Below are 57671 nucleotides of genomic sequence, written 5' to 3' on the forward strand. Positions count from 1 at the left end.
GGGCCTGGACGACCAGGGCGTTGAAGGCGTCGATGTCCAGGTCCAGCAGCTCGCGAATCGCCCCGGTGGCGTTGGTCAGGTTCATGGTGCAAATCAATGGCAGCCAGCCACCGCTGGAGGAGCAGAACGTCGCCACTGACGGTTGCGGGCTGACCGCGGGTTCGGCGGAAAAGGCATAGACCGTGCCGGAGGAACCGAGACTCATGGTGATCACGCCGGGCTGGATGTTGCCGGTACCGATGGCGCCCATCATGTTGTCGCCGCCACCACTGGCCACCACCGCGTCGGGGTTGATGCCCAGGTGCGCGGCAATGGCCGGCAGGATGCGTCCGACGGGCTGATGGGCCTCGATCAGCTCCGGTAGCGCCGCTTGCAAGCGTGCGCTGGGATCGATGTGTTGCAATAGTTGCACGTCCCATTGGCGGGTGCGCACGTTGAAATAGCCGGTCCCCGAGGCATCGCCATATTCGCTGCAATGGCGGCCGGTGAGCCAGTAATTGAGGAAGTCGTGTGGCAGCAGGACGCTGGCGATGCGTTCGAATACCTGGGGATGCTGCTCCCGCGTCCAGAGCAGTTTGGAAACCGTGTAGCCCGGCGCGATCACCACGCCGAGGCGTTCGAGGCTGCCGTCTTCACCGCCCAGGTACGCCAGGAGGCGATCGTTTTCCGGCGTCGTCTCGGTGTCGCACCACAGCTTGGCCGGGCGCAAGACCTGGCCCTGGTCGTCCAGCAGCACCAAGCCGTGCTGCTGGCCGGACACGCCGATGCCGAGGATCGCCTGGCCACCGACCCCGGCGGCGGCCAAGGCCTGATGAGTCGCCTGGGTGAATGCATCGAGCCATTGCTGGGTGTCTTGTTCACGACGACCGTTGGCCCCGCTGATCATGCTGTGGGCGGCGGCGCCCTGGCCGAGTACCTGGCCGCTGATCGCATCCAGGATCAGCGCCTTGGTGCCTTGGGTGCCACAGTCGATGCCCAGGAACAGTTGTTGGTTTGCCATAGAAATCCTTGGTCGTCAGATCAATATTCGCAGGAATAGCCGCTCGCTCAGCAAACATACACCCGTGGCGAGGGAGCAAGCTCCCTCGCCACAAAAGCGGACCGTTAGTCTGCGTCAGCCAATACCCGCTCAAGTGTTCGTGTTACCCCGTGCTCGCGCAAGCTGTTGCAGCACCATTCGAATGCTGCCACGAACTCCGGCGAGCGGGGGATCGCCGTGCCAAAGATTTCTTCGACTTCCAACATCCGCTGGGTCACCAGCGCATCGTCAGCCACCAATGCCTGGCAGAACGCTGCCCGTGGGTCCGGGATCGCATAGGTCACGCCGTTCTCGTCCACGCCCTTCAGATACACGGCCCAGGCTGCCACGACCAGTGCCGCACGGCGGGTTTCGCCGCCATCGGCAATCAAGCGGTTGAGGGTCGGGACGGTGAATTTTGGAAACTTCGACGAGCCGTCCGAACAGACCCGCTCCAACTGGTCGGCAATCGCCTGGTTGGAAAAGCGTTCCACCAGGGTGTTCTTGTAGTCGGTCAGGTCGATGCCCGGTACCGGTGCCAGTTGCGGTGTCACGTCCAGGTCCATGTAGGCGCGTATGTAACGCACGAACAGCGGGTCGTTCATGGTTTCGTGGACGAAGCGATAACCCTTGAGAAAGCCCAGGTAGGTCAACGCCAGGTGGCTGCCGTTGAGCAACTTGATTTTCATCTCTTCATAGGGAGAAACGTCATCGGTGAACTGCACGCCGACCTTTTCCCAGGCCGGGCGACCGTTGACGAACTTGTCTTCCAGCACCCATTGCACGAACGGTTCGCAGACCACCGGCCAAGCGTCGTCGATGCCGTGTTCGTCATGCAGTTGCAGGCGATGGGCCACGCTGGTCATGGGCGTGATGCGATCGACCATGGCGTTGGGGAAGCTGACGTTGCGGTCGATCCACTGCCCCAGTTCCGCGTCGCGCAACGCGGCGAAGGCCAGCAACGCCTTGCGGGTCACGGCGCCGTTGTGGGGCAGGTTATCGCAAGACATCAACGTGAACGCCGGGATACCGGCCGCGCGACGCTTGGCCAGGGCGGCGCAGAGGAAGCCGAAGACGGTTTTCGGTGCCTCGGGATGGGTCAGGTCGTGCTGGATCTGCGGCAGGTGAGCCATGAATTCGCCATTGCTGTCGTCGATGCAGTAGCCACCTTCGGTAATGGTCAGCGAAACGATGCGGATCTGCGGATCGGCCAGCTTGTCGATCAGCGCCTGGGCGCCGTCTTCGGCCAGCAACATGTCATTGATCGCGCCAATCACCCGCACTTCGGTGTCATCGGTGTCGCCCAGTTCGTACAGGGTGAACAGGTAATCCTGGCTGGCCAAGTCATCCCGGGCACGGCGATCCTCGGCCCGCAGGCCCACGCCGCAGATGGCCCAGTCCAGGTCGGCGCCGGTGTTCATCAGCGCATCGGTGTAGTAGGCCTGGTGAGCCCGGTGGAAACCGCCGACACCGATATGGGCGATGCCCTGGCGGATGTCGCCCAAGGGGTAGGCGGGCAGGGCTACGTCAGGGTTGAGGTTGTGCAGGTTTTGTCGGTTGAGTTTCATCGCAATTCTCGGCAATCAGGCGGCGGCGCGCAGCGCGCGGCTCACCGCCACGCCCTCGGCATCGAATAAGTGGCAGTGTTCGGCGTCCAGGTGCAGGTTCAGTTGTTCGCCGAAACGGCTCGCCAGGTCGCCGCGAACCCGCATGGTCAAGGCTTCGCCGGATGTCGTGACGACATGGCAGAAGGTGTCGCTGCCCAGCCGCTCGCTGACGTCGGCGGTGACTTGCAACGTGCAATCGCCCGGTTGCGCCAGGTTCAGGTGTTCCGGACGAATCCCCAGGGTCACCGCGCCGCCAACGCTCAGGCTGGCACCGCTCAAGGGCAGGCTGATACGGGTGCCGGCGTCCAGCAGCACCTCACAGCCCTGGCTGTCCAGGGCGGTGACCTTGCCTTTGAGGAAGCCCATTTTCGGTGTGCCGAGGAACCCGGCGACAAACAGGTTGGCCGGCTGGTGATACAGCTCCAGCGGCGAGCCGACCTGTTCGATGCGCCCGCCATTGAGCACCACCACCTTGTCGGCCAGGGTCATGGCTTCGACCTGGTCGTGAGTCACATAGATCATGGTCGCCTGCAGCTCCTTGTGCAGGCGTGCCAGTTCCAGGCGCATCTGCACCCGCAGGGCGGCGTCGAGGTTGGACAGCGGTTCGTCGAACAGGAAGATTTTCGGGTTGCGCACGATGGCCCGGCCGATCGCCACGCGCTGGCGCTGGCCGCCGGACAGTTGCTTGGGCTTGCGCTCGAGCATCGGCCCCAGCTCAAGGATGCGCGCCGCTTCATTGACCTTCTTCTCGACTTCGGCCTTGGGCACACCGGCCAGGTCGAGGGCGAAGGACATGTTCTTGCGCACGCTCATGTGCGGATACAAGGCGTAGGTCTGGAACACCATGGCCAGGTCGCGCTTGGCCGGGCTGACTTCGGTAATGTCCCGGCCATCGAGTTCGATGGTGCCGTCGCTGACCTCTTCCAGACCGGCGATCAGCCGCAGCAGCGTGGATTTGCCACAGCCCGACGGGCCGACGAAGACCACGAACTCGCGGTCGTTCACCTCGAGGTCGATGCCTTTGATGATGGAGAAGCCTTCGAAACCCTTTTGCAAATTCTTGATTTTCAGGTTGGCCATGATGATGGGCCTCCACTTCTGATAATGGTGTAGGGCGCGTTATTTCACCGCGCCGAAGGACAAACCGCGCACCAGCTGTTTCTGGCTGATCCAGCCAAAGATCAGGATCGGCGCGCAGGCCAGGGTCGAGACGGCCGACAATTTGGCCCAGAACAAACCTTCCGGGCTGGAGTAGGAAGCGATCAACGCCGTCAGGGGCGCGGCCTTGGAGGAGGTGAGGTTCAGCGACCAGAACGCCTCGTTCCAGCACAGGATCAGCGACAGCAGCACGGTGGACGCCAGGCCGCCCTTGGCAATCGGCAGCAGCACGCGGACCATTTCCTGCCAGAGCGTGGCGCCATCCAGGCGCGCGGCCTCGAGGATGTCGCGAGGAATGTCCTTGAAGTAGGTGTAAATCATCCAGACCACGATGGGCAGGTTGATCAGCGTGTAGATGATGATCAACGCGACACGCGTGTCCAGCAGGCCAAATTGCTTGGCCAGCAGGTAGATCGGCATCAGCACGCCCACCGGTGGCAGCATTTTGGTGGAGAGCATCCACAACAACGTGCCTTTGGTGCGCTGGGTTTCATAGAACGCCATGGAGTAGGCCGCCGGTACCGCAATCAGTAGGCACAGGGCGGTGGCGCTGAAGGAAATCACCACCGAGTTCCAGGCGAAGCTGAAGTAGTTGCTGCGCTCGTTGATGTGCAGGTAGTTCTCCAGGGTCGGCGTGAAGATGAACTGCGGCGGCGTGGCAAACGCGTCGATTTCGGTCTTGAAGCTGGTCAGCACCATCCAGAAGATCGGAAAGAAGATCAGGATCGCGATGGCCCAGGCCAGCGTGCCCAGCAGCAGGCTTTGCAGGCGACGGGATTGTTGAAGAGTCATGGCGACGGCCTCATTGCTTGTCGGTGAGGTTTTTGCCGATCATCCGGACGAGGATGATGGCGGCGATGTTGGCAATGACCACGGCAATCAGGCCACCGGCCGAAGCCATGCCGACGTCGAACTGCACCAGCGCCTGGTTGTAGATCAGGTAGGCAAGGTTGGTGGAGGCATAGCCGGGGCCACCGTTGGTGGTGGTGAAGATCTCGGCGAACACCGACAGCAGGAAGATGGTTTCGATCATCAGCACCACGGCAATCGGGCGGGCCAGGTGCGGCAGGGTCAGGTGCCAGAAGATCGCAATGGGGCCGGCACCGTCCAGACGAGCGGCTTCTTTCTGTTCCTGGTCCAGCGACTGCATGGCGGTCATCAGGATCAGAATCGCAAAGGGCAGCCATTGCCAGCTCACGATGATGATGATCGACAGCAACGGGTAATGGGCCAGCCAGTCCACCGGCTGGGCGCCGAACAGCTTCCACACCGAGGCGAGGATGCCCGAGACCGGGTGGAAGATCAGGTTCTTCCAGATCAGCGCACCGACGGTGGGCATGATGAAGAACGGCGAGATCAGCAGCACGCGGACGATGCCGCGACCGAAAAACTCACTGGCCTCCAGCAGTGCGCTGATCAATACCCCGAGGACGATACTGATAAACAGCACGCTGCCCACCAGCAACAAGGTATTGGTGGCGCCGGGCATGAAACCCGAGTCGGTCAGGAAATAGGTGAAGTTCTCCAGCCCGACGAATTCGTTTTCGCCGGGGTAGAGCAGGTTGTAGCGGATCATCGAGAAGTAGACGGTCATGCCCAGCGGCACGATCATCCACAGCAGCAACAAGGCCACCGAAGGGCTGACCAGGAACCAGCCGGGGTTGGCCAGGCGGATCTTGCGCGCCGGCGGCGGAGCAATCTCGATGGGGGCTTTGGCGGTTGTAGTTGAGCTATTCATGGCATTGAACCGATTTTGTGCAGGCCTACAAAAATTCCCTGTGGGAGCGGGCTTGCTCGCGAATAGGGCAGCACATCCAACATCAATGTGACTGACCGATCGCTTTCGCGAGCAAGCCCGCTCCCACAAAAGACAGAGCGGCGGCGCGGGTTACTTGGGATACCCAGCGCGCTTCATCTCGCGTTCGGTGGTGGACTGCGCGGCAGTCAACGCCTGGTCCACGGTCTGCTGGCCGGTCAGCGCGCCCGAAAAGAACTTGCCCACCTGGGTGCCGATGGCCTGGAATTCGGGAATGGTCACCAGCTGGATACCGATGTAGGGCACAGGTTTGAGGGTTGGCGCTTTCGGATCGGCGACTTTCAACGATTCCAGGGTCACCTTGGCAAACGGCGCGGCCTTCATGTACTCGTCGCTGTAGGTCGAGGTGCGGGTGCCTGGCGGTACGTTGGCAATGCCATCGGTCTTGGCGACCAATTGGCTGTACTCCTTGGACGTCGCCCACGTGGTAAAGACCGTGGCGGCTTCCTTGGCTTTGGAGCTGGTCGGGATGGCCAGCGACCAGGAGTACATCCACGAGGTGCCTTTGTCGGTTTTTTCGTGGGGGGCGAAGGTGAATCCAACGTGATCGGACACCTTGCTCTGGGTCTTGTCGGTGACGAACGAGCCGGCGACGCTGGCATCCACCCAGATCGCGCATTTGCCGCTGTTGAACAGCGCCAGGTTTTCATTGAAACCGTTGCTGGAGGCGCCCGGCGGGCCGGATTTCTTCATGTTGTCGACATAGAAGTTGAGTGCGTCTTTCCACTCGGGGCCATTGAATTGCGGCTGCCACTTCTCATCGAACCAGCGCGCGCCATAACCGTTGGCCAGGGTGGTGATGAGCGCCATGTTCTCGCCCCAACCGGCCTTGCCCCGCAGGCACAGGCCATATTGCTCCTTGGATTTGTCGGTGAGTTTTTCCGCGAACTCACCGATCTGGGTCCAGGTCGGGTGTTCGGGCATGGTCAGCCCGGCGTCCTTGAACAGGTCCGTGCGGTAATAGGTGATCGAGCTTTCGGCATAGAACGGCAGGGCGTACAGCGAGCCTTTGACCGACAAGCCATCGCGCACGGAAGGGAAGACGTCGTCCAGGTCGTAGGAGGCCGGCAAATCCTTCATCGGCTCCAGCCAGCCCTTGGCGCCCCAGAGTGCAGCTTCGTACATGCCAATGGTCAACACGTCGAACTGTCCGCCTTGGGTGGCGATGTCGGTGGTCAGGCGCTGACGCAGGACGTTTTCTTCGAGCACCACCCAGTTCAGCTTGATGTCCGGGTGCTCGGCCTCGAAGGTTTTCGAGAGCTTTTGCATGCGGATCATGTCGCTGTTGTTGACGGTGGCAATGGTGAGGGTCTGTGCGCCGAAGCTGACGCTACTGAGGGTCATGCAGGTGGAGACAAGCAGAGCTTTTACCGAAGGTTTCATCGCGCACTCCTTTTCCGCGCCCGAAAGCTGCGGAAGGACAGTTATTGTTTTTGTGTCTTCCGGATGAAGGGAAGAATGTGCACTGATTACAGCCTTCAATGGACGGTGTGACAAATCATTCGTCGCACTTGTACTGATACTTTTTTGCACTGGAGGGATTAATGCCTGCCACTTCAGGCCGAACACAGGACCCGTGGCGAGGGAGCTTGCTCCCGCTGGGGCGCGCAGCGGCCCTCAATAATTCCCCTGACAACTCGGTGCGAAAGGCTGATCTAGGGGGCTGCTTCGCAGCCCAGCGGGAGCAAGCTCCCTCGCCACAGGGGATCTCTGTCAGGGCGAAAAGTCTCAGCCCTGGTTCTGCTCGGTCAACCGCTGCACCGCCAGCCGCCGGTAGTGGGAAGGCGTCATGCCCTTGAGCTGCTGGAAACGCCGGTTGAAATTGGAGATGTTGTTGAAGCCGGACTCAAAACACACGTCCGTCACCGGTTTGTCGCCGTCGGCCAGCAATTCGCAGGATTTGCTGATGCGCAGGCGATTGACGAATTCGATGAAGCAGCGGCCAGTGGCCTGTTTGAACACCCGGCTGAAGTAGGTGGGTTTCATGCCCAGGTGTTCGGCGACTTCTTCCAGGGGCAGCTCCCGGGCGTAATGGGCAAAGATGTAGTCCACCGCGCGGTTGGTGCGGTCGATGCTGTGTTCGTCCGCCGTTTGCGGGGCGGTCGCGCCGGACAGCAGCTGGTAGTCATCCGTGGCGGCCAGCAGCTCCATCAGGATGAAAAAGTGTCCCAGGCGGCTCATGCCCTGGGAATCGGCGATGCGCTGCATCAGGCTCATGGCCTGGCGGATGGTGCGCTTGCAACGGAACTCGATGCCGTATTGGGCGCGTTCGAGCAGCGGTGCGACCGTCTTGAGTTCGGCGAATACCTGATGGCCGCTTTCGAACAACTCGTCGGTGAAGTTCACCAACATGTCGCGCTTGGGCACCACTTCGTCCTCGGCCACTTGGCTGATCCAGTTGTGGGGCAGGTTGGGCCCGGTGAGAAACAGCGACTGGGGGTAGAAGTTGCCGATGTAGTCGCCAATGAACACCTTGCCGGAACTGGCGACGATCAAGTGCAGCTCGTATTCCTTGTGGAAATGCCAGCGCACCAGCGGGCAGGGAAAGCCGTGTTGGCGGTAGATGATGGACAGCCCGTTATGGTCGTCCATCAACTCGTAGGAGGGGTCGGTGACTCTGGCTGTTCGGGTCATGGGCCTGGCGCTTTTATTGTTATCGCCACTGGATAATGCCCCCTTCGCCAGGCAGGTGCCACCCTGACGTCTAACCGTTGCGGTTTTTTTCTTCGATCCACTGGGACATGTATTGGGTGCTTTTGTGCTGGTGGTGACGCAGCATGCTGCCGGTGAAATTATCCCGGCGTCGTTGTGCCAGGTCCGCTCGGCAAGCGTTGATGCTGTCGATCAGCGCCGGCCCATGCACCTGTTGCCGGTAGCGGCTCGCCAGCAGCGCCAGGCCTGCGTGCTGGGCCTGGGTCCAGCGCGCCTGGTCGCTATACAATTGCACCGCCGCGCCGGCGATGCCTTCGGCGCTCTGGGCAATCGACCCGGGCCAGGGCATGTCGCCGTTCATGGCTTCGGCTCCCACGGGCGTGGTGACGTTGGGGGTACCGCAGAGCATGGCGTCGATCAGCTTGCCCTTGATCCCGGCGCCGAAACGCAACGGCGCCAGGCAGATGCGCGCCGCCGACATGACCTGCAAGGCGTCCTCGGCCCAGTTCATGATGTGAAAGCCCTGGGCCGGATTGTGCAGTGCGGCGGCCTTGGGCGGGGTATAGGCGCCGTACAGGTGCAGTTGTGCGCCGGGCAATTGCTGGCGGATCAGTGGCCAGATGGCGTTTTTCATCCAGAGCACGGCGTCCCAGTTCGGCGCGTGGCGAAAGTTGCCGATACTCAGGAAATGCGCCCGGTCCTCGAACGGAACCGACGGTTCACTGGGCAGGTCCAGCATCAACGGGCACCAGTGCAGCAGGTTGCGGGGCAGCTTGAAGTGCTCCGCCAACAGCTCGATTTCAACCTCGGACACCATCAGGTTGAGGTCGCAGCGGTACAGGGCGGCGATTTCCCGCTTGGCCAGGTCGGTGTCGGCCATCCTTTGGAATTCCTCGCCCAGGGCCGGGGCGAAGAGATCGCTGAAATCCTCGTTCGTCTCTTCGCGCTTCAGGCGCTCTTTCAAGCGTTGATGCCGGGCGTGACGCAGGCTTTGCAGATCGGAGGTTTCCAGCACTCGCAGGGCGCCGGGGCAGTGCTTTTCGACGCGCCAGCCGAACTGTTCCTCCATCATGAACTGGTCGAACAGCACGATGTCCGGGGCCAGTTCACGAATGAATGTGTCGAAACTGCTGCTGTTGAGTTCGATGGGCACTTCGCGGATACCCAGCGCGACCAGGTCGGCGCGTTGCTCGCCCGGGCCGGCCGGGCTGCTGAAGGTGATGTCCCAGCCTTGGCCCAGGAAGGTATCGAGGATCTGCATGACGTGCCCACTGGCAGCCGATGAGCGCGGCTCGGGCCAGACATAGCCGATAACCAGGACTTTGGTGGGGCTGGGGTGACGCATGGGCTGGCGTTTCCTTAGGGATGATCAGGCGCTTTCGGCGTGGGGCGCCGATCATACGTGTTAACTCAACCTGACGCCCTTTGGGTTTCTTGAATTTGTGCATGGCAACAAAGGCACTACTATTAACTGTGGAATAGCGGTCAACCCGCAAGACCCCGTCCGCTTTCCTCATCCGGTGTTACTCCCAGCATTTAGAGGCGTCACCATCCCGTTTGTAAAAACGCGAGAGGGTTACCTCATGTCCTCATTACGCTCAATCTCTATCGCATCGTGTTTGGCATTGCTGGTTTCCAGCAGTACCTTCGCCAACTCCACCCCACCCCCCACAAGATCAAGTCAATCTTGTTTCGATGCCAGCGGCAAGAACTTCAGTGAAGTGCTCAACTGCTACAAGGAGGAGCAGGCCAGTGTGCCGCTTAAATTTGTCGATAAAGGTACAAGGACTTTGCCAGGCATAACAATTCGGAGTTTCGAGTTGTTCTCGCAGAACTGGTCTCCCGGTGGGCAGGTGACTCCCACGCAGTGGTCGCACGATGTGGAAATATACATTCCGACCTTTCCCAAACCCCATCCCACCGCCCTTTTGATCGCCGACGATGGCATGAATCGTGAGCCAGACGGTAGCGATCCCATAAAACCTCTGGAAATACCGCCAGACGTGGCGATAGCTGTTGCCATAGCCAGTCGCACCACGGTTATTACCGTCAGTTATGTTCCCAACCAAGTGCTCTTCTATTACGGCAACAGCGACCCCAAATACGAAGGCACCCTGGTCGCGCAAAGCTGGGCGCAATTTCTGAAAAACCCTGAAGAACAACCCTTCGCCTCGGTCGATGTCGCGATGATGGAGAGCTTGGTCAAGGCAATGGATCTGGCAGAGCAGGAATTCGGGATCAAGCAGTTCATCGCCGCCGGTGGTTCAAAACGTGCTTGGGCTGCTTGGTTGGCAACCATTGCCGACGAGCGGGTTACAGGCTTGATACCAGTGGTGCTGGACATTACAGGCATGGGACAGGTAATCGAAAATACTTACCAAGCTTACGGTAAGAGTTGGCCTGTCGCATGGACTGACTACCTCGACGAGGGCGCGCTACAGCAGCGTTATACGGCTAACTTCAAGAAACTCGAAACTATTGAAGACCCGCTAAAGTATTTGAATAGCCGATATGCCAGCCGATTAGCAGTCCGAAAGTTCATCGTCAGCTCGAGCGGAGATGACTTCTTTCCGCCGGACAGCCAGAACTTCGCCAGAGCCTTACCGGGTCCCACCTCCATGCGAATGATTCCTAACGCTGGACATGGCGGTGTGGGGGACGCTGCGACCTCTTTGCTTCCGGTTCTCGCCTATTGGCAAAATGATCGCGAATTGCCGACGGTCACCGCTAGTGAGCAAACGGTGGAGGGCAAGCGTCAGTTTACTCTGCGTTTTTCAAGGGCACCGATCAGCCTTACTTATTGGAGGGCACGTAACCCAACTGACCGTGATTTTCGTTTTGAATGCGATATTCGCTACGAGAAGGTTGATATAAATCTCACTGGGGGGCTGGAAGAGGTCGTGCCTGTAGACATTCCCGAGGGAGGGTGGGAGTCAAGCTTTTTTGCGGCAACATTTGCAGATTTGCTGGTCGTGACCAGTGAAGTGACGATCACGCCCAACACCTACCCTGACCACCGGCCACCTGACAGTGGACGGCGCTGCAAAACCTTAACGGAAACGTCGAGCCGCTAGAGCCGGGAACCAGTAACAGGTGCTAGTGCCATGGTCGAGGTGATCGCCGCCGCAAGGTAGCGATCACCCCAGCCCAGGTGCACCGGTAGTGAGCAGGAATCCGCTTTGGCTCAAGCAAGAATGCTTTTGACCTTGTCCCGCAATTGATCGATGGAGAAGGGTTTGCCGATTACCGACATGCCTTCAGGCACATCGATACTTTCGGCATATCCGCTGGCAAACAGCACCGGCAGCTGTGGCCGCTCGAGTCGAGCCTGCTTGGCCAATTCACGTCCGTCCATTACCGGCAGGCCGACGTCGGTCATCATCAGGGCGATGTCCTGTTGGTGGTCACGCAAAAAACTCAGCGCCTGCTCACAACCGTCCGCCTCCAGCACCTGGTACTCCAGTTCCTCCAGCACGTCGACGATCAACATTCGCACGATGTCATCGTCTTCGACTACCAGGATGGTGGGCTGGGTGGCGGCAGGGGTGGTGGGCATAATCGACATTCTCGAAAGATGGGAGCGGGAGGGGCACGGAAAAAATGGCCTCATTCATGAGTAAGTGCCAAGGCGGCACAAGTTCCCTGGGATGTACAAGAAAGGATCTATAGTACAAGAGCTGACAAGGATAGTCGCTTCCCTGCTATAAGACGGATTGTCGTGGGATTTGCCTCGTTGACTTGTCAGAAAATGTGGATCCAGGCGCGGTTTTTCGGGCAAACTCCACCGATTTCAACTGTCCACCAAGGCCCCTTTCCATGACTCCTTCGTCTTCGGTCGACGAGCAAAGTTTTCGCAAGCTCCTGAGCCGTAATATCAGCCTGCCGTTGGGCATAGGCGTCCTCAGCGCGGTGTTTTTCGTCATCCTTATCACGTACCTGCTGTCGGTGATCCAATGGGTCGGCCATACCGACAGGGTGATCAATAACGCCAACGAAGCGCTCAAGCTGAGCGTGGACCTGGAAACCGGCATGCGCGGCTACTTGTTGAGTGGTGACGAGCACTTCCTCGACCCCTATGAAGTGGCCAAACCACGGATTGCCGTGGCGTTGGACACATTGCTGGAATTGACAGCCGATAACCCCGTCCAGACCGACCGCCTGCACAAGATCCAAGCACTCCAGACGGAGTGGGCCAATTACGCCCAAAGCATGATCGACCTGCAACGCAGCAGCGGCGATTACCGGGGCGCGGTGAAGGCCGGGCGCGGCAAGCGCTTGACCGACGAAATTCGTCAGTCCTTCGAAGAAGTCGTTGAAACCGAGCAACAATTGCGCGCGGCGCGCAACCAGGATGTGCGCACCACGACCGTCTGGAGCATTGCCCTTTACCTGTTGTTCGTCGCAGCGGTCAGTGGGCTCCTGGCCTACATCGGTCGCCGGGATCTGTTGAGCCTGTCCGAAAGCTACAGCGCCAGCCTGAAAGTCCAGCAACGCAGCGCTCTGCACTTGGAAAAGCAGGCCTGGCTGCGAAGCGGTCAGACGCAGCTGGCCGAGCAGGTCCTGGGGCAATTGTCGCTGAACCTGTTGGGCCGCAACATCCTGCAGTTCTGTGCGAAGTACCTGGGCGTCGCTGTCGCTGCGCTTTATGTGCGGGAAGAAAGTGGTGTCTTAAGGCGTGTCGCCACCTACGGGCTGTCCCGGGAAGATGAAGAACAACAGCAGGTGATCGTCGCCGGCGAAGGCATCGCTGGCCAGGCCGTGCAGCAGGGGCGTCTTATCCGTCTGGACGACGTACCGGACGATTACCTGAAAGTCAGCTCCGGGCTGGGGCAAGGCCTGCCCAACAGCGTGCTGGTGGTGCCGACCAGTGACGATGACCGGATCAACGGTGTCATTGAACTGGGATTCCTGCGGCCATTGACCGAGCGTGACATCGAGTTGCTGGAACTGATCGCCGGTAATATCGGCACTTCCATCGAAGCCGCCCGTTATCGCCAGCGTCTGCAGGAAGTACTGGCCGAAACCCAGCAGTTGAACGAAGAGCTGCAAGTCCAGCAGGAAGAACTCAAGACCGCCAACGAAGAGTTGGAAGAACAGTCGCGCATCCTCAAGGAGTCCCAGGTCCACCTGGAAGCCCAGCAACAGGAACTGGAGCAGACCAACGAGCAATTGGCCGAGCAGCGCGACGCCATGGATCAGAAGAACAGCGAATTGAACCTGGCCCAGATCCAGTTGCAGGAGCGCGCCGAAGAGCTGCAGCGTTCGAGCAAGTACAAGTCCGAGTTCCTGGCCAATATGTCCCATGAGTTGCGCACGCCGCTCAACAGCTCCCTGATCCTGTCCAAGCTGCTGGCGGAAAACCCGCAGCACAACCTCAGCGAGGAGCAGGTCAAGTTTGCCGAGTCGATCTACTCCGCCGGCAACGACCTGCTGAACCTGATCAACGACATTCTCGACATCTCCAAGGTCGAGGCCGGAAAGCTGGAAGTGCGTCCGGAAAACACCAGCGTGCAGCGGCTGGTGGAAGGGCTGCAGGATATGTTCAAGCCCTTGGCGGCGGACAAGGGCCTGAATTTCGAGGTCCAGGTGCTGCCCGATGCGCCGGCGATGCTCTACACCGACCGCCAGCGCCTGGAGCAGGTGATCAAGAACCTGCTGTCCAATGCCGTGAAATTCACCGAGCAGGGTTCCGTCAGCCTGTCCGTGGCTGGTCAGCCAGGCTCGGGCATCGCGTTCATCGTGCGGGATTCCGGGATCGGCATCGCCGTCGATCAACAGCAAAGCATTTTCGAAGCGTTCCGCCAGGCCGATGGCACCACCAACCGTCGCTACGGCGGCACCGGCCTGGGGTTGTCGATTTCCCGGGACCTGGCCATATTGCTGGGCGGCTCGATTTCGGTCTCCAGCGAGCCGGGGCAGGGCAGTGTGTTTACGCTGGTATTGCCTGAGCGTTATGTCGAGCCCGGTGACACGCCCATAACGCCGATGACCTTCACCCCGACAGCCACCGCGCCGGCGCCTGTCGCGCCCAAAGCCGCACCGGCACCGTTGATCGCCGAGGTGGACACGCCGATTGCCCGGTTCGCCGACGACCGCGACAAGGCGCCGTTCGACACCCGGTGCATCCTGGTGATCGAAGACGAGCCCAAGTTCGCCCGGATTCTGTTCGACCTGGCCCATGAGCTCGGTTATCAGTGCCTGGTGGCCCACGGTGCCGATGAAGGCTTCGACCTGGCTTTGCAACTGGCTCCCGACGCGATCCTGCTGGACATGCGCCTGCCGGACCATTCCGGGCTGACGGTGTTGCAGCGACTCAAGGAGCAGGCCGAAACCCGGCACATCCCGGTGCACGTGATTTCCGTCGAAGACCGTGTCGAAGCCGCCATGCACATGGGCGCCATCGGCTACGCCGTCAAGCCGACTACCCGTGAAGAACTCAAGGACGTGTTCGCCCGCCTGGAGGCCAAGCTGACCCAGAAGGTCAAGCGGGTGCTGCTGGTGGAGGACGATGATCTGCAGCGCGACAGTATTACCCGCCTGATCGGCGACGATGACATCGAGATCACCGCCGTTGGCTTGGCCCAGCAGGCCCTGGACCTGCTGCGGACCAATGTCTACGACTGCATGATCATCGACCTCAAGTTGCCGGACATGCTCGGCAATGACCTGCTCAAGCGCATGTCCAGCGAAGACATCTGTTCCTTCCCGCCGGTGATCGTCTACACCGGGCGCAACCTGACACGGGACGAAGAAGCCGAACTGCGCAAATATTCACGCTCGATCATCATCAAGGGTGCCCGTTCGCCAGAGCGTTTGCTGGACGAGGTGACACTCTTTCTGCACAAAGTCGAATCCCGGTTGTCCCATGAACGACAGCGGATGCTCAAGACCGCCCGCAGCCGCGACAAGGTGTTCGAAGGCCGCAAGGTGTTGTTGGTGGACGACGACGTGCGCAACATCTTTGCCCTGACCAGCGCCCTGGAGGCGAAGGGGGCGATCGTGGTCATTGGCCGTAATGGCTTGGAGGCGATCGATCGCCTGAATGAATTCGACGACATCGACCTGGTGCTGATGGATGTGATGATGCCGGAGATGGACGGTTTCGAAGCCACCACGCTGATCCGCAAGGATCCGCGCTGGCGCAAGCTGCCTATCATCGCCGTAACGGCCAAAGCCATGAAGGACGATCAGGAACGCTGCCTGGCGGCGGGTTCCAATGACTACCTGGCCAAGCCGATCGATCTGGATCGTCTGTTCTCGCTGATTCGCGTGTGGTTGCCGAATATGGAAAGAATTTAGTGGAACGTGACACTGACATTGAACTTCGTTTGTTGATCGAAGCGATTTACCTCAAGTACAGCTACGATTTTCGCGATTATTCCGGCGCTTCCATCAAGCGCCGGGTCCACCATGCGTTGAGCCAGTTCGAGTGCAAGACCATCTCGGCCTTGCAGGAGCGCGTGCTGCACGACCCGGGTGCATTCATGCAGTTGTTGCAACTGCTGACGATCCCCGTCAGCGAGATGTTCCGCGACCCCTCGCATTTCCTGGCGATCCGCGAGGAAGTCGTGCCGCTGCTCAGGACATACCCTTCGATCAAGATCTGGATCGCCGGTTGCAGCACGGGGGAGGAGGTCTACTCCATGGCGATCCTGCTGCGAGAAGAGGGCCTGCTGGACCGCACCTTGATCTACGCCACCGATATCAATCCGCGCTCATTGGAAAAAGCCAAGCAGGGCATTTTCTCCCTGGAAAACGTGCGCACCTACACGCAGAACTACCAGAGCGCTGGAGGACGGCGATCGTTTGCCGATTACTACACCGCCGCCTACGATTATGCGATGTTCGATAAAAGCCTGTGCGAGAACGTGACCTTTGCCGATCACAGCCTGGCAACCGACAGTGTTTTTTCAGAAACTCAATTAATTTCATGCCGCAATGTATTGATATACTTTAATAAAAAACTGCAAGATCGTGCGTTTGGACTGTTCCATGAATCCCTTTGCCATCGTGGTTTCCTGGTATTGGGCAGCAAGGAGACATTGGATTTTTCGGCTTACGGTCATCGATTCGAGCCGTTGGTCAAACAGGAACGGATCTATCGCAAGTTATGAACCAGACGAAGGACAGATCCAACCCGCCCATCGAGGCCATTGTCGTCGGTGCATCGGCCGGCGGCGTCGAAGCGTTGCTCAGGGTATTCGGACACCTGCGCAAGGGTTTCGGCCTGCCCATCGTGGCGGTACTGCATTTGCCGGATGAGCGCGACAGCCAACTGGCCTCCGTGCTCGGCCATCGCCTGGCGGTGCCGGTGGAGGAAGCCCGGGACAAGCAGGACATCGCACCAGGCACCTTGTACGTCGCCACGCCCGGCTATCACTTGTCGGTCGAGGCCGACCGTTGCCTGTCGTTGAGCCTGGAGGACCCCGTACATCATTCGCGACCGTCCATCGACGTGCTGTTCGAGTCGGCCGCCGATGTCTACGGCGAGAAGTTGTTGGCCGTGGTGTTGACCGGCGCCAATGGCGATGGCGCCCGGGGCCTGGCGAAGGTCAGGGCGCTGGGCGGGATCACCGTGGTTCAGGACCCCGCTGAAGCCCAGGTCGCGACCATGCCCGAAGCGGCGCTGGCCCTGCATGAGCCCGACCATATCCTTACTTTGCAAGGCATCGGCCAATTGCTGGCCGGGCTGGAATGAACCACATGCCAAGAGATGTTCAAGCCAAACTGCTGATCGTCGATGATCTGCCTGAGAATCTGTTGGCCCTGGAAGCGCTGATCAGGGGCCCCGACCGCGAGATCTTCAAGGCCCTGTCGGCGGACGAAGCACTGTCCCTGCTGCTGCAACACGACTTTGCCCTGGCCATCATCGATGTGCAGATGCCCGATATGAACGGTTTTGGCCTTGCCGAGCTGATGCGTGGCACGGAGAAGACCCGCAGCATCCCGATCATTTTCGTCAGCGCCGCCGGTCGTGAGCGCAACTACGCCTTCACCGGCTATGAAAACGGCGCGGTGGACTTCCTGCACAAGCCGCTGGACACCCAGGCCGTCAAGAGCAAGGTCAATGTGTTCGTCGAGCTGTATCGCCAGCGAAAGGCCATGAAGGAACAAGTCGTGGCCCTCGAGCAGAGCCGGCGGGAGCAGGAGGTCCTGTTGCAGCAACTGGAGGCCACCCGCGGCGAGCTGGAGCAAGCGGTGCGTATGCGTGACGACTTCATGTCCATTGTCGCCCACGAGGTGCGCACCCCCCTCAATGGTCTGATTCTCGAGACCCAACTGCGCAAGATGCACCTGGCCCGGGACAATGCCGCGGCCTTCAGCCTGGACAAGGTGCGGGCGATGGTCGAGCGCGATGAGCGGCAGATCAAGAGTCTGATCCGGCTGATCGAGGACATGCTGGATGTGTCGCGGATTCGTACTGGCAAGCTGTCGATCCGGCCGACCCGCTTCAATTTGACGGCACTGGTGGAAAACCTGCTGCGCAACTTCCAGCCGCAGATTGCCATCGCCGAGTGCTCATTGACCTGCCTGGCCGATCCGGTGGTGGAGGGGCTATGGGATGAGTTTCGCATCGAACAAGTGGTGTCGAACCTGTTGACCAATGCGCTGCGCTACGGTGGCAAGAACCCGATCGAAGTGCGCGTCTACCAGACGCCCGAGCATGCCTGCATCGAGGTCCGGGACCACGGCATCGGCATCAGCGAGGAGAACCAGAAGCGTATCTTCCAGCAGTTCGAGCGCGTATCGTCCAAGGCGGCCGCTTCAGGCCTGGGGCTGGGGCTGTTCATTTCCGAGCAGATTGTCACGGCCCATGGCGGGACGATCACGGTCGACAGTCGTCTCAATGAAGGCTCGTTGTTTCGCGTTTGCCTGCCCCTGCAGAAAACTGTCTTGGATAAAACCGCCGAACAGACGCAACCTCTGAGAGACCCTAAGGTCGTATCAGCAGCTATTGATCGAACAAAGGCTTCTCATGAGTGAAGACGCGCAAGATGTTGTATTGATCGTCGAGGATGACCCGTCGATCCTGATGGTGCTGTCGGCCTACCTGTCGGGCGAGGGATACCGGGTGCTACAGGCCGAAAACGGTGACCAGGCGTTCGAGATCCTGGCGAGCAAGCCGCATCTGGACATGATGATTACCGACTTCCGCCTGCCGGGCGGTATTTCCGGCGTACAGATCGCCGAGCCTGCGGTCAAGTTGCGCCCCGAACTGAAGGTCATCTTCATCAGTGGCTACGCGCAGGAAGTGCGCGACACCGATAGCCCCATCACCCGCAAGGCCCCGATCCTGGATAAACCGTTCGACCTGGATGAGTTACAGCGCATCATGCAGTCGATGTTGTCGTAGTAGGCCGGGTGAGGGGGCATGTCCCGGCAGATCAGGCAAAACCCTGCGGCGAGGGCGCTTGCTCCCGCTGGGCTATGTAGGAGCTGGCGAAGCCTGCGATCTTTCGCTGGAGATTCAAGTGTCTGGGGAAAGATCGCAGCCTCGCTCCGCTCGACAGCTCCTACCGCGCCCGCCTGCGGGAGCCAGCTTGCTCGCCACAATGCCTGCCCATCGCCTCAAACCTTGATCATCTCCCGTACCTTGGCCGTCAACAAATCAAACGTGAACGGTTTGGTGATCATCTGCATCCCCGGGTCAAGGAAGCCGCCGCGTACCGCCGCATGCTCGGCGTAGCCGGTGATGAACAGCACCCGCAGGTCCGGACGCACCTGCCGGCCGATTTCCGCCAGTTGCCGACCATTCATGCCGGGCAGGCCTACGTCGCTGATCAGCAGGTCGATGCGTTGGCCTGACTGGAGGATCGGGACCGCGCCATTGGCGTCGGCCGCTTCCACAAAGGCATAACCCAGCTCGCTCAACACCGCGCTCACCAGCACCCGCACCGCCGGATCGTCCTCGACGATCAGCACGGTTTCGCCGTCCTGCGCATGCGGCGCGTGCTGCGTGATGACCTGGGGCTCGTGGACTTCTTCACCGCGAAAGCGCGGCAGGTACAGGTTCACGGTGGTGCCTTTGTCGACCTCGCTGTCGATGGTCACGTGGCCACGCGACTGCTTGCTGAAGCCATAGATCATCGACAGGCCCAGCCCGGTGCCCTGGCCGATCGGCTTGGTGGTGAAAAACGGGTCGAACGCGCGGCCGATCACCGCTTCGGGCATGCCACAACCGGTGTCCTGCACGCTCAGCACCACATAGTCGCCGGGCTCCAGGTTGGTGTAGGCATCGGTGAAGTCGGCGTCCAGGTGTCGGTTGCAGGTCTGCACCACCAGATTTCCGCCGTTGGGCATGGCATCCCGGGCGTTGAGCACCAGGTTGAGCAGGGCGCTTTCCAGTTGGTTGGGGTCGGCCTCGGCGACCCAGAGCTGTTCGTCCAATCGCATGTCCAGGCGAATGCTCTCGTTGAGGCTGCGTTGCAGCAGCTCGCCCATGGACAGCACCAGCGTATTCATCTGGACGGCCTTGGAGTCCAGCGATTGCCGTCGGGAAAACGCCAGCAGGCGATGGGTCAGGCCGGCGGCGCGGTTGGCCGAGGTCACGCCCAGGTCGATCAGGCTGTCCAGGTCCTCGGTACGGCCGCGGGCCAGGCGCCGGCGCAGCAGTTCGAGGCTGCCGATGATCCCGGTGAGCATGTTGTTGAAGTCGTGGGCGATACCGCCGGTCAATTGGCCGACCGCTTCCATTTTTTGCGACTGGCGCAGGGCTTCTTCGTTGTGGCGTAGTTGGGCGGTACGTTCTTCTACCTGCTGCTCGAGGGTTTCAAGGGTGGTCTGCAGGCGCAGTTCGCTGTTGCTGAGGTCGATCAGGCGGTCGCGGGCTTCGTACTGCCTTCGACGACCTCGCAGGGCGGTGGTCACCAGGCTGATCAGGGTCACAGGATGGAAAGGGCGCTCGAGAAAGGTCACGTTACCCAATCGCGCACCGATACGGGCCGCCGGGTTCTGTTCCGGCCCGCCGTGATGGGTCAGCAAGACAATGGGCAGGTCTGACCAGGCCGGCTGCTGTTCGATTTGCTGGAACAGCGTTTCCAGGTCGGGCCCTACCAAGGCCTCCGAAGAGATCACCAGCAGGCCGGCACCGCTTTCCAACTCTTCGCACAAATGGCCCAGGTGGTGGCAGATGAGGCCGGCAAAACCGGCTTCATTGAGGATCATCAAGGCGATCTGGCTGTCCCGTCCCAGCGGTGCGAGGATCAGCGCCCGCTCGGACAGGGGCTCGGCCGGCGTCACCGGTGTTCATCCTTGAGCAGCGGGTTGCTCTCGCCCATGTAGGTGGGGACCCCGCGCAGGACACCTTGGAACGCCTCCAATGGCTCGCCGATGGTCATGCCCTGGCGGCTGATGCGGTATTCGCGGATGGTCGACTCGTGGCTGCCGGTGCGTTTCTTGATGATGGAGATCGCCCGGCGAACCTTGCCCAGTGCTTCGAAATAACGCAACAGAATCACCGTATCGGCCAGGTAAGTAATGTCCACGGGCGCTTGCATGTCGCCGACCAGACCGTGCTGTGCAACGGTCATGAAGGTCGCCGCACCTTTGCGGTTGAGATAGAGCAACAATTCATGCATGTGCAGCACCAGGGCGTTCTCTTCCGGCATCGCCGCCTGATAGCCGTTGATACTGTCGATGACCACGGTCTTGATGTTGCCCTCATCGACGCAACGGCGTACGCGGTGGGAGAACTCGCCGGGGGACAACTCGGCGGCGTCGACCTGTTCGATCAGCAGGTTGCCGGTCTCCAGCAGGGCCTGCAGGTCGATGCCGATGTTTTTCATGCGCTCGAACAGCAAGCCCAGCTCTTCGTCGAAGATGAACAGCGCGGCTTTCTCGCCGCGCTGTACGGCGGCTGCGGCAAAAATCAGCGCGATCAGCGACTTGCCGGTACCCGCCGGGCCCAGGATCAAGGTACTGGACCCTGTCTCGATACCGCCGCCCAGCAGCGCATCCATTTCGCCGATGCCGCTGGAGAGTTGCTGGCGCAGGTACTGCCCACGATGCTCGGCGGCCACCAGGCGCGGGAAGACGTGCACGCCGTCGCTCATGATGGTGAAGTCATGGTAACCGCCGCGGTATTTCTGCCCGCGATACTTGACTACCCGGATCCGCCGCCGTTCGGCGCCGTAGTTGGGGGTCAGTTCCTCCAGGCGCACCACCCCGTGGGCCACGCTGTGCACGGTCTTGTCCAGGGATTCGGTAGTCAGGTCGTCAAGCAGCAGGACCGTGGCGTCGTAGCGCACGAAATAATGCTTGATCGCCAGGATCTGGCGCCGATAGCGCAGGGAGCTTTGCGCCAGCAGCCGGATTTCCGACAGGCTGTCGAGCACGACCCGGGTCGGCTTGACCCGTTCGACCACTTCGAAAATCTGCCGCGTCGCTTCGCCCAGCTCCAGGTCCGAGGAGTACAGCAGGCTCTGCTGATGCTCGGCATTGAGCAGGCTTTCGGGCGGGGTCAGCTCGAAAATATGAATATTGTCATCCAGCGTCCACCCGTGGGAGGCCGCGCCCTGACGCAGTTCACGCTCGGTTTCCGATAGCGTGATGTACAACGAGCGCTCGCCAGCCTTGGCGCCGGCTAACAGAAAATGCAACGCGACCGTGGTCTTACCAGTCCCGGGTTCCCCCTCTAGCAGGAACACATGGCCGCGGGACAAACCACCGGAAAGGACATCATCCAGTCCTTCGATGCCGGTGGCGGCTTTTGCACTGATCAACTCGTTAGATGTAGACAAAAATAGCCCTCTCATGACTAGGGAAGTGGGCAGCAGGCGGGGTAACGCCTGAAATCGACTGCCTGAACACTTGACCTTTGGCAGTGATGGCGGTTCCGCTTACATCGACAAAACGCGGTGTACTGCACAACTTTTTGTAGGAGCTGTCGAGCGAAGCGAGGCAGCAGGCAATTGAGTGATTGCAGCCTTCGACAGCGCCTACAGGCCCTGTTGCAGCGCCGGGTCATCGGGGTTCAACTGCTCCAATTGCGCCAACAGGATTTGAACGTTCTGCAACTGACCGGTTTCCTTCCAATAGTTGATCAGCAACACCCGTGCCTTGCGGTCGGCGGGGTAGCGCTGGACGATTTCCTGCAACTGTTTCTGCGCGGCTTCCACTTCCTGTTCGGCATGCAGGGTGGTCGCCAAGTCATAGCGGTAATGCCGGTTCTCGGGTTCCAGTTCCACGGCTTTTGCCAGACCGAGCACCGCATACTCGCTCTGGCCGTGTTGCAGCAGCCACATGCCCAGCGCATGTTGCAGATAAGCCGACGTTGGCTGGGTTTGCAACTGTCGGGCGAGCAGTTGTCGTGCGGCTTCGCTCTGGCCTTGTTTGTCCAGCACTTCGATCTGCATGACCAGCGCCGGGAGATTGTCCGGTTGCAGACGCAAAGCCTGCTCAAGGGCTAATTGGGCTTTCTTCAATTCGGCGTTGTGCAGATGCAGCCGGGCAAGCTGGTAGTGGGCCTCCGCGGTTTTCGGACCATCCTCGAGCACCTGTTTCCAGGTATCGATGGCGATCTGCATCGCGCCGAAATACAAGCCCAGGTCATCCGGCGAGAGGCCCAGCAGCGCATTCACGGCTGCGAACCGGACATTCGCGTCGTCATCATCCAGGAGTGGGCCGAGCAACAGGCTGCGCTGGCCCGTCGGAACCAGCCCGACGATACTGCCGATGGCCGCCCGACGTACGTCCGGTGATTCGCTGTGCAGGTCCGCGTCCGCCAGTTTCAAGGCTTGCGGGCTGGGGTAGTTGGGCAGTTCGGCGTGCAGCCACACACGGCGCTTGGGCGAGAGGTCCGGACGCCCCAGTTGCTGGTAAAGCATGCGCGCCGCCCCCGGCTGTCCGTTGCGGGCGCTTTCCAGGGCTTCACTGTAACCGCGCTTGATCGCTTCGGGGATTTGCGGCGTGGTGCTGCGTAGCCATAGCGCGACAAGACCGATCAACAACAGGACACAGAGGCTGAGGAGTAGATAGCGGCGGCGAGGCGAGGGCATGCAGGGAATCCATTACCAGAAGCGTGAAATGTCGCAAGCTTCGGTCAGGTGGCGGCTTGAGTCAAACCTTGTCACAGCGGTAGCGGACCTGTGGGAGCGAGCTTGCTGGCGATGGCGTCGGATCAGCGATATCGATATTGACTGACCCACCGCCATCGCGAGCAAGCTCGGCTCCCACACTGCAATGGAGGAGACACAAACCCTGTACCCACCCGAGTTCCCCTGTGGGAGCCGAGCTTGCTCGCGATGGCGTTTGCGCATCCGACATCACCGCCAGCTGACCCACCGCTATCGAGAGCATGCTCGCTCCCACAATGGGCTCTTTCACGGTGGGTTGTGGGCGATAGGCAAAAAAAGCCCCGCGTCCAAATGAGCGCGGGGCAAAGAATTGGTTGGTTGCGGCCAACCAAAGGAGCTCGGTTGAGCAGGGCGGGTCAGTTGCTGGCAACGGTTTCCGGTTTCCAGCCGCCACCCAGGGCCTTGTAGATTGCGACGATGCCGCGGTACAGGTCCACTTCGGCCTGGGCCTGGGTGTCTTCGGCGGCCAGGCGTTCACGTTGGGCATCGAGCAGCACGAGGAAATCCACGGTGCCTTCGCGGTAACGAATCTCGGCCAGGTCGGCGGCGGCGCGGCTCGATTCACTCTGGCGGATCAGCGAAATCAGCCGTTGCTGGCGCTTGCCGTAGTCACTGAAGGCGTTTTCCGATTCTTCCAGGGCCAGCAGCACTTGCTGTTCGTAGGTCGCCAGGGCGCCGTCCGCCTCGGCGTCGGCACCGCGCAAGCGCGCCCGCACGCTGCCCAGGTCGAAAGCGGCCCAGGTAATACTCGGGCCCAGCGCCCAGGCGTTGGCGGCCGAGGAGCCGATCTGCGAACCGCGTCCAGCCGTGAAACCAAGGAAACCGCTCAGGCTGACCCGTGGGAACAGATCGGCCTTGGCCACGCCGATGCGCGCCGTGGCGGCGGCCAGTTGGCGCTCGGCACTGAGAATGTCCGGGCGTCGTTGCAGCAGTTCACCCGGATCGCCGATGGGCAGGGCCTTGGCGATGGCCGGCAACTGTTTCGGGCTCAGGTCCACGCTGAGTTTGTCCGGGCGCTCACCCAGCAACGTGGCGATGCGGTTGCGTTGGCGCACCTGTTCGGCCTGCAGTTGCGGCACGCTGGCTTCTACAGACGCCAGGCGGGCATCGGCACGCACCACATCGAGCTGATCGCCGACACCGGCATCGCGCAGGCTTTCGGTGATCTTGCGCGAATCCTGCTGGTTCTTCAGGTTGGCCAAGGCGATCTTTTCCCGCAGTTGCGCGCCGCGCAATTGACCGTAGGCGTCCACCAGTTCGGCGATCATCGTCACCTGCAACTGATAGAGGTCGGCTTCGACCGCCTGCTGATCGGCGTCGGTGGCTTCCAGGTTACGCCGGATGCGTCCGAACAGGTCCAGCTCCCAGGCCATGTCCAGGCCCAGGTCGTAACGTTCGGTGTTGACCCGCTCGTCCGTCTGCCCTGTCGGATTCTGGCCCTTGCCGAGGTCGCTGCTGGCACGGCTGGTGATGGTTGGCATGACGTCATTGCTGGCGTCATCGCGAATCGCCCGGGCGGCCCGCAAGCGGGCGAAGGCCACGCGCAACTCGCGGTTGCCTTCCAGGGAGCGAGTCACCAACGCGTTGAGGGTCGGGTCGTCGAACTGCTGCCACCAGACGCCCTCGAAGCGGGCCCGGTCGAAATTCTTCTGGCCGGCGGCACCGTCGGTGGCGGTGGTGATGGTCGCCGCCTCCGTTTGGGGTGCCTTGTAGTCCGGGCCCACGGCGCAGGCGCTCAACGCCAGGGCCAGCAAGCTCGGAACGAACGCTTTCAAACTCATTGTTGCGCCTCCAGTTTCAAAGCCCGGGCCGCTTTGCGGGCCTCGCTGCGCTCGACGAAGTTGCGGATCAGTACATAGAACACAGGGGTGAGCAGCAGGCCGAAGAAGGTCACGCCGAGCATCCCGGAGAACACCGCCACACCCATGGCATGACGCATTTCCGCACCTGCGCCGCTGGAGAACACCAGGGGCACCACGCCCATGATGAAGGCGAAGGAGGTCATCAGGATCGGCCGCAGACGCAGGCGGCACGCTTCGAGGACCGCCGCCAGCGGGTTCATGCCTTCGAGCTGTTTATCCTTGGCGAACTCGACGATCAGAATCGCGTTCTTGCAGGCAAGACCCACCAGTACGATCAAGCCGATCTGGGTAAAGATGTTGTTGTCGCCACCGGAGAGAATCACCCCGGTAATCGCCGACAGCAGGGTCATCGGTACGATCAGGATCACCGCCAATGGCAGGCTCCAGCTTTCGTACTGTGCCGCGAGCACCAGGAACGCCAGCAGTACGCAGAGCGGGAACACGAACAGCGCGGTGTTGCCCGAGAGGATCTGCTGGTACGTCAGGTCGGTCCACTCGTACGTCATGCCGTTGGGCAGTTCGTCCTTGAGCAGTTTTTCGATGGCCTTTTCAGCCTGGCCGGAGCTGTATCCCGGGGCAGCGGCACCGTTGATTTCAGCCGTGATGAAGCCGTTGTAGTGCATCACGCGATCTGGCCCCGAGGTGTCGCTGACCTTGATGAAGGTCGCCAGCGGGATCATCTCGCCGCGGTTGTTGCGCACCTTGAGCTGGCCGATCTGGTCCGACTCGAGACGGAACTGCTGCTCGGCCTGGACGTTGACCTGGTAGGTGCGACCGAAGCGGTTGAAGTCGTTGGCATACAGCGAACCCAGGTAGATCTGCAGGGTGTCGAAGATGTCGCTGACGGCCACGCCGTGGGTCTTGGCTTTTTCACGGTCGATGGCGGCATCGACCTGGGGCACGTTCACGGTGTAGCTGGTGAACAACCCGGCCAGTTCCGGCACGCTGCGGCTCTTGGTGATGATGTTCATGGTTTCTTTGTACAGCTCGTCGTAGCCCAGGTTGCCCCGGTCCTCGATTTGCAGGCGGAAACCACCGATCGTGCCCAGGCCCTGTACCGGCGGCGGCGGGAAGATCGCCATGTAGGCTTCCTGGATCTCCGAGTACTTGCCGTTCAAGGCACCGGCGATGGCGCCGGCCGACATGCTCGGGTCCTTGCGCTCGTCGAAGGGCTTGAGGGTCACGAACACGATGCCGGCGTTCGGGCTGTTGGTGAAACCGTTGATCGACAGGCCGGGGAAGGCCACGGCGCTTTCAACGCCCGGTTGCTTGAGGGCCAGGTCGGACATGCGCTTGATCACGTCTTCGGTGCGGTCCAGGCTCGAGGCGTCCGGCAGTTGGGCGAAGGCCACCAGGTATTGCTTGTCCTGGCCGGGTACGAAACCGGTCGGGGTGGTGGAGAAGCCGAAGAACGTCAGCACCATCAGGCCGGCGTAGAGCACCAGGGCGATGCCGCTGCTGCGGATGACCCGAGCGACGGTGCCCACGTAGCCGTGGCTGGCACGCTCGAAGAAGCGGTTGAACGGACGGAACAGCCAGCCACCGAATATCTTGTCCAGGAACTTGGAGAAACGGTCCTTGGGCGCGTCATGGCCCTTGAGCAGCACCGCGGCCAGGGCCGGCGACAGGGTCAGGGAGTTGACCGCCGAGATTACCGTGGAGATGGCAATGGTCAGGGCGAACTGTTTATAGAACTGACCGGTCAGGCCGCTGATGAACGCCGCCGGAACGAAGACCGCGCACAGCACCAGGGCGGTGGCGATGATCGGACCGGTCACTTCGCCCATGGCGCGCTTGGTCGCCTCCACGGGGGTCAGCCCCAGCTCGATGTTTCGCTCGACGTTCTCCACCACCACGATGGCGTCGTCCACCACGATACCGATCGCCAGGACCAGGCCGAACAGCGACAGGGCGTTCAACGAGAAGCCGAACAGGTGCATCACCGCGAACGTACCGATCAGCGAAACCGGCACCGCCACCAGGGGGATGATCGAGGCGCGCCAGGTCTGCAGGAACAGGATCACCACCAGCACCACGAGAATCAGGGCTTCGAACAGGGTGTGGACCACCGCTTCGATGGAGCCCCGGACGAAGATCGTCGGGTCATAGACGATGCTGTAGTCCATTCCCGCCGGGAAGCCTTTTTTCAGCTCTTCCATCTTGGCGCGAACGTCGTTGGAGATCTGGATCGCGTTGGAACCAGGGCGCTGGAAGATCGGGATCGCCACCGCCGGCTGGTTGTCCAGCAGCGAGCGCAGGGCGTATTGGCTGGAGCCCAGCTCGACCCGGGCGATGTCCTTCAGGCGCGTGATCTCACCATTGGCGCCGGAGCGAATGATGATGTTCTCGAATTCTTCCTCACTCACCAGGCGACCCTGGGTATTGATCGACAGCTGGAAGGATTGAGCGTTCGGCGCTGGCGGCGCACCCAGGGCACCGGCCGCCACCTGGCGGTTCTGTTCACGGATCGCGGTGACCACGTCAGTGGCGGTCAGGTTGCGCGAAGCGGTCTTGTTCGGATCCAGCCAGACCCGCAGGGAGTAGTCACCCATGCCGAACAGCTGCACATCACCTACGCCGCCCAGGCGCGCCAGCTCATCCTTGATGTTGAGCAGGGCGTAGTTGGACAGGTAGAGCATGTCGTAGCGTTTGTCCGGCGAGGTCAAGTGCACGACCATGGTCAGGTCGGGCGAGGCCTTGTCCACCGTGATGCCGATCCGGGTCACTTCTTCCGGCAGCTTGGGCTCGGTCCGGGTGACACGGTTCTGCACCTGCACCTGGGCGTTGTCCAGGTCGGTGCCCAGGGCGAAGGTGATGGTCAAGGTGATCTTGCCGTCAGCGGTGGACTGCGAGGACATGTACAGCATGTTCTCGACGCCGGTGATGGCTTGTTCCAGGGGCGCGGCCACGGTTTCGCCGATGACCTTGGGGTTGGCGCCGGGGAAGTTGGCGCGTACGACCACGGTCGGCGGCACGACTTCCGGGTATTCGCTGATCGGTAGCTGGAACAGCGAGATGGCGCCGGCGATCAGGATCAGCAGCGAGAGCACTGCTGCGAAGATCGGCCGCGAAATGAAGAACTGGGAAAATTTCATCTTGGATTCAGTCCCTTAACCGCGTGGGGTCGCAGCGGCCAGTTTGCCTGCCGAGCCTGACGCCGCCTTGGATGGCGCGACTTGGGGCAGGTTGCTGGCTTCGAGCGCTTTACGTTGTTCTGCCAGGGCGGCAATGGTTTCTTCACTGGCCATCGGTACGGTTTCAGGCGTGACCGGCGAGCCCGGGCGAGCCCGTTGCAGCCCCTTGACGATGATGGTGTCGTCCTTGCTCAAGCCGTTGCGCACGATACGCAAGCCTTCGATCTTCGGCCCCAGCTCGACGGCGCGGTACGCCGGCTTGTTCTCGGCGTCCATCACCAGTACGAATTTCTTGCCCAGGTCGGTGCCCACGGCTTCGTCATTGATCAGCACGGCAGAGTAGGTGCCACTGCCCACCAGCTTCAGGCGAGCGTACAGGCCCGGGGTGTAGGCGCCGTCCTTGTTGTCGAACACGGCGCGACCGCGAATGGTGCCGGTCTGCGGGTTGACCTGGTTGTCGACGAAGTTCATCTGGCCCAGGTGCGGGTTGCCGTCTTCGTTGGACAGGCCCATGTAGACCGGCGTGGCCTGGCCGCGCTGGCCCTGGCGGGCGAGTTGGGTGTACTTGAGGAAGACACGCTCGTCGGCATCGAAGTAGGCGTAGACCTTGTCGGTGGACACGACGCTGGTAAGCGGCGTGACATCGGCGGTCACCAGGTTGCCGGCAGTAATCTGCGCGCGGCTGACGCGACCGCTGATGGGCGAGGTGACGCGGGTGAAGCTCAGGTTCAGCTTGGCCAGGTCCAATTGCGCCTGGATCGCCGCGACGGCGGCACGGGCTTCCTGGGCGGCGGTGGTGCGCGAGTCCGCCAGTTCGGCGGAAATGGCGTTGCTCAAGCGCAGGCGTTCGCCACGCTGGGCTTCGTTCTCGCTGCGGGTGGCGGTGGCGCGGGCTTGGGCCAGTTGGGCTTCGAGACGACGCACTTCAGCCTGGAAGGGACGGGGGTCGATCTGGAACAGCAGGTCGCCTTTCTTGACCAGCGCGCCTTCGGTGAAGGCCACTTCGTCGATCTGCCCGGAAACCCGCGGGCGGATCTCGACAGTTTCTGGCGCCTCGAGGCGGCCGGTGAACTCATCCCATTCGTTGACAGGCTGCTCCAACACCTTGGCCACACTGACTTTGGCCGGCGGCATGGACGCTGCCGTGTCGGGAGTCTTGCCGCAGGCGCTCATCACCAGCACCGCCAGCAGCGCGAGGGGAAAACGCAGTTTTGAAAGTGAATGTTCCATGGATAGCATCCGCCAATGTATTGAGAATGGGCGGATGATGCGTGGCGCAAGGCACAGGAACGAATCGAATGAAGCAAAGGTAACTATCATTCAGAATGATATAAGCCATCGATGAGGGCTCTAGTCCGGCTTCCCTCGCCACAGCCTATTGCGGCAAATATAGGTCATGGACACGCTTGACGGTCCCATCCGCGCGAAGCGCTTCGACCGCGTCGCGCAAATGCTCGACCATTTCCGGCGAGCATTGCTTGGAGCAGGCCAGGTAAAGGTCGGCGTTGCTGCCAACCGAACTCATGAGCAGTTTGCGCTTGGACACCTTCGGCCAGATGTAACGACTCTCCGGCACGCCGTTGAACCAGGCATCGATACGCCCCATCAACAGCATCTGGGCGGGATTGTCGCCGATGGCCAACGGATAGATCTGCTCATCGCTGAACCCTTCGCTGCGCAGGATATCTTCCTGTGCACTGCCCAGGCCGACGCCGATCTTGCGGTAGGTTTCTTTCGCTTGGGCGAAGCTGCTCACCCGCCGCTCGAGGCTGAAAAAGGCGCGCTCCATGGGCATGATCGAGGCGATCCAGGTGAAGCGATCCTCGCGAGTGGGGATGCGCGACAGGGGTGTGATCAAGTGGTCATGTTCTTCACTGACATGCTTTTGCGCCCGAGCCCAGGGAAGTACATGGATCTTTACGGTGTACCCGGCCCTGGTCATGGCCGCCACGGCGACATCGCCCACGATTCCGTGGCCCCTGGGGTCGTTGACGAATGTCAGCGGCGGTGCGTCGGGAATGTGCAGTTCAATGACCAGAGGCTCAGCGCTCGCCTCATGGTTAGCCAGCAGCGGCAGTAACAGACAAAGCCGGTAAAGCGCTTTGGTCGAGGCGTTCAAAACGCGTGTAGTCGGGCTCATGGACGATACTTCAGGCATTGAAAGTGGTGCGCCAATCCCGGCGTACGGGGCGCCGGAAACAACGTCTACAGGCCAGCTTCTTTTTTATAGGGTGCGGCGCAAGGTGCAGCGATCCTGCAGGATTCGCCAGAACCGTTCCATTCCATCACGTCAGTGCCGATGCCTTGGTCCGACTGTGCTTCTGAAGGTATAGATCATTTGCTCGGCGCAAGCGGCTAATTTGAATGTATACCTGCACGACGGACCTGCGGTGCAAGGTCCCGCCGCGAAAGACCGGTCCGTTCCCAGCATCGCCTGGACACGGTCTGTAGGGTTTTCTTGCCGCAAGCGCGGCGCTAGGATGGTCCAACCTCACACGTAAGAGGATTCTCGATGAGCATTTCTCCGTTCCATCTGGCGATTCCGGTCTACGATCTTGCCGCCGCCCGTACCTTCTATGGTGAAGTGTTTGGCCTGGAAGAAGGCCGTTCCAGCAGCCAGTGGGTCGATTTCAATTTCTACGGTCACCAACTGGTGATTCATGAGCAACCCAAGACCGCTTTCCAGGAAAGTGCCCAGAGCAATCCGGTGGACGGGCACGATGTGCCGGTCCCGCACTTTGGTGTTGTCTTGGCTTGGGAGGCGTGGGAGGCACTGGCTGAACGATTGAGATCTTTCGGTACGGAGTTTGTGATTGAACCCTACGTCCGCTTCAAAGGGCAGGTTGGCGAGCAAGCCACGATGTTCCTGTTCGATCCGTGTGGCAATGCCCTTGAATTCAAGGCATTCAAGGATATGAGCCAGCTTTTTGCCAAATGATACGGATAAATCGGGAGCCCTTGTGGCGAGGGGGGCAAGGCGCGGGTAACTGACGGACGGTTGTTTTGTGACTATATTCATTGATGGTCACAAGTTGTCATCCCTCGCCGGGATGCGTAAGCTGCTCCCATGAATCAGCCAACAGCACCTTCGTCCAGCACTCGCGGCCCAGCCGATCATGACATTCGCGACCAGATTGTCGCGGCGGCCAACGAGCATTTCAGCCAATACGGCTACGCCAAGACCACCGTGTCTGACCTGGCCAAGGCCATCGGCTTTTCCAAGGCCTACATCTACAAGTTTTTCGATTCCAAGCAGGCGATTGGCGAAGCCATTTGTTCCAGCTGTCTGGCGAAGATCGTTGCGGCCGTGGAGGAGGCCATCAGCGAGGAAGGGCTCTCTTCGACCGAGCGCTTTCGCCGCCTGGTCAAGACCCTGATTACCACCGGGATCGACCTGTTCTTCAATGATCGCAAGCTTTATGACATTGCCGCATTCTCCGCGTCGGAGCGCTGGCCCAGCTCCCAGGTGTATGACGCACGGATCAAGCAATTCGTGGTGCAGGTCGTACGGGAAGGGCGCGAAAGCGGTGAGTTCGAACGCAAGACGCCCCTGGATGAAACCGTTGAGGCGATACACCTGACCCTTCGGCCTTTCGTCAATCCTCTATTGCTGCAGTACAGCCTCGATCATGTCGAGGTGGCACCGACGCTCACCGCCAACCTCATCCTGCGTAGCCTGATGCCCTGAGGGACGGCTGCGACGAGTAGCCGTCCCGATTCAAAAACGACTTCCCTTGCATTCGGGGTGTACCTGACTGAGTGGTCTCTTTTTGCCTGTGAAGTGACTATTTTATAAATTGGTCACGTGAGTCAGCGCTTCCAGTTTGTCCAGCCTGCGGGCTACCAGAACGAGGGATTTTCCCTGCGCTGCGTATTGCCGGGCGAACTCCTCGCCAAAGCCGCTTGAAGCGTCCGTGATGAGCCCCCAGGAATTCTCGTTGGTTTTCATGTGGCTGGACTCCGGTTACAGAGATTGAAAATGGCTGCGATTGCCCGATCGCGAGCAAGCTCGCTCCCACAGGGTTAGCGCTCATTCCCTGTGGGAGCGAGCTTGCTCGCGATGACGACCTGGTGTTCATGTCGGATCATCGGCTCGCGATGGGCTGGGGTGGCTGCGGCGCTTGCCAGCCGCCACCGAGCGCCCTGAATGCCGCGACCGCCGCGCGTGCCGATTCCGTCCGTGCTTGTGCCCGGGCATCGGATGCCTGGAGCAGCGTCTCGTCGGCGTTGAGGACATCGATCAGGCTGGCCGTGCCTTTCTGATAGGCGATAAAGGATGATCGACGCGCCTCGCTCAATGACGCTTCGCCTGACGTGAGTGTCGTGGCCTGGGCTTCTCGGTTGACCAAGGCGGAGAACGCGTTCTCGACATCCTCGGTGGCGCGCAACGCGGACTGGCGATAAGCAGCCAGCGCCTCGGCTTCCTGTCCCTTGGCCTGGTCGATCTGGGCGTTGATCCGGCCAAAATCGAACAGCCTCCAGCGCAGACCCAGCGCCCCCGACGCCTGGCTGGCGCCGCCGGAGAAAAGGTGCCCGGCAGAGACTGCCGTGGCACTGCCGAGCAATGCGCTGAGGGAAAATTTCGGATAGTACTCGGCGACGGCTTCACCGATGCGGGCATTGGAGGCGGCGAGACGGCGCTCGGCGACGATGAGGTCCGGCCGTCGGCGCAGCAGATCGGCGGGCGTGCCCATCCCGCTGATTTGTGGGGGCAGGGGAATGCTACCCGTCTCGGTCAGTTGCGGGCGGTGGGTGCCTGGCGGCGTGCCGAGCATGACATCCAGCGCATTCATGGCGGCATCCAGCCCGGTTTGCAGGACCGGTACCGTTGCCTGGACCTGGGCAAGTTCACCCTCGGTCTGGCGGACCTGGTAGCTGGCGGCGAGCCCTTTGCTGTAGAGCAGCTGGACTTTTTCCAGCAGGTCCTGCTGGGTCTTGACCTGGCGGTTCGCAATGTCCAGCCGCGCTTGCAAGCCGCGCAGGGTGATATAGATGTCAGCAGTCTGCGCGGCGACGGCCAGCCTCGTGGCCGCGGCCCCGGCCTCGGAGGCCTGGTACTCGGCCCATGCAGCTTCGCGTCCGCGTCGCAGCCCACCAAAGACATCCAGTTCCCAGCTCGCGCCCAGGTCCATCGAGTAGCTATTGCCATATCGATCATAACCGGGGGTTGAATCGAGCACCTGGCCCAGCGGCGTCTCGACGGATTGATAGGCCCGTGCGGCCTGGCCGCTGATATTTCCCGACGGCAACAAGGCGGCGTTGGCGGCGCCGAGACCTGCCCGCGCCTGGGCAACGCGCGCTGAGGCCTGGGCAAGGTCGAGGTTCTGCTCCAGCGCCTTGGTGATGAAATCGGTCAACACCGGGTCGCCAAAACCCTCCCACCAGGTGGTGAGACTGGTCCGCGCTGTGCCGGTCCTTTGTTCGACAGAAGATTGGCCCAGGAAACGATCCGAAAGCGCGGCATCGGGACGCTGATAGTCCGGACCGACCGCGCAGCCGGTCATCAAGCTGGCGCTTACTAAAAAAGCAAGGGGGCGCAGGGTGGGCATTGACGTTTCCTTGGGATCGACATTTGTGACCATATTATATGATGGTCACAGTCTGTCAATTAGGGGTGAAAGTGGCTTTCAGAATTGAAAGTGCAGTATTTAATGGGTATTTGTGAAAAATCAGCTTTCATGAACTGCCGGGTGATGTGTGACCATTGACAGTATTGGTCACGAGCGCAAGAATGAGCTCCCAGTCCTCTGTTCAGTAAAGGGAACCTATGCTCCGGCTCCGACCTGTCACCCTTGCCGTTTGCTTGTTGCCTCTCGTCCTCACGGCGTGTGGCGACTCATCCACTGCCACCGATCCGCGCACGCTTGCTCCTCTGGTGAGGGTTGCGCAAGTGCAGGGCTCCTCCGCTGGCGCTCGCTCTTTCACTGGCGTGGTGGCGGCCCGCGTCCAGAGCGACCTGGGCTTCCGTGTATCAGGCAAGGTCCTGGAGCGCTTGGTGGATGCCGGTCAGGCCGTCAAGAAGGGCCAGCCGCTGATGCGCCTGGACCCCATCGACCTGGGCTTGCAGGCGCGAGCCCAGCAAGAGGCTGTCACGGCCGCACGCGCCCGGGCCAAGCAGACCGCTGACGATGAAGCGCGATATCGCGAGCTGGTGGCCGCCGGGGCGATTTCGGCGTCGGGTTATGACCAGATCAAAGCCGCCGCCGATACCGCGAAGGCGCAGCTCAGCGCCGCCGAGGCGCAAGCCGACGTGGCCCGCAACGCGTCCGGCTATGCGGTGCTCCTCGCCGACGCCGATGGTGTGGTGATGGAAACGCTCGCCGAGCCGGGGCAGGTCGTCAGCCCGGGTCAACCGGTGGTCCGACTGGCGCGAGCCGGGCAGCGCGAAGCCGTCGTGCAACTGCCCGAGACCTTGCGGCCGGCCGTCGGGTCCAGCGCCCAGGCGACACTGTATGGCAACACCAGCGGGGCGGTCGCCGCCAGGCTCAGGCTGCTTTCCGATTCGGCTGACCGGGTGACCCGTACCTTTGAAGCGCGCTATGTCCTGGAGGGCGCCCTGGCTAATGCACCGCTGGGCTCGACCGTCACACTGCGTATCGCCGAGGGCGTGGCCCAGGAGCAGGTGCTGCAAGTGCCGATTGCGGCGCTGTACGACCCCGGCAATGGCACTGGCGTGTGGGTCATCGACGGCGAGCCGGCAAAAGTGACTTGGCGTCCCGTCCAGGTCTTGGGCTTGAGCGACGACGCGGCGCGCGTTGCAGGCCGTCTCAACGTCGGTGAGCGCATTGTCGGTCTGGGTGCACATCTGCTGCGTGAAGGCGAGCCCGTCCGGCCGCTTGCACAGGGCGATGTGAACGTCGCGGAGAGCCGCCAATGAGCTTCAATCTGTCGGCGCTCGCCGTGCGCGAGCGCGCCATCACGGTATTTCTGATTTTCCTGATCGCCGTCGCCGGGACCCTGGCGTTCTTCAAGCTTGGCCGCGCGGAGGATCCACCGTTCACGGTCAAGCAACTGACCGTCATCACTGCATGGCCGGGGGCGACGGCGCAGGAGATGCAGGACCAGGTCGCCGAGCCCCTGGAAAAACGCCTGCAAGAATTGAAATGGTACGACCGCTCGGAAACCTACACTCGTCCCGGCCTGGCTTTCACCATGGTTTCGCTGCTGGACCGCACGCCGCCTTCACAGGTGCAGGAAGAGTTCTACCAGGCGCGCAAGAAGCTCGACGACGAAACCACCAAGTTGCCAGCGGGTGTGATCGGCCCCCTGGTCAACGACGAGTACTCGGACGTGACGTTCGCGCTTTTCGCCCTCAAGGCCAAGGGCGAGCCGCAGCGCCTGCTGGTGCGTGATGCCGAGGTGCTGCGCCAGCGCCTGTTGCATGTGGCGGGGGTGAAGAAGGTCAACATCATCGGCGAACAGGCCGAGCGCATTTTCATTTCCTTCTCCCATGACCGGCTGGCGACCTTGGGTGTTTCTCCCCAGGACCTCTTCGCCGCCCTGAACAGCCAGAACGTACTGACGCCCGCCGGCTCCATCGAAACCAACGGGCCACAGGTTTTCCTGCGGGTGGAGGGTGCTTTCGATAAATTGGAGAAAATTCGTGACACGCCCCTGGCCATCCAGGGGCGCACGTTGAAACTCTCGGACGTGGCGACGGTTGAACGTGGCTATGAAGACCCGGCCACCTTCCTGGTGCGCAACAACGGCGAAGAGGCATTGTTGCTAGGCGTGATCATGCGCGAGGGTTGGAACGGCCTCGACCTGGGCAAGGCGCTCGATGCCGAGACGAGCAAGATCAATGAAGGCATGCCGCTGGGCATGACGCTGACCAAGGTGACCGATCAGGCGGTGAACATCAGCTCGGCGGTCGACGAATTCATGGTCAAGTTCTTCGTTGCCTTGCTGGTGGTGATGGTGGTCTGCTTCATCAGTATGGGCTGGCACGTCGGGATCGTGGTCGCGGCGGCAGTACCCTTGACCCTGGCCATCGTGTTCGTGGTGATGGCGGCCACCGGCAAGAACTTTGACCGGATCACGCTGGGCTCGCTGATTCTGGCCCTCGGGCTGCTGGTGGACGACGCCATCATCGCGATCGAAATGATGGTGGTGAAGATGGAGGAGGGCTACGACCGGATCAAGGCCTCCGCGTACGCCTGGAGCCACACGGCCGCACCGATGCTGTCCGGTACGCTGGTGACGGCGATCGGCTTCATGCCCAACGGTTTCGCCCAGTCCACCGCTGGCGAATACACCAGCAACATGTTCTGGATCGTCGGCATTGCCCTGATCGCCTCCTGGCTGGTCGCGGTAGCGTTCACCCCCTACCTGGGGGTGAAGATGTTGCCGGACATCAAGAAGGTCGAAGGCGGGCAGGCGGCCATCTACGACACCCCACGCTACAACCGCTTCCGGCGAATCCTGGCGCGGGTGATCGCCCGCAAATGGCTGGTGGCCGGCACCGTCATCACACTGTTTGTGGTCGCCATCCTGGGTATGGGCCAGGTCAAGAAGCAGTTCTTCCCGACCTCGGACCGTCCCGAGGTCATGATCGAAGTACAAATGCCCTATGGCACCTCCATCGAGCAGACCAGCGCCGCCACTGCCAAGGTTGAGGCCTGGCTGCAAAAACAGCCCCAAGCCAAAATCGTCACGGCTTACATCGGGCAGGGCGCACCGCGCTTTTTCCTGGCGATCGCGCCGGAGCTGCCGGACCCATCGTTCGCCAAGATCGTGGTGCTGACAGACGACCAGGAAGCGCGGGAAACCCTCAAGTTCCGCCTGCGCGAAGCGGTCGCCGAAGGGCTGGCCCCGGAGGCACGGGTCAGGGCGACGCAAATTGTCTTTGGTCCGTACTCACCCTTTCCTGTGGCCTACCGGGTGATGGGGCCTGATCCGTCGAAACTGCGGGAGATCGCAAGCCGCGTCCAAGATGTCATGCAAGCCAACCCGATGATGAGGACCGTCAACACCGATTGGGGCCCACTGACGCCGACGCTGCATTTCAATCTGGACCAGGATCGCTTGCAGGCGGTTGGACTGACGTCCAGTGCCGTCGCCGAGCAACTGCAATTCCTGCTGGCCGGGGTGCCGATCACGGCGGTTCGCGAGGACATTCGTTCGGTGCAGGTGGTGGGACGCGCCGCCGGGGATATCCGTCTCGACCCGGCCCGGATCGAGGGCTTTACCCTGGTGGGCGCGGCGGGGCAGCGTATTCCGTTGTCCCAGGTTGGCGAAGTGGACGTGCGCATGGAGGATCCGATCCTGCGCCGTCGTGACCGGACCCCGACCATTACCGTGCGCGGCGACATTGCCGAAGGTCTGCAACCGCCGGATGTGTCGAGTGCGATCATCAAGCAACTGCAACCGATCATCGACACGCTGCCCGGCGGCTACCGGATCGAGCAGGCAGGGGCCATCGAGGAGTCCGGCAAAGCCGGCCAGGCCATCGTGCCGCTGGTGCCGATCATGATTGCCCTGACGCTGCTGATCATCATCGTCCAGGTGCGCTCGATCTCGGCCATGATCATGGTGTTCTTCACTGCGCCGCTGGGGTTGATCGGCGTGGTGCCGACGTTGCTGGTTTTCCACCAGCCGTTTGGCATCAACGCCCTGGTGGGACTGATCGCGCTGTCGGGCATCCTGATGCGCAACACGCTGATCCTGATCGGGCAGATCCATCAGAATGCAAAGGAGGGGCTGGACCCGTTCCACGCGGTCATCGAAGCCACGGTGCAGCGGGCTCGTCCGGTGCTGCTGACGGCGCTGGCGGCGATCCTGGCATTCATCCCGCTGACCCATTCCGTTTTCTGGGGAACGCTGGCCTACACCCTGATTGGCGGCACCTTCGTCGGCACCATCATAACGCTGGTGTTCCTGCCGGCGATGTATGCCATCTGGTTCAAGATCCGTCCGGTCAATACCGTTCAAACTGAAACAGCAACCCAGGCATAAGCGATTCATCGCATAGCGCTCCAGTGAGCGCCTACAGAATTGAAGAGGTTTCCATGAGTACTGCAGCAGGTCAAACACGCATCGTAGTCACGGGCGTTGGCATCGTCGGTCCGCTGGGTTGTGGCGTGGAGCAAGTCTGGCAGCGGCTGCTGGCCGGGCGTTCCGGCATCCGTAGCCTGCCCGAGGCGTTCACCGAGGGTACCGGCGTCGGGGTCGGCGGCCAGGTGCCCTCTCTGGAAGAGGATGCCGTTGCCGGTTACGACCCGGAACGCTTCATCGCGCCCAAGGATCGCAAGAAAATGGATCGCTTCATCGAGTTTGCGCTGGTGGCCGCCCATGAGGCCCTGGAGCAGGCGGGCTGGCATCCGACTGAAGCCGTCGACCAGGAACGGACCGCGACGATCATTTCATCGGGCGTGGGTGGGTTTGGCGCCATTGCCGATGCCGTACGCACCACCGACTCGCGGGGGCCGCGTCGGCTGTCGCCGTTCTCCGCACCGGCGTTTCTCGCCAACATGGCGGCCGGTCACGTGTCCATCCGGCACGGCCTCAAGGGCCCGCTCGGTGCACCGGTAACCGCCTGTGCGGCCGGCGTGCAGGCCATCGGCGATGCGGCCCGGCTGATCAGGAGCGGGGAGGCGGACATTGCCGTTTGCGGCGGTACCGAGGCGGCGATCGATCGCGTGACCTTGGGGTGTTTCGCGGCGGCCAGGGCGCTCTCTACCGGTTTTGCCGACCGCCCGCAGGAAGCTTCGCGCCCCTTCGACCGTGATCGCGACGGCTTTGTCATGGCCGAAGGTGCCGGGTTGTTGGTGATCGAGTCGCTGGAACATGCCTTGGCCCGTGGGGCCAAGCCTCTGGCGGAGCTGGTCGGCTATGGCACCAGTGCCGATGCCTACCATCTGACGGCCGGCCCGGAAGACGGCAACGGTGCCCGCCGCGCAATGGAACAGGCGCTGCGCCAGGCCGCTGTCAGCCCAGCCGACGTGCAGCATATCAATGCCCATGCGACGTCTACCCAGGTCGGCGACAGCGGGGAGCTGGCGGCGATTTGCTCGGTGTTCGGCACCGACTCGGGGGTGGCGATTACCTCGACTAAATCGGCTACCGGCCACCTGCTGGGCGCGGCCGGGGGCATTGAAGCCATCTTCACGGTATTGGCGCTGCGTGACCAGATCGTGCCGCCGACCCTGAACCTGGTTCATCCTGACGAGGCCGCCGCTGGGCTTGATCTGGTCGGCCTGAAGGCCAGGAAGATGCCGATTACCCATGCGCTGTCGAATGGGTTCGGGTTTGGCGGGGTCAATGCCAGCGTGTTGTTTCGTCGTTGGGAGGCATGAGTGCGGGTAGTCTGCGCTGGCACCTGATCACTTCATGTCCCTGGCCTGCACCCATAGCACCGCGTCTTGCGACAGGGGTTTGCCCTTGTGGGTTTTCGTCGCACCGATGTCGAGCGCCGCAATGCCCCACCAACCGGCCCGGGGCAGGCCGATGGTCACGATCCCTTGGGCGTCCGAGTAGGTGCTCAGGGCTTTGAATGAAGCCTGGGGGGCCGTGACGTAGTCTTGCTGGCCGAAGGCATTTTTCTCGAGATCAACGGAATGGTTGACGTATTCGATTTCGACTTCGGCGAATGGAACAGGCTTGCCACCGGCCAGCACCACGGCGCGGAACACGCCGCCCGTCCAATTGGCATAAGGCTTGTTCAAAGGCTGGATCTCCACCGGCAACCCTTGTGGTTCTGTCCAGTTGCCGGGGACTCCGCCCACGTTCACGATCAGCTTGGTGAACTGTTGGATGTAGACGTCTTCCTCGGTTTCCAGGTAAGGCTCGGGTTCGAGTACGAAGATATGGTCACCCAGTGAGCGCACCAACTCCCGTGGAATCGAGGCACGATAGGCCGTCGTTCGGTTGTCGCGACTCTGCCACTCGACGGGGCGCAGGTATTTGCGCAGGTCGATTTTTTCCTCGCCGTGGGAACTGATGTGGCTGAAGGCGCGAGGTGCATCCATGGTCATGGTAGGACCGCCGGAGAAAGGATGGGTGAACACCAGCGCGAACTCGAGTTGTTCTGCGCGTTGCAGTGCCGTTTCTTCGACGTAAAGCATCTGGAAATGAGCCTGTGCAGCGCCGGTCAAGCCAGTGAATGTCGTCGCGGCCAGGGCTTGAAGCAGTTTTCGCTTGAACGTCATGGTCGTTTTCACCTTGAAATGTCGGAAGACTGAATCGTGATCTGATGTCCAGCGCCACCCAGGAACACCACGGAGTAGTTTCCGGCAGGGGGCTGGAATGTGTAGGTGTTGTCCTTGCCGACTTCGCCTTGGAGCAACACCTTGCCGCTCGGATCCTGGACATGGATTTGTCTGCCTGCGGCCGAGCTGCCGTCGGTGAAGCCCGCCTCGCACGCCACCCGGCTATCGTCCTCGATGTAGCAATCGAAGACCGGGCCGTGGGCGAAGGTTGCCTGGCAGAACACCAAAGCGCCTGCCATCGATATCCGCCGTACTGAACCTATGGGTTTCATAACGTCTCGCAATCAAGATCGATCATTGGGGAAGGGGCGGGGCATCGCCCCTCTTATTGTCATTGCCCGTCGCGGTGAAGGCCGCCAGCAGGGCGTCCAGGTTCGAACCCATGAGCGTCTCGTATCCGCTGGCCGTATCGGCGAGCATTCCCGGGTTGCCCGCATCGAGGATCAGTAGCCGCGCGCCTCCGTCCTCGATGGCTTTGGTGATTTTGGCGTCCGGTGCCCACTTGTGGACTACCACGCGGATGTCACGCTCGCGCAGGTAGCGAGTCAGTGCGGCGCGGTCGGCGTCGCTCCAGTCGATGTCCTGCCGGACGAACCAACCATCGACAAAGACGCCGAACTCACCGAACAGGTAGATGAACTCATTGGCCAGCGACAACACGCGCAGGTCCGCCACCGTCGTCAGTCGGGCGCCGTAGTCGGCCTTGAGCCGGCGCAAGCGCCCTTCGAGCTCGGCGAGATTGCGCTCTATCCGTGGCGCGTCGGCGGGGGACAGGCGTGCCAGGTCGGCGGCGATCAGCCCCGACATGCGCATGGCGTTGACAGGGCCGAGCCAGGCGTAGGGCGACAGGCCCTCATCGACATCTCTCGCCGCAGCCCAGGGAACGTCGTTCGACGGCGCTTGGGTCACGGCCACGGCGGGCTTGACGGTGTCCCATGAACGCGAGGCGTCGATCTCGACGATTCGCAGGTTGTGATGGCGGGCTGTCGCATACAGCGGATCCGCACGCCAGAGATGGCTGAGGGTGACCACGGCCGTAGCCTGCTGGAACACCGCGGCGTCCAGGCGCGACAGCGCGTTGGCCTGGCTTTCCATGGGGACGGTCGCGTCCGCTGGCACACGGACGACTTCCAGGGTCGTGCCGGTGCTGAGTGCCGAGGCGAGCGCATACACGGCTGGCAATGCGACGAGCACTTGCTGTTTGCCGGTATCGGCAAGGGCCGGAAACGGAGCGCCCAGCAGCACCAACAGCGTCAGCCAGGCCCCGTAGATTCCTTTCCTATTCATACGCTGGCGCTCCTGAAACGGGATGCGGTAGCGCGCATGACGGTGGTGACGGCGAACACCAGGGCCGCGACGATCACAATGGCGCCGCCCGTTGGCACGGGGATGTGGAACTGCATGGGGGCCAGGATGCCAACCACGCAGGAAAAGGTCGCAATCAGGATGGCGCGCGCCACCAGCCCCGGCAGTGAACGGCTGATGTTGCGTGCTGCCGCGGCCGGTATGAGCAAAAGGGCTTCGACGAGCACTGCACCGATGATTTTCAGGCAGGCCACCGTTACCAGGGTGACCAGCACGACAAACAGGTATTCGACGCTTCGCACTCGCACGCCGCGTGCATGGGCCAGGCTCGGGTTGAGGCTGGCCAACAGCATGCCGTTGTACAGCGGCAGCCCGAGCAGCGCACACAGTGCCGTTACGCCAAGCAGCACGTTCATGTCGGTGTAGTCGACCGCCAGGATAGAGCCGAACAGCACACTTTCCATCACGTGGGTGTTGATCTTGGCCGACACGAACAGCAGCAGTGACGCCCCGACCGCCAGGGAAATGGACAGGAACACGCCGATCAGCGTGTCATTGGCCAATGTGGTGCGGTGCTGCGTGTACTTCAGTGTCAGGGCGAACAGCAAGCAGAAGCCGAACATCGAGAAGTAGGGGGATGTGTAGGATTCGCCGATCAGCACGCCAATGGCCACGCCGGTCATCGCCGCATTACCGACGGACTGACTGAAGAACGCCATGCGCTTGATCATTACCATCGAGCCCAGCACGCCCAGGAGCGGGCCGATGAGCACTGCGCAGAGCAGCGCGTTGATCACGAACTCGTACTCGAACGGTTGCGGCAGCAGGCCACTGGCGGCGAGCGCTTGCAGGTGGTTGCGAATGAACTCGTACAGGGCGCTCATTGGACTCCCTCCAGCGAATAGGCGACCTGGTCGGGGGCGCCATGGAACAGCACGCGGCGGTTGATAACGGTCACCGATTGGGCGATGCGCCGGACCTGTTCCAGGTCGTGGTTGATCCACAGGATGGTGACGCCCCGGCCATGCAACTCGGCCACCAGCGCTTCCACCAGCCGCACCCCCGGTTCGTCGATGCCGGCGGTCGGTTCGTCGAGGATCAACAGCCACGGCATCGGGCTGATCGCCTGGGCCAGCAGCACTCGCTGGCGCTGGCCACCGGACAGGCTGCCAAAGGGCTTGGCGCCCATGCCAGCCATGCCGGTACGCGCCAGGGCCTCGGCATTGGCCGCCTTGGCGGATCGACTCGAGCCCAGGAAGGCCGGCCGGCGTTGCCCCAGAAGGGCCATGAGATCGTTGACCGTCATCGGCACGTTGCGGTCGAAGTCCGGCAACTGCGGGACATAACCCATGGGCGTCGTGACCTCGCCCTCGAAGCGGACCGTCCCCGAATGCGGCATCTGGCCCAGCAGCGCGCGCACCAGTGATGTCTTGCCGCCGCCGTTGGGGCCGACCAGGCAGTGCAGGGCACCGGCTTCCACCCGAAAACTGACGTCGTCGAGTACTTGCGTACCTCCCAGTTGCAGGGAGACGTGATCGAACACCAGGGCGGGGCCGCGCATGGCCTGTTTCTCCTTCATTAGGTTCATCGCTGCGTGAACTCAACGGCTTCGGCCAAGGTTTCGAGGTTCTCGCGCATCGCCACCTCGAATTCGTCCGCGCTGTAGGCGGTGCCGGTGATGTGAGACAGCGCGAAAACCTTCACGCCGGTGGCGGCCTCGATGGGCTTGGCGAGATCGAGGGAGAAGTTTTTCTCGGCGAACAGCACCCGCACGTTGGCCTTCTTGATTGCGTCGAGGGTGTTGGCCAACTGGCGCGCCGTCGGTGCGACGCCGTGACGGGGCTCGATCACGGCGCTCACGAACAGGCCGAACTCCTGCATCATGTAGTCGTAGCCGGCATGGGTTGTCGCACAGCGGAACGATGACAGGTCCAGGGCGGCGAAGCGGGTCATGAAACCTGCTCGCAAGGCTCGGATGCGTGCGGCATAGGCAAGGGCGTTTTGTCGATACGCCACAGCGTTGTCCGGGTCCAGCTCCCCCAACCGGCGAGTGATCTCGAAGACCTGCTGTATCGCGGCCGTGGTGGAGACGAAGGTGTGCGGATTGACCACCTTGGCGCCATCCTGGTCACCGCCGATGGGAATGAGGGCCACCGACGCATTGGCCTGGATGATCGGCAATGTCGCCCCACGGCCGGCGGCCTTGACGATCTGGAAGGCCCATTCATCGTGGCCGATGCCATTGACGACCAAGGCATCGAGCGTCATCGCACGGGTGATGTCGTCGGGTTGCGGCTGATAGTTGTGTGGATTCGCTTGCGCCGGGATGAGTGCGACGACCTCGGCCCGATCACCGACGATATTGGCCACGAAGCTGTAGTAGGGGTGCAGGGTGACGCCGATCTTGAGCTTCTTGCCAAGAGGGGCCGTCGGGCCGGCGAATGCGATGGCGGGTATCAATACCAGCAGCGCAAGGCAACGGCGCCACAGCGCGCGGTGTTTCGTAGAAACGGTCATGGCTGGTTTCCTTTTACGCGTTCGATTTCACTGGCACCGTCGTAAGCAATGACCTGGCGCCAGCCTTTGCCGACCAGTGATTCGGGCTTGACGATGTCGGGGTAGGGCGCGTTCGGGTCGGGGTGGACCCAGATCGTTGCCTGGTTGGCCCACATGACGCCGGCATGGGCGTGCCCAATGACCAGCAGGTAGGCGCTCTGGCCGGGAGCGCGGCCGGCGGAACCGTAGTAGACCGTGGCGCCCTGGCCCTGGGTCGCTTGCGACACTGCGCTGACGGCTGGGGCAGCAGCATCGTCCTCGTGGTCATCGACGGAGCCGACATGGGGCAGATGGCTGCCAGGCAGAATCAACTGCCAGTGAACCTCACCGTTGGTCTTCCAGAAGGCATCCCGGTAGAAGGGCGGCAGCAAGATCTCCTGGGCACGCTCCAGCGTGATCCAACCGCCGGTGTCGTTGTTGTTCCAGATGATTTCTTCACCGGCAGGCAGCAGGGCGCTGTGGATGGCCTGGTCGACCGTACCCAGGCCATCGAAGGAACGCACCTGCCAACTCAAGGGGGCCGGTGGGCCGACGTGCTGAGGGCGCAGCAACACATAGCCTGTCACGCCGGCGATGATTGCCAGGGCCGCCAGCAACAGGGCCAGCGATTCCCAGCGGCCGGAAGCCGGGCGCACGACCGTGGTCGCACTGTGGGCGTCATCGTTGGGCCAGGTTCGCAACAGGCGAGCCATCAGACAAACCCGATCCAGCGGCCAAGACCTATCACGCACGCCCACAGTGCCAACGAGCAGAATCCGGCAACGCGGGCCTGGCCGGGCGGTGGCAGGGTCGTGTCCCATTGGTCGATCCGGCGATAGGCGCCCAGGTGGAAGACCCCCATGTTGACGCCCGCCAGCAACAACACGCCCATCTTCCACCAGAACACGCTGTTCTGCGCATAGGTGGTGGCATTGGAGGCAAACATGAGCAGGCCGGTGATCACGCAGGCTGAGAAGGCCACCCAGGTGTATGGCAGCAATTCCTGGATCAGCCGGAGCGCGCTTCGACGATGGGAGGCGATGCCGAGCAGGCGCAAGTCGACGACCGCGATGGTCCCGAACACCAGGGCGATGCCGATCACGTGCACCGACTCCAGGTTTGGAAAAATCGAACCCGACTCTCTGATCCGGGCGGCGACAGCGGTGTCCTCGAGGGCTTGCAGTATCGATTGGAGGTCCATGGTGAATACCTGAGAAAAACGTTCATCGAAAAAGCTGGGATCAGTAGGCAATCCAGCGACCGCAGAAGATCACGACGCACCACAGGGCGATCGATAGCCAGGCCAGCACCTTGGCGGGAGGTTTCGGGTCATCGCCTTGTGCCTGAGCGGCAGGGCGCAGCAATGGACGCCGGATTGACCAGGCCAGCGTGAACACGGCGACGACCAGGCACATCTTCAGCCAGAACGTTGTGTTGACCAGGACGCGGTCGGGCTCGCCGATGACCATGACCAGCCCGCTGAGGAGCAGGACGATGAGGGCGGCGCGCATCCATGGGAAATAACGGCGGATGACGCCGCGCATGGGCTCATCGGTGGCAAGCACGCCGGCCAGCCTGAGGTCGGAGATGACGGCGGCACCGAAGATCACCGCGATGGCGACGATATGAATGCTCTGGACGGTGGGCACGACCCAGAACATGTCCCTGATGCCGGTGCTCACGGGGGACGCGTAGATCCAGGCGATGATGAGTTCTGATGACATCTGCTTTGCTTCCGCGTTGGGTTAGAAGTCTTGAGGTTTCGCGATCGGACGCAGGCCCGTTGCATCTTCCGGAAGGAGATAGCCTTGTTTGATCGAGAACCCCTTGGCGTCTTCGAATGCCTGTTCGTAGCGGCTGAAGCTTCCATAACGCTGGACAAGCACGTCCTTGGGATAGGGCACCTTGGTGTCGTAGATCAGGCCACAGCCGGTTTCCTGGTCCGTGAGGTAGGTCGCGCTGGGCACCTGGATCCATGGCGGGCGCACGCCCCCTTGCAGGTTGCCGGTGACGGGGTCGCGCACGGCGACCTTGCCCTCGCGCACGACTCGCGGGGCCTTCGGCATGGCTTTGCCCTCACGAACCCAGTGGTCCATGCCCTCGAGGAGTGCCGAGACGACCAATTGCGCCGGCTCGTCGTACAGCGTCCGGCACCGCGGGTCGTCGCCCTTGCCAATGTCGGCGGCGAACAGCTCGGTATGTTCCGTACCAAGGTCGGCCAGCCGCAGATGAGGCATGCCGGTTATTTCGTAGTAGCGAAGCTGCGGGCTGTCGGTGTCCGGCGGCAGGTCGATGCCTTCGCGCACGTCGTGCATCAGTTCGGACTGGCTGTAGACCGTCACGAACGGTACGCCGTCGGGCATCTGGCGTGGCAGCCGAACGACGTCGCCGCCCACCTCGCCATAGGCCATGCGGCCGGTCATGTAGGCATCGATCAGCGGCCTGGCGTCGGGCATGCGCCATTGCTGGTGGCGGCCCTGGTCGAGGTAATCCATCCAGACTTGCGCGGTCACCGCCCAGCTATTGACGTAGACGCGTTGCACATTGAGGCCGGCCAGTGGGCCTTGTGCCGCCGGGGTCTTGAGCAGCAGGGCCAGTTGCGCCGCGATGCCCTGGGACTGGGGCACGAACGGGTCGGGACCGTTACCGCGGGTGAAGCGTTGCGGGTCGTAATAGCTGCCCAGCGGCGCATAGCGTGCATAGTCGAAGCGGCGCATGAACTCGAAGTTCACGATGTGTCCGTACTGGGCAATCTGTTCGGCTTCGGCGGCCGGGGTGTCCGAGATGAACTTGGGATCGACGGCCGGCCTGTTCATGTTCAGCGTGTAGCCGACGTATGCGTAGCCACGCCGTAGCAAGTAGTCACGGGTCAGGATCCAGCCTGCGCCACGCTCGCCAAACCAGCTGAACGGCTCGATCACCACCGTGCCGTTGAAGTGGGCGGGATCCGCGGGTTTGCGTACCAGGATGCGCGTGGTGTACGGCGCCTCGAAGAGCTGTTTGCCCGAGGCGGTGATGGCCGGGGCGACGCCTTGCAGGTAAAACTCTTCCTCGATGTAGCCGTACTTTTCCAGGTCGCTGTATTCAGTGCCCGGGCGTTTTGCCGAGGACAGCGGTGGCTTGTCGGAGGGCGGCACAGGTATGGCCGTGGGCATACGGGGTACCTCTGCAAACGCGTTCGCCGTGAGGATCAGCGAGAGCAGGGCGCCTTGCAGCGCCGGCCGCAGGCGGCTGATGGTCATCGCTCGTTCCATCCGGTCATCTCCAAGGGCGCATCGATAGAGGCTTCACTCACGGCTGAGGGACGCCTTGCCCTCGCTGTCGATCACGATCTGGTTGTTCTCGCAGACGTATTCTTGAATGGCGTAGTTGGAGCGCTTGTAGTCGAACGTGAAGCGATACGGGGTGTTGAGCACCTGCGGGTCCTCGATCACCACCTGGTTCTCCAAGTGGTCCGGCCCCTTCAGCCTGATGCGTTCGGTGATCGTCATCTCCTCACTGTGGGGAACGTCATAGAACGTCACGTCCGTTCGCACGCGTTGGGTCTGCACCACCAGCGTGTCGCCTTCCCAGTGGCCGCGGGAATGGCCCTGGTACTTGGGATCGAGCTTCTCTTTGGGCGGCATGGCCTGGTTCAGGAGAATGCGGCGCACCTGTTGCAGGTACTCGCCGAGGACAATCACCTGCTTGTCGTCATGAATGATCTGGATCGGAAACAGCGCCGCCATCATCGTTGGCATGCCTTCGGGCAGGCATCTGGAGCTCGTCGTGGCCAATGGCGTGCCGGCTTCGTTCGCTGCGGCTTGTTTCTTTTTCAGCGCGGCGTATTCGCTGGCATAGGGTTCCTTCAGGTCCATCGGGCCGCCCGGGTGCACCGGATCGTCGGGGTTCTCACCGAACCAGTCGTCGGGGGTTCTTTCCCAAGTACCGCTGATATCCGGGTGCGTATTGTTCTGGGTTTTCGACGTTGCCGCGTTGCACACCCCGATGCCGGTCGCGAGGACGACGCCAAGGAAGATCGTTGCTGCGCTCAAGGTTCGTGTCGGTTTCATTGAAACGTCTCCACGTTGCGGGCTTGTTCGGTTCGGTCGCCATGAAGCTGGAGAAGCACTTCTTCTATCCGCCGCCCGTGAGCACGACGTCACCGATCTTGATCTCCACGAGCAGACCGCCCGGGTCACCGTTTTTCAGCGGCCTGAAGGACACCTCGGCGTTTTCGCCAGCCTTGATGGAATCAGCGCTCCAGCCGGCACGTTGCAGCGCGTTGACGCTGCCGGTCTCGATCTTGAATCGCTGGGGCGGCGGGCCGGGTGTGTCGAGGTAAATCGTGATGTGCGGATTGGTCCAGGCAAAGCGCTCGACGACGCCCGTTACCGTGACCGTCTTGGTCTGGTCGAACAGCGCGAATGAATGGTGGGCAGTGGCCAGGGAGGGCAGGGCACTGCAAGCGACGATGGTCAGCAGGCAAAGCCCCTGACGTAACAGCGGTAATGGGGTCATGACGGAGGCCTCGTTCTTATGCGTTCTTATGGCCCCAGCATAGGGCGCACGCATGGGCGGGCCGTAGCCCAAAACGGCAACCGTTCACGTCTCTGGAAATGTTTTCCGGGGGATGTCAGGGAAATGGGGCGTTGGCCCTAGCACATGCTGATTTGGGCTACCGCATGGACGACCCGAATCGGAACACTCATGACTCGCCTCATAAAATATAAAAACAGGAGAGACGTCATGCGCACCCCCCATTACGCCCCGTTGTTTTCGCTGGTCGCACTCTGTGCGTTCGAGCCGCAGGCACAGGGTTACGAGCTTTACAACGAAAACGAAGGCGGGACCGTTCTGAACGCCGAGCTTTGGGCCGGGTTTGGCTGGTTCGGCAGCAGCAAAAATTACCTCGGCGACCCGCAGCGCGGGCCCGGCAGCATGCGGTGGCAGGAAGGGTTCGCCAAGTATGGTCTCAGCGGCACGACGGATCGGATCGCCGCCGGCTCGATCTACGGCGGGTTCAGCATGATCAGTACGGGATCATGGGGCGACGGCGATGCGGGGGGGATCACCGCCGGAAATGAAAGGGAAACCGCTGTGGAAGATGCCTACCTGGGCTGGAAGTCAGGTGATCTGATTCCGGCATTGGGCACGGACGGGGTTGATTTCTCTTTTGGCCGACAGATCGTTACGGTGGACGGCTTCCTGATTACCGACGATGGGTTCGCCCCCGGGAAGGCTTTCAACCCTATCGAGGGCGTAGCGGATGGCCGCTTCAATCGCGGCGGCGCCTTTTACCTCGGCCCGCGGTTGGCGTTCGGGAACACGGCAGTCCTGAAGCTGGGCGGCACGGAAGGTCTTCACGGTAGCCTGATATGGTTGAAATCGGATAACCCCGGGCAATCCAAGGCCGAAGTGGCGGCCGCTACCGTCGACTACACGACGCCCATCGGCTCGATCGGTTCGACGTACGTGCGCGGCCTGGATGTCGAAGAGCGATACGTCTTTGCCGATCGGGGTGAACGCAAGGGCATGGACATCTACAGCATTCGTGGCCAGGGCAATGCCGGCATCGAGAATGCCGACTTTGCCTTCGAAGTGGCGCGTCAGGAAAAACGCTCGGGATCGCAGCGGGCGATGTTCTTCGACGCGGGCTACACCTTCGCCGATGTCAAATGGCAACCGACGGTGAGCTATCGCTATACGCGTTACTCCGAAGGTTGGGATTTCCTGTTCCAGGGCGGCTTTCGCAAACGCTACCAAGGCGAAGTCGCGGCGAATTACGCAGGCTCAGTGACTTCGAACATGCAGATCAATGACGTGTTGCTCTCGGTGATGCCGACCGACAAGTTAACGCTCAACGCGATGGCCTTCGACTTCCACCAGCTTTCCCGGCGAGGGGAGCAGGACTTCAGCGCCCGCGAGTTCGACTTTTTTCTGGATTGGATGGTGACGGACAACATCACGCTCTCGCCGCTCATCGGCCTCTACAAGCCTGAGAAGTGGCTCGGCAATGGTGGCAACCAGAGTGGGAGCGCATCGACCAATACCTACTTCCAACTCATCGCCTGGGTGACCTTTTGAGCGGTCGTTCACGCCGTGAAACAGCCTGAGCGCAGGCTGATTTGGGATGTCTCCCCAACCGATTGCTTGTCATGCAAGGCGTTGGCACTTTTCGCCAACGCCTGATCGAGTCACAGCATGCGGCGCAGGACATCGTTTCGAGGGTCGCGGTCATAAAACCGGTGCTTCAGGGCGCCGGCGACATGTACCAGGATCAGGCCGAGCAGGGTGTAGGCGAGCACTTTGTGCAGCCATTGGAAGACCACGAACCAATCGTCATTCTTGCCCAGGAGCTCCGGAAGGTTCACCCCAAAGAAGAACACGCCGTCGCTCATCGTGTAGGTGCTCGACATCGAATAGCCCATCAACGGCACGATCACCAGCAGCGCGTACAAGGTACGGTGGGCAAGCCTTGAAGACACTCGCTCATACCGTGCCAGCGTCTCTGGCGGTTGCGGCAGCCTGGCCGTTCTCACCCGCACGGCGATCTGGACCAGGACTACCAGGAATGCCAGCACCCCGAAGGATTTGTGCCACGGGTAATAGAGCTCATATTTGCTCGCCACTTCGTCAGCCAGCCCAGTCATGTGCCAGCCCGCCCAGAGGAGGCCAGCGATGAGCACGGCGCGCACCCAATGCAAAATTCGCAGGGACGTCGGATACCGATCAATTGTTGTTTGATTTAGCGGATTCATCACGGTCTCTCCATCGATCATCAGAGCCAGGGGAATGCACGTTTGAACGGCCACCCTCTACGACACAGGGGCGTGGAGGGTGGACGGGTCAGTGCGGGTTTACGCTTAACCAGGCAGCAGCACGGTGATCACCTTCTCCTCGGTGTAGGCCAGTGCGCCGCTGAATCCACCTTCCCGGCCAATGCCGCTGGCCTTGACGCCGCCCCAGGGCAGGTTGGCGTCCAGCGGGCTCCAGCAATTGATGCCCACGGCCCCGGCCTTCACCGCCGCGGCGACGCGATGCGCTCGTGCCAGGTCGCTCGTCCAGACCGTGGCCGCAAGGCCGTAGTTGGAGTCGTTGGCCAGTGCGACGGCCTCTTCTTCGCTGTCGAACGTGATCACCGTGCCGACGGGGCCGAAGATCTCGTCCCGAGCGATCGCCATGTCATTGCGGGCGTTGGCGAAGATGGTCGGCTGGACGAACCAACCCTGTTCAGGGTTCGATATTCCGCCGGCCAGCAAGGACGCACCTTGGTCGATGCCCAGTTGGATGTAGCGGTTGACACGATCCAATTGGGCTTTCTTGGCCACCGGCCCCATTTGCACGCCGGGTTGGCGGGGGTCGCCCACCTTGATGGCGCGCGCGGCATCGGCCAGCGCTGCGGCGAAGCGATCGGCGAGGCCGCGTTGGACCAGGATGCGCGAGCCGGCCGCGCAGACCTGGCCCTGGTTGGCGAACAGGCCGAGGGAACAGCCGAACAGCGCGTCGTCGAAGGCGGCGTCGTCGAAGACAATCTGCGGGCTCTTGCCGCCCAGCTCCAGGGCCACGCGCTTGAACAGCACGCCGGCAGTGCGCTGGATCTCGCGTCCGGCTTCGGGGCTGCCGGTGAAGCTGATCTTGTCGACATGGGGGTGTTCGCACAGGGCGCGACCCACCTCGTTGCCGTAGCCGGTGACGACGTTGATCACGCCATCGGGGAAGCCGGCTTCCTGGGCCAGCGTTGCCAGGTGCAGCGCCGACTGTGGCGTCTCTTCGGACGGCTTGATGACCACGGTGCAGCCTGCCGCCAGCAAGGCGGCGAGTTTCCAGACCGTGATCATCAGCGGTGAATTCCAGGGAACGATGGCACCGACCACGCCCACAGGCTCCCGTACCGTGTACGAGAGGGACTTGGTGCCAAAGTAGCCACCGGAGGGAATGGTCCGCCCCTCCAGCTGGTTGGCCCAGCCGGCGGCGGCGCGCAGGTTGGCGACCGCATTGGGCACATCCAACCGGCGCGGTTCGATCGGCGAGCGGCCGATGGCGTCGGCGTCCATATCGGCCAGCACGTCGGTGTCGCGTTCCACCAAGTCGGCCAGTTTCGACAGCAGTCGAGCGCGCTGGGCACCGTCAAGCTGGCTCCAGGCGCCACGTTCGAGCTGGTGGCGTGCGGCTTCCACGGCACGGTCCACGTCCTCGACGGTGCCGCGGGCGCAGCTGCCGTAGACCTGCTCCGTCACGGGGTTGACGAGATTCATACAGCGACCGTCGGAGGCTTCGAAGGATGCGCCGGCGATGAAGTGTTTCAAGTGCTCAGTCATTTGGAAGTCCATGAGTGATGTGCAGGAGTCGGGACATGTCACGCATCGAGGGCGTCCAGGGCGTCGCCGAAGATGTCCAGGGCTTTGAAGAACAGCGCCCGTGAGATCGTCAGCGAGGGCATGACACGCATCACGTTGCTGTAGCGACCGCAGGGAATCATCAGCACGCCGTGGCTCAGCAGGTAACCCATGAGTTGGCCAATCTTTTCCGGTGCCAGTGGCGCCTTGGTGGTCGGGTCCGAGACCAGCTCGATCCCGATCATCAGGCCGCGACCGCGGACCTCACCGACCAGCGGGCTGCCGAAGCCGCGAATACGCTCCTGTGCTTCGAGCCCCAGTGTGTGGGCACGGTTGAGCAGATCGAGCTCCGGGTCCTGGAGGATGCTGATGTTGGTCAGCGCCACTGCGGCGGATAACGAGTTGGCGGCGAAGGTGTTGGGCATCGAGCCGTCAGGAATCGCTGCCGCCAGGTCCGAGCGCATGATCAGGCCGGCCATTGGCAGGTCGCTGCCGATGCCCTTGCCAAAGGTGAGCATGTCGGGCTTCACGCCGGAGTGCTCGACCGCCCACATCTTGCCGGTACGCCCCGCGCCGGACTGCACCTCATCGACAATCAGCAGCGCACCGCTGCGGTCGCAAGCCTTGCGCAACAGTTGCAGGAACTCTGGCGAGGGCGGCACATAGCCGCCTTCGCCCTGTACCGGTTCCACGATCACGGCCGCCACGTCATCGGCGGCGGTGTAGGGGGTGTTCAGCAGGTAATCCACGTACTCACCGGCGATCTGCTCGGCGCTTTTGTGCGTGGTATCGAAGGGGAAACGGTAGGCATATGGGTAGGGGGCATGAATGACGCCACCCATCTGAGCGCCATAGCCCTTGCGATACGCCGTGCCGGTCGTCAGGGCACCGGAAGCGTTCCACACGCCGTGGTAGCCGCCGTGGAAGGCGACGATCTGGTGGCGGCCGGTGACGCGCTTGGCGAACTTGATGGCCGCTTCCAACGCATCGCTGCCGCTTTGCGTGAAGAATGTAATGCAGTCGCCGCGCAAGCCGTCGGGCGCGATCTCGGAGAGCTTGGCGGCCAGTTCGGTGCGCCGGGTGCTGTTGACCTCCAGGGCGTGCATCAGCACTTCGGATTGTTCGCGAATGGCTTGCACCACTTTCGGGTGGCAGCGACCCACGCTGCTGACGCCTACACCCGCGGACAAGTCGATGTAGGTATTGCCATCGGCGTCCTTGAAGGTCGCGCCGAACGCCCGGTCCATGGCCACGGGCATGCGTCCGCCGCCGCGTGCCATGGATTCGGTACGCGCCGACAATGCCAGCGCCTCGGTGGTGCGGGGGCCGGGAATGGCGGTGGTAATCCGCGGGGCATCCGCGAAATGGAGGGCTTCGAGTTTGGCTTCGCTCATGACGGTCTCTCAGGATGTCGGTTTCAGTGTGCCGATCATCCCCGTGGCCTGTTCCGGGCCGGTAGCCCGAATCGGCACATGGATGGGCCGCCGCGCGCGTCAGCACCGGAGCATAGACATTGCCCAAAGAAAATTTGCAGAATTCTCTTTATGTGAGAATATCGCTCAGGAAGGCGATGTAAAAAAGAAGAATATCGGCCGAGGCTTTCGTCATCATGAAAAACCAGAACATCAGCCATTTCCATGACATCCATGTCCACGCCGCCACCGTCCAGGAGTGGAGCCAGGATTACAACCAGTTGACCGCTGGTACGGCTGAGAGCTCACTTATCCAGTTGACGACGGCCCGCTGCCACGTGTTTCGCGAGCAGATCAACCAGCGTGTCGTGCAGCACGGCGTGGCCCCACGGGGCAAGATGTGTTTCGCCGTGCCGATCACCGTCCCGGGTTCGATCCGGATGCAAGGGCGGGAAGTGGACGACAGCAGCCTGTTCTTTCTTCATGGTGGCGAGGAATTCATGTTCCATATGCCGCTGGGCATGGAACTGCTGGCGATCACCTTCGAGCGGGAGTTGTTCGAAGATGCGTTGGCGCAAACCGCGTCGGCCAAGGAAATCGCTCAGTTACTGCGTCAGCCGGTGATCAAGGTGTCCTCTCAACGTTATGCCGAGGCTCGCCGTCGAATGCTGGCGGCGTTCTCCCAGGCGCTCTTGAGTGAAGAGCTCGACAATGCGCAAGACCGGGAACTGGCGCTGGAACAGACTATGCTCGGCGAGCTGCTGCAATTGATGACCGACCCCGCCTGCGACAAACAGCAGCGCACGCCAAGTTCCACGCGCAGTTACATTGTCGAAAAATGCCACCAACTGGCGACCGCGCAATTGAACAACGTGCCCAGCGTGGACGAGTTGTGCCAGCGACTCCAGGTCAGTCGGCGTACGGTGCAGAACAGCTTCCGCTCAGTGACCGAGACGACGCCAGTCAATTACCTGCGCTCCGTGAGGCTGAACGGTGTGCGCCGCACCCTGATGTCCACCCCCGCGACGCATCTTTCGATTGGCGATGCCGCGGCCCAGTGGGGCTTCTATCACCTCAGCCATTTTGCGGCGGAGTACCAGGTGCTGTTCGCAGAGTTGCCGTCTCAAACCGCGCGCGCTGCCATCAGCGGTTGCGCCCTTGCTTGAGCCTTTGCCCGCTGCACCCGGCAGCGGGCGGGCTGGCCTGCACAAGGATGTGGAAAAGATGAATAGCCTTCGCCGCCTGCTCAGGGTCTTCGACTTGTTCCGCCCTGAACAGCCGGTCATCGATGTGGACGTGATTTGTCGGGAGCTCGGCTACACGCCCGCCACCGCCTATCGTTATCTGCGCGAACTCGGCGACGCGGGTTTCTTGAAGCGATTGCCCCGCGGCTACGCACTCGGCCCACGGATCGTCACGCTGGAGCATCAGATGGCTCACTATGACCCATTGCTGGCCTGCAGCCGGGGCCTGGTGGACAAACTGGTGGCCGACACGGGTCTGGACGCACTGGTCAGCGAATGGCATGGCGACTCAGTGGTCAACGTGCTGATCCAGCGGGGTTCCGACGTCGGCCCCGTGGGTGGCGACCGGGGGCGGCCGATCGATCTTTTTCACAGCGCGACCGCTCGGGTCGTATTGGCCTATCTGCTGCCGCGCCAGATCCGCCGCATCTACGACGTCCATGGGAAGCCCGCCGAAGAGTTGCATCAGGGGTTGGCGTGGAAACCGTTCACCAAGGGGCTGCTCGCCATCCGCAAGCAAGGCTACTGCATCAGTGAAAGCGAGCTGTACCCGGGGCGCAGTGGCGTCGCGGCGCCGATCTTCGACGAAAAACGCCGAGTGCTCGGGAGCATGACCCTGGTGGGGCGTAGCGAGCGGTTTCATGCGTTCCAGCAGGGCTACCTGTGCGACCTGGTCACCGGCGCGGCGTCGGAACTGACGGCGCGTATCGCCTTGCAGTAAGGCGAGAGCGACTGGACGGCTGGCTTTTTCGAGGGAAACACGCCGATGACCGATTTGGGCTAATGGGGCGTTCGGGGGCAGGCATAGGATCGAGTCCAGCGTGCGACACGAACAATAACGCCATCCGGTGACGGCGAGGGATTGACTGCACCGATCCTACAGCGTCTGCCTCATACGATAAGGTCAAGAAAACATGAGTGTACCTCTGCCGGTCAATAGCTCCACGGAGCTCAAGCGTGGGGCCCTGGGTGTCGGCTTCATCATCTTCTTCGTGGTTTCGGCGGCGAGCCCCTTGAGCGTCATCGCCGGCGGCTTTCCCATCGGCATCATGCTGGGCAACGGCGCCGGCACACCGGCGTTGCTGCTCCTGGCCTTGCTGGTGTTACTGGCATTTTCGGTGGGCTACACCACCATGTCCCGGCACGTGACCAACGCCGGCGGTTTCTATGCCTTCACTTCTCGCGGCCTGGGAGGCCTGGCCGGTGGCGCGGCCGGGGTGCTGGCGATGTTTGCCTACAACATCCTGCAAGTCGGACTGTATGGCATGTTCGGCGGCGTGGTCAGCGGCACGATGGAAAGCGTCTTCGGCCTGGTATTGCCCTGGTGGTCGTACTCGCTGATGGCGATGGCCAGCGTCGCGATTCTCGGTTATCGCAAGATCGATCTGTCGGCTCGGGTGCTGTCGGTCATTGTGATCGCCGAATACCTGGCGATCCTGCTCCTGGATTTCGCCATTCTCAGGACCGGTGGCGACAGTGGGATCAATCTCGACGCGTTCGATCGCAGCCATGTGTTCAGCGGCACGCCGTCCATCGGCTTGCTGTTCTGCTTCGCGGCGTTCATCGGCTTCGAAGCCACCACCATCTATGGCGAAGAGGCCAGGAACCCGCAACGCACGATCCCGATTGCCACCTACTGTTCGGTTTTGCTGATCGGCGGGTTCTACGCGCTGTCGGTCTGGTCGATGGTGATTGGCGTGGGCGCAGACAAAATCGTCTCCACGCTTCAGGCCTTGCAGGACCCGACGACGTTTATCTATGGCATGTCCGATCACTTTGTCGGCCCGCACCTGACCCAGGTCATCCGCGTGCTGTTCATGGTCAGCATCTACGCCGGGCTGCTGGCGTTCCACAATGCCGCGGCGCGTTATTTCTATGCCATCGGCCGTGACGGTTTGCTGCCCAGCCGGTTGGGCACCACCCATCGCGTTCACCAGAGCCCGCACATGGGCTCGGCATTGCAGAGCCTGATCTCCGCCGTGGTGGTACTGATTTTTGCCGCCATGGATGCCGATCCGATCCTGCAACTGTTCGCCTGGCTGTCCAACCTGGCGACGCTGTGCGTGATTTTGCTGATGGCGCTGACCTCCGCAGCGGTCTGGGTCTTTGCCCAGCGCCACCCTGAACTCAAACTGGGGATCTGGCGTGGGCGGATTTTCCCGGGTTTTTCTTGCGTGGCGTTACTGGCGGTCCTGGTCATTGCGGTGGTGCATTTCGATGTGCTGACCGGCGCGAGCAAGGCCTTGTCATATGGCCTCTGCGCGATCATTCCCGTGGCCTTATTGGCGGGTGTGTTTCTGGCGGCGCGACTGCGCAAGGTGGCACCGCAG

At 61.7% G+C, this 57671-nt stretch carries 48 protein-coding genes and 1 pseudogene (2 of these 49 running past the window's edge); 16 read left to right on the forward strand and 33 right to left on the reverse strand.

Annotation, left to right across the window (positions count from 1 at the left end; genetic code table 11):
- The 8 genes from xylB to BLO80_RS01915 form a co-directional block, all read right to left on the reverse strand.
- Window positions 1-1000 carry the 5' portion of a xylulokinase gene (gene xylB / locus BLO80_RS01880; protein WP_092326389.1) on the reverse strand. The gene continues 488 nt to the left of window position 1, outside the view, so only the first 1000 of its 1488 coding nucleotides appear in the window; it begins with the start codon at window positions 998-1000; its stop codon lies off the left edge, out of view.
- Window positions 1001-1104: 104 nt separating this feature from the next.
- Window positions 1105-2586: a mannitol dehydrogenase family protein gene (locus tag BLO80_RS01885; protein WP_092326391.1), complete on the reverse strand. Its 1482-nt coding sequence runs from the start codon at window positions 2584-2586 to the stop codon at window positions 1105-1107.
- Between the two features lie 15 nt (window positions 2587-2601).
- Entirely contained in the window at window positions 2602-3705 is a 1104-nt protein-coding gene (locus tag BLO80_RS01890) for an ABC transporter ATP-binding protein (RefSeq protein WP_092326393.1), read from the reverse strand.
- 39 nt (window positions 3706-3744) lie between these two features.
- Complete coding sequence (locus BLO80_RS01895) at window positions 3745-4575, reverse strand: carbohydrate ABC transporter permease (protein ID WP_092257533.1); 831 nt, start codon at window positions 4573-4575, stop codon at window positions 3745-3747.
- Window positions 4576-4585: 10 nt separating this feature from the next.
- Window positions 4586-5521 carry a carbohydrate ABC transporter permease gene (locus tag BLO80_RS01900; RefSeq protein ID WP_092257530.1) on the reverse strand — a complete coding sequence of 312 codons (936 nt, stop codon included), beginning with the start codon at window positions 5519-5521 and terminating at the stop codon, window positions 4586-4588.
- A 150-nt stretch (window positions 5522-5671) separates the two neighbouring features.
- Window positions 5672-6982: an ABC transporter substrate-binding protein gene (locus BLO80_RS01905; RefSeq protein ID WP_092200812.1), complete on the reverse strand. Its 1311-nt coding sequence runs from the start codon at window positions 6980-6982 to the stop codon at window positions 5672-5674.
- A 345-nt stretch (window positions 6983-7327) separates the two neighbouring features.
- Complete coding sequence (locus BLO80_RS01910) at window positions 7328-8233, reverse strand: AraC family transcriptional regulator (RefSeq protein WP_060742529.1); 906 nt, start codon at window positions 8231-8233, stop codon at window positions 7328-7330.
- A 70-nt stretch (window positions 8234-8303) separates the two neighbouring features.
- Window positions 8304-9596: a glycosyltransferase gene (locus BLO80_RS01915; RefSeq protein WP_092326394.1), complete on the reverse strand. Its 1293-nt coding sequence runs from the start codon at window positions 9594-9596 to the stop codon at window positions 8304-8306.
- A gap of 238 nt (window positions 9597-9834) precedes the next feature.
- On the opposite strand from BLO80_RS01915, the gene BLO80_RS01920 reads away from it, so the two are divergent.
- Complete coding sequence (locus BLO80_RS01920) at window positions 9835-11325, forward strand: PhoPQ-activated protein PqaA family protein (protein WP_092326396.1); 1491 nt, start codon at window positions 9835-9837, stop codon at window positions 11323-11325.
- A 110-nt stretch (window positions 11326-11435) separates the two neighbouring features.
- Here BLO80_RS01920 and BLO80_RS01925 read toward each other — a convergent pair whose 3' ends face one another.
- Window positions 11436-11807 (reverse strand): response regulator, encoded by a 372-nt coding sequence (locus tag BLO80_RS01925; RefSeq protein ID WP_060742527.1) that lies wholly within the window; start codon window positions 11805-11807, stop codon window positions 11436-11438.
- A 260-nt stretch (window positions 11808-12067) separates the two neighbouring features.
- Between BLO80_RS01925 and BLO80_RS01930 the strand changes: the two genes are divergently transcribed.
- The 5 genes from BLO80_RS01930 to BLO80_RS01950 are packed head-to-tail and all read left to right on the forward strand — an operon-like array spanning window position 12068 to window position 18605.
- Window positions 12068-15550: a response regulator gene (locus BLO80_RS01930; RefSeq protein WP_092326397.1), complete on the forward strand. Its 3483-nt coding sequence runs from the start codon at window positions 12068-12070 to the stop codon at window positions 15548-15550.
- Entirely contained in the window at window positions 15550-16365 is an 816-nt protein-coding gene (locus tag BLO80_RS01935; RefSeq protein ID WP_092200821.1) for a CheR family methyltransferase, read from the forward strand. The genes BLO80_RS01930 and BLO80_RS01935 overlap by 1 nt, the downstream gene beginning before the upstream one ends.
- Window positions 16362-16949, forward strand: a complete 588-nt coding sequence (locus BLO80_RS01940) for a chemotaxis protein CheB (RefSeq protein ID WP_092326399.1) — start codon at window positions 16362-16364, stop codon at window positions 16947-16949. Before BLO80_RS01935 ends, BLO80_RS01940 begins: the two co-directional genes overlap by 4 nt.
- A 5-nt stretch (window positions 16950-16954) precedes the next feature.
- Window positions 16955-18235 carry a hybrid sensor histidine kinase/response regulator gene (locus tag BLO80_RS01945; protein WP_092326400.1) on the forward strand — a complete coding sequence of 427 codons (1281 nt, stop codon included), beginning with the start codon at window positions 16955-16957 and terminating at the stop codon, window positions 18233-18235.
- Window positions 18228-18605, forward strand: a complete 378-nt coding sequence (locus tag BLO80_RS01950; RefSeq protein ID WP_060742522.1) for a response regulator — start codon at window positions 18228-18230, stop codon at window positions 18603-18605. Before BLO80_RS01945 ends, BLO80_RS01950 begins: the two co-directional genes overlap by 8 nt.
- A gap of 215 nt (window positions 18606-18820) precedes the next feature.
- Here BLO80_RS01950 and BLO80_RS01955 read toward each other — a convergent pair whose 3' ends face one another.
- The 7 genes from BLO80_RS01955 to BLO80_RS01985 form a co-directional block, all read right to left on the reverse strand.
- Entirely contained in the window at window positions 18821-20491 is a 1671-nt protein-coding gene (locus tag BLO80_RS01955) for a response regulator (protein ID WP_092326402.1), read from the reverse strand.
- On the reverse strand, window positions 20488-21990 hold the full coding sequence (locus tag BLO80_RS01960) for an ATPase domain-containing protein (protein ID WP_092326403.1): 1503 nt from the start codon (window positions 21988-21990) through the stop codon (window positions 20488-20490). The genes BLO80_RS01955 and BLO80_RS01960 overlap by 4 nt, the downstream gene beginning before the upstream one ends.
- A gap of 198 nt (window positions 21991-22188) precedes the next feature.
- Complete coding sequence (locus BLO80_RS01965; protein WP_092326404.1) at window positions 22189-23247, reverse strand: tetratricopeptide repeat protein; 1059 nt, start codon at window positions 23245-23247, stop codon at window positions 22189-22191.
- Window positions 23248-23681: 434 nt separating this feature from the next.
- Window positions 23682-25106 carry an efflux transporter outer membrane subunit gene (locus BLO80_RS01970; protein ID WP_092326406.1) on the reverse strand — a complete coding sequence of 475 codons (1425 nt, stop codon included), beginning with the start codon at window positions 25104-25106 and terminating at the stop codon, window positions 23682-23684.
- Entirely contained in the window at window positions 25103-28282 is a 3180-nt protein-coding gene (locus BLO80_RS01975; RefSeq protein WP_092200845.1) for an efflux RND transporter permease subunit, read from the reverse strand. Before BLO80_RS01975 ends, BLO80_RS01970 begins: the two co-directional genes overlap by 4 nt.
- A 15-nt stretch (window positions 28283-28297) precedes the next feature.
- Window positions 28298-29551 (reverse strand): multidrug efflux RND transporter periplasmic adaptor subunit MexE, encoded by a 1254-nt coding sequence (gene mexE, locus BLO80_RS01980; protein ID WP_092326407.1) that lies wholly within the window; start codon window positions 29549-29551, stop codon window positions 28298-28300.
- Between the two features lie 145 nt (window positions 29552-29696).
- Complete coding sequence (locus BLO80_RS01985; protein ID WP_092326409.1) at window positions 29697-30461, reverse strand: substrate-binding periplasmic protein; 765 nt, start codon at window positions 30459-30461, stop codon at window positions 29697-29699.
- Between the two features lie 372 nt (window positions 30462-30833).
- Between BLO80_RS01985 and BLO80_RS01990 the strand changes: the two genes are divergently transcribed.
- Together BLO80_RS01990 and BLO80_RS01995 are read left to right on the forward strand one after the other, a co-directional pair.
- On the forward strand, window positions 30834-31259 hold the full coding sequence (locus BLO80_RS01990; RefSeq protein WP_092326410.1) for a VOC family protein: 426 nt from the start codon (window positions 30834-30836) through the stop codon (window positions 31257-31259).
- 129 nt (window positions 31260-31388) lie between these two features.
- The gene (locus BLO80_RS01995; RefSeq protein WP_092326412.1) at window positions 31389-32009 is read left to right on the forward strand and encodes a TetR/AcrR family transcriptional regulator; all 621 of its coding nucleotides are present in this window, start codon (window positions 31389-31391) and stop codon (window positions 32007-32009) included.
- A 120-nt stretch (window positions 32010-32129) separates the two neighbouring features.
- Here BLO80_RS01995 and BLO80_RS02000 read toward each other — a convergent pair.
- Together BLO80_RS02000 and BLO80_RS02005 are read right to left on the reverse strand one after the other, a co-directional pair.
- A pseudogene (locus BLO80_RS02000) lies at window positions 32130-32270 on the reverse strand (short-chain dehydrogenase); the annotation flags it as partial.
- A gap of 136 nt (window positions 32271-32406) precedes the next feature.
- Window positions 32407-33870: an efflux transporter outer membrane subunit gene (locus BLO80_RS02005; protein ID WP_092326413.1), complete on the reverse strand. Its 1464-nt coding sequence runs from the start codon at window positions 33868-33870 to the stop codon at window positions 32407-32409.
- Between the two features lie 218 nt (window positions 33871-34088).
- On the opposite strand from BLO80_RS02005, the gene BLO80_RS02010 reads away from it, so the two are divergent.
- From BLO80_RS02010 to fabF, 3 genes are read left to right on the forward strand one after another with little or no spacing between them, the layout of a single operon-like run.
- Window positions 34089-35198, forward strand: a complete 1110-nt coding sequence (locus tag BLO80_RS02010; RefSeq protein ID WP_092326415.1) for an efflux RND transporter periplasmic adaptor subunit — start codon at window positions 34089-34091, stop codon at window positions 35196-35198.
- Window positions 35195-38275, forward strand: a complete 3081-nt coding sequence (locus BLO80_RS02015) for an efflux RND transporter permease subunit (protein WP_092326416.1) — start codon at window positions 35195-35197, stop codon at window positions 38273-38275. The genes BLO80_RS02010 and BLO80_RS02015 overlap by 4 nt, the downstream gene beginning before the upstream one ends.
- A gap of 53 nt (window positions 38276-38328) precedes the next feature.
- Window positions 38329-39615: a beta-ketoacyl-ACP synthase II gene (fabF, locus tag BLO80_RS02020; protein WP_092326418.1), complete on the forward strand. Its 1287-nt coding sequence runs from the start codon at window positions 38329-38331 to the stop codon at window positions 39613-39615.
- Between the two features lie 27 nt (window positions 39616-39642).
- Here fabF and BLO80_RS02025 read toward each other — a convergent pair whose 3' ends face one another.
- The 12 genes from BLO80_RS02025 to BLO80_RS02080 all read right to left on the reverse strand — a co-directional run bounded on the left by BLO80_RS02025 (window position 39643) and on the right by BLO80_RS02080 (window position 48867).
- Window positions 39643-40467, reverse strand: a complete 825-nt coding sequence (locus BLO80_RS02025; protein WP_092326419.1) for a DUF4198 domain-containing protein — start codon at window positions 40465-40467, stop codon at window positions 39643-39645.
- A gap of 8 nt (window positions 40468-40475) precedes the next feature.
- On the reverse strand, window positions 40476-40766 hold the full coding sequence (locus tag BLO80_RS02030) for a hypothetical protein (RefSeq protein ID WP_256326643.1): 291 nt from the start codon (window positions 40764-40766) through the stop codon (window positions 40476-40478).
- A gap of 55 nt (window positions 40767-40821) precedes the next feature.
- Entirely contained in the window at window positions 40822-41814 is a 993-nt protein-coding gene (locus BLO80_RS02035) for a metal ABC transporter substrate-binding protein (RefSeq protein ID WP_092326421.1), read from the reverse strand.
- A complete protein-coding gene (locus tag BLO80_RS02040; RefSeq protein WP_092326423.1) occupies window positions 41811-42716 on the reverse strand; it encodes a metal ABC transporter permease in 906 nt (301 codons plus the stop codon). Before BLO80_RS02040 ends, BLO80_RS02035 begins: the two co-directional genes overlap by 4 nt.
- On the reverse strand, window positions 42713-43393 hold the full coding sequence (locus BLO80_RS02045; protein WP_256574065.1) for a metal ABC transporter ATP-binding protein: 681 nt from the start codon (window positions 43391-43393) through the stop codon (window positions 42713-42715). The genes BLO80_RS02040 and BLO80_RS02045 overlap by 4 nt, the downstream gene beginning before the upstream one ends.
- 23 nt (window positions 43394-43416) lie before the next feature.
- Window positions 43417-44349, reverse strand: coding sequence for a metal ABC transporter solute-binding protein, Zn/Mn family (locus tag BLO80_RS02050; protein ID WP_092326426.1), 933 nt, complete (start codon window positions 44347-44349; stop codon window positions 43417-43419).
- On the reverse strand, window positions 44346-45080 hold the full coding sequence (locus BLO80_RS02055; RefSeq protein ID WP_092326427.1) for a DUF6162 family protein: 735 nt from the start codon (window positions 45078-45080) through the stop codon (window positions 44346-44348). Before BLO80_RS02055 ends, BLO80_RS02050 begins: the two co-directional genes overlap by 4 nt.
- Window positions 45080-45568: a DUF6644 family protein gene (locus BLO80_RS02060; protein WP_092326429.1), complete on the reverse strand. Its 489-nt coding sequence runs from the start codon at window positions 45566-45568 to the stop codon at window positions 45080-45082. Before BLO80_RS02060 ends, BLO80_RS02055 begins: the two co-directional genes overlap by 1 nt.
- 40 nt (window positions 45569-45608) lie before the next feature.
- The gene (locus BLO80_RS02065; protein ID WP_092326430.1) at window positions 45609-46091 is read right to left on the reverse strand and encodes a DUF6644 family protein; all 483 of its coding nucleotides are present in this window, start codon (window positions 46089-46091) and stop codon (window positions 45609-45611) included.
- Between the two features lie 21 nt (window positions 46092-46112).
- The gene (locus BLO80_RS02070; RefSeq protein ID WP_256574067.1) at window positions 46113-47609 is read right to left on the reverse strand and encodes an alpha/beta hydrolase domain-containing protein; all 1497 of its coding nucleotides are present in this window, start codon (window positions 47607-47609) and stop codon (window positions 46113-46115) included.
- Between the two features lie 45 nt (window positions 47610-47654).
- Window positions 47655-48419 carry a hypothetical protein gene (locus BLO80_RS02075; protein WP_092326433.1) on the reverse strand — a complete coding sequence of 255 codons (765 nt, stop codon included), beginning with the start codon at window positions 48417-48419 and terminating at the stop codon, window positions 47655-47657.
- Window positions 48420-48483: 64 nt separating this feature from the next.
- Complete coding sequence (locus tag BLO80_RS02080) at window positions 48484-48867, reverse strand: DUF6152 family protein (protein ID WP_092164706.1); 384 nt, start codon at window positions 48865-48867, stop codon at window positions 48484-48486.
- Between the two features lie 228 nt (window positions 48868-49095).
- On the opposite strand from BLO80_RS02080, the gene BLO80_RS02085 reads away from it, so the two are divergent.
- Window positions 49096-50433 carry an alginate export family protein gene (locus BLO80_RS02085; protein WP_092326435.1) on the forward strand — a complete coding sequence of 446 codons (1338 nt, stop codon included), beginning with the start codon at window positions 49096-49098 and terminating at the stop codon, window positions 50431-50433.
- A gap of 110 nt (window positions 50434-50543) precedes the next feature.
- Here the strand turns inward: BLO80_RS02085 and BLO80_RS02090 are convergent, their stop codons facing one another.
- The 3 genes from BLO80_RS02090 to BLO80_RS02100 form a co-directional block, all read right to left on the reverse strand.
- On the reverse strand, window positions 50544-51107 hold the full coding sequence (locus BLO80_RS02090) for a cytochrome b (RefSeq protein ID WP_092326436.1): 564 nt from the start codon (window positions 51105-51107) through the stop codon (window positions 50544-50546).
- Between the two features lie 105 nt (window positions 51108-51212).
- The gene (locus BLO80_RS02095; protein ID WP_092326438.1) at window positions 51213-52667 is read right to left on the reverse strand and encodes an aldehyde dehydrogenase family protein; all 1455 of its coding nucleotides are present in this window, start codon (window positions 52665-52667) and stop codon (window positions 51213-51215) included.
- A gap of 38 nt (window positions 52668-52705) precedes the next feature.
- A complete protein-coding gene (locus BLO80_RS02100) occupies window positions 52706-54079 on the reverse strand; it encodes an aspartate aminotransferase family protein (protein ID WP_092326439.1) in 1374 nt (457 codons plus the stop codon).
- Here BLO80_RS02100 and BLO80_RS28800 point away from each other — a divergent pair.
- The 4 genes from BLO80_RS28800 to BLO80_RS02115 all read left to right on the forward strand — a co-directional run.
- Complete coding sequence (locus BLO80_RS28800) at window positions 54078-54326, forward strand: CynX/NimT family MFS transporter (protein ID WP_139196891.1); 249 nt, start codon at window positions 54078-54080, stop codon at window positions 54324-54326. The two genes, BLO80_RS02100 and BLO80_RS28800, sit on opposite strands and share 2 nt — an antisense overlap.
- The gene (locus tag BLO80_RS02105; protein ID WP_092326441.1) at window positions 54295-55263 is read left to right on the forward strand and encodes a helix-turn-helix domain-containing protein; all 969 of its coding nucleotides are present in this window, start codon (window positions 54295-54297) and stop codon (window positions 55261-55263) included. The genes BLO80_RS28800 and BLO80_RS02105 overlap by 32 nt, the downstream gene beginning before the upstream one ends.
- Window positions 55264-55321: 58 nt before the next feature.
- Window positions 55322-56062, forward strand: coding sequence for an IclR family transcriptional regulator (locus BLO80_RS02110; protein ID WP_092326442.1), 741 nt, complete (start codon window positions 55322-55324; stop codon window positions 56060-56062).
- A 193-nt stretch (window positions 56063-56255) separates the two neighbouring features.
- On the forward strand, window positions 56256-57671 hold the 5' portion of the coding sequence (locus BLO80_RS02115) for an APC family permease (RefSeq protein WP_092326444.1). It continues 33 nt past the right edge of the window; only the first 1416 of its 1449 coding nucleotides appear in the window; its start codon is at window positions 56256-56258; its stop codon lies beyond the right edge, outside the window.

It is taken from the genome of Pseudomonas sp. NFACC56-3 (assembly GCF_900100025.1).
Taxonomy (GTDB): Bacteria; Pseudomonadota; Gammaproteobacteria; order Pseudomonadales; family Pseudomonadaceae; genus Aquipseudomonas; species Aquipseudomonas fluorescens_AA.

Excerpts from the sequence above, each read along its gene's own strand:
- BLO80_RS01885 (WP_092326391.1), bottom strand. The coding sequence starts at position 2,586 with ATGAAACTCAACCGACAAAACCTGCACAACCTCAACCCTGACGTAGCC.
- BLO80_RS02100 (WP_092326439.1), bottom strand. The coding sequence starts at position 54,079 with ATGAGCGAAGCCAAACTCGAAGCCCTCCATTTCGCGGATGCCCCGCGG.
- BLO80_RS01985 (WP_092326409.1), bottom strand. The coding sequence starts at position 30,461 with ATGAGCCCGACTACACGCGTTTTGAACGCCTCGACCAAAGCGCTTTAC.
- BLO80_RS01910 (WP_060742529.1), bottom strand. The coding sequence starts at position 8,233 with ATGACCCGAACAGCCAGAGTCACCGACCCCTCCTACGAGTTGATGGAC.
- mexE (WP_092326407.1), bottom strand. The coding sequence starts at position 29,551 with ATGGAACATTCACTTTCAAAACTGCGTTTTCCCCTCGCGCTGCTGGCG.
- BLO80_RS01890 (WP_092326393.1), bottom strand. The coding sequence starts at position 3,705 with ATGGCCAACCTGAAAATCAAGAATTTGCAAAAGGGTTTCGAAGGCTTC.
- BLO80_RS02050 (WP_092326426.1), bottom strand. The coding sequence starts at position 44,349 with ATGACCGTTTCTACGAAACACCGCGCGCTGTGGCGCCGTTGCCTTGCG.
- BLO80_RS02030 (WP_256326643.1), bottom strand. The coding sequence starts at position 40,766 with ATGGCAGGCGCTTTGGTGTTCTGCCAGGCAACCTTCGCCCACGGCCCG.
- BLO80_RS02015 (WP_092326416.1), top strand. The coding sequence starts at position 35,195 with ATGAGCTTCAATCTGTCGGCGCTCGCCGTGCGCGAGCGCGCCATCACG.
- BLO80_RS02060 (WP_092326429.1), bottom strand. The coding sequence starts at position 45,568 with ATGGACCTCCAATCGATACTGCAAGCCCTCGAGGACACCGCTGTCGCC.
- BLO80_RS02025 (WP_092326419.1), bottom strand. The coding sequence starts at position 40,467 with ATGACGTTCAAGCGAAAACTGCTTCAAGCCCTGGCCGCGACGACATTC.
- BLO80_RS02045 (WP_256574065.1), bottom strand. The coding sequence starts at position 43,393 with ATGCGCGGCCCCGCCCTGGTGTTCGATCACGTCTCCCTGCAACTGGGA.
- BLO80_RS02005 (WP_092326413.1), bottom strand. The coding sequence starts at position 33,870 with ATGCCCACCCTGCGCCCCCTTGCTTTTTTAGTAAGCGCCAGCTTGATG.
- BLO80_RS02080 (WP_092164706.1), bottom strand. The coding sequence starts at position 48,867 with ATGACCCCATTACCGCTGTTACGTCAGGGGCTTTGCCTGCTGACCATC.
- fabF (WP_092326418.1), top strand. The coding sequence starts at position 38,329 with ATGAGTACTGCAGCAGGTCAAACACGCATCGTAGTCACGGGCGTTGGC.
- BLO80_RS01945 (WP_092326400.1), top strand. The coding sequence starts at position 16,955 with ATGCCAAGAGATGTTCAAGCCAAACTGCTGATCGTCGATGATCTGCCT.
- BLO80_RS28800 (WP_139196891.1), top strand. The coding sequence starts at position 54,078 with ATGACGGTCTCTCAGGATGTCGGTTTCAGTGTGCCGATCATCCCCGTG.
- BLO80_RS02090 (WP_092326436.1), bottom strand. The coding sequence starts at position 51,107 with ATGAATCCGCTAAATCAAACAACAATTGATCGGTATCCGACGTCCCTG.
- BLO80_RS01990 (WP_092326410.1), top strand. The coding sequence starts at position 30,834 with ATGAGCATTTCTCCGTTCCATCTGGCGATTCCGGTCTACGATCTTGCC.
- BLO80_RS01920 (WP_092326396.1), top strand. The coding sequence starts at position 9,835 with ATGTCCTCATTACGCTCAATCTCTATCGCATCGTGTTTGGCATTGCTG.
- BLO80_RS01965 (WP_092326404.1), bottom strand. The coding sequence starts at position 23,247 with ATGCCCTCGCCTCGCCGCCGCTATCTACTCCTCAGCCTCTGTGTCCTG.
- BLO80_RS02105 (WP_092326441.1), top strand. The coding sequence starts at position 54,295 with ATGAAAAACCAGAACATCAGCCATTTCCATGACATCCATGTCCACGCC.
- BLO80_RS01905 (WP_092200812.1), bottom strand. The coding sequence starts at position 6,982 with ATGAAACCTTCGGTAAAAGCTCTGCTTGTCTCCACCTGCATGACCCTC.
- BLO80_RS01940 (WP_092326399.1), top strand. The coding sequence starts at position 16,362 with ATGAACCAGACGAAGGACAGATCCAACCCGCCCATCGAGGCCATTGTC.
- BLO80_RS02010 (WP_092326415.1), top strand. The coding sequence starts at position 34,089 with ATGCTCCGGCTCCGACCTGTCACCCTTGCCGTTTGCTTGTTGCCTCTC.
- BLO80_RS02095 (WP_092326438.1), bottom strand. The coding sequence starts at position 52,667 with ATGACTGAGCACTTGAAACACTTCATCGCCGGCGCATCCTTCGAAGCC.
- BLO80_RS01950 (WP_060742522.1), top strand. The coding sequence starts at position 18,228 with ATGAGTGAAGACGCGCAAGATGTTGTATTGATCGTCGAGGATGACCCG.
- BLO80_RS02075 (WP_092326433.1), bottom strand. The coding sequence starts at position 48,419 with ATGAAACCGACACGAACCTTGAGCGCAGCAACGATCTTCCTTGGCGTC.
- BLO80_RS02055 (WP_092326427.1), bottom strand. The coding sequence starts at position 45,080 with ATGGCTCGCCTGTTGCGAACCTGGCCCAACGATGACGCCCACAGTGCG.
- BLO80_RS01925 (WP_060742527.1), bottom strand. The coding sequence starts at position 11,807 with ATGCCCACCACCCCTGCCGCCACCCAGCCCACCATCCTGGTAGTCGAA.
- BLO80_RS01900 (WP_092257530.1), bottom strand. The coding sequence starts at position 5,521 with ATGAATAGCTCAACTACAACCGCCAAAGCCCCCATCGAGATTGCTCCG.
- BLO80_RS01970 (WP_092326406.1), bottom strand. The coding sequence starts at position 25,106 with ATGAGTTTGAAAGCGTTCGTTCCGAGCTTGCTGGCCCTGGCGTTGAGC.
- BLO80_RS01995 (WP_092326412.1), top strand. The coding sequence starts at position 31,389 with ATGAATCAGCCAACAGCACCTTCGTCCAGCACTCGCGGCCCAGCCGAT.
- BLO80_RS02110 (WP_092326442.1), top strand. The coding sequence starts at position 55,322 with ATGAATAGCCTTCGCCGCCTGCTCAGGGTCTTCGACTTGTTCCGCCCT.
- BLO80_RS01895 (WP_092257533.1), bottom strand. The coding sequence starts at position 4,575 with ATGACTCTTCAACAATCCCGTCGCCTGCAAAGCCTGCTGCTGGGCACG.
- BLO80_RS01930 (WP_092326397.1), top strand. The coding sequence starts at position 12,068 with ATGACTCCTTCGTCTTCGGTCGACGAGCAAAGTTTTCGCAAGCTCCTG.
- BLO80_RS02065 (WP_092326430.1), bottom strand. The coding sequence starts at position 46,091 with ATGTCATCAGAACTCATCATCGCCTGGATCTACGCGTCCCCCGTGAGC.
- BLO80_RS01915 (WP_092326394.1), bottom strand. The coding sequence starts at position 9,596 with ATGCGTCACCCCAGCCCCACCAAAGTCCTGGTTATCGGCTATGTCTGG.
- BLO80_RS02070 (WP_256574067.1), bottom strand. The coding sequence starts at position 47,609 with ATGACCATCAGCCGCCTGCGGCCGGCGCTGCAAGGCGCCCTGCTCTCG.
- BLO80_RS01975 (WP_092200845.1), bottom strand. The coding sequence starts at position 28,282 with ATGAAATTTTCCCAGTTCTTCATTTCGCGGCCGATCTTCGCAGCAGTG.
- BLO80_RS02085 (WP_092326435.1), top strand. The coding sequence starts at position 49,096 with ATGCGCACCCCCCATTACGCCCCGTTGTTTTCGCTGGTCGCACTCTGT.
- BLO80_RS02035 (WP_092326421.1), bottom strand. The coding sequence starts at position 41,814 with ATGAATAGGAAAGGAATCTACGGGGCCTGGCTGACGCTGTTGGTGCTG.
- BLO80_RS02040 (WP_092326423.1), bottom strand. The coding sequence starts at position 42,716 with ATGAGCGCCCTGTACGAGTTCATTCGCAACCACCTGCAAGCGCTCGCC.